We start from the raw sequence: 54,968 nt of genomic DNA, 5'->3' as shown, positions 1-54,968 counted from the left end.
ACGAACGCGTCGAGGTGCTGCGGTTCGCCGGGATCCTGCACGACGTGGGCAAACTCGGCGTGCCCACCAGGCTGCTGCGCAAGGACGGGCCGCTCACCCCCGAGGAGCGGCGGATCATCGAACTGCACCCCGAGTACGGCCACGAGATGGTCCGCGGCATCGGGTTCCTCGACGAGGCGCGGTCCGCGATCCTCCACCACCACGAACGCCTCGACGGCAGTGGGTATCCGTACGGGCTGACGGGCGACCGGATCCCCGAGTGCGCCCGCGTGGTCGCCGTCGCCGACGCCTTCGACGCCATGACCTCCACCCGCTCCTACCGGCGGGCCCGCCCCGTCGCCGCGGCCCTGACCGAACTCCAGCGGTGCGCGGGGTCGCAGTTCGACCCGGCGATGGTACGGGCGTTCGTCCGGGCGCTGGCACGATGGGGGTACCCCCGCTCGAGTGAAGCCGAGGGTGGGGAAGGCCGGCACCCGGTGGTGACCGCGGACGAGGAGCGGCGCGGGGAGGACAGGGAAGCCCGGACGCGCGGAAAGGTGCCGCCTCCGGCCCTGCCCGTGGTCGGCCGCCCGGCCGGGCGGGGACCGGATGGGGGCGGTGCATGACCGCCGGCCGCCGCCTCCCCTTCGTCCTCGCCCACGCGGCGGCCGGGCTCCTGGGCGCCGGCTGTCTCGCCCAGACCCTCTGGCACGGCCTCGAGGAACCCGGTGCCGCCCTCGCCTTCGGGGTGCTCGTCGGCGTCGGCGAGCTCGGCCGGTGGAGCGGCAGCGGCGAGCGGGAGCCCGCACCCCTCGGGGCGGCCGGGGCGCTCGCCTACGCCCTCCTCGGGGAGACCGCAGGCCGGCCCACCCACCATGGGGTGCCCCAGGTCGTCGCGGTGGTGCTCGCGGCCTCCCTCGCCGGCTGCGTGCCGCACGTGGCCCGCGGGCGCGGCCCCACCACCGACCACCTCACCCGCCGCCTGCTCACCGTCGGCTTCGCCGCCGTCTGCTTCCAGCCCCTCTACCACCACGGCGGACCGCAGAACCGGAGCGGACCCGCGTACGCGCTGGTCGTCGTCGCCCTGCTCGTCCTGACCACCCTCTGCGACGCCGTGCTCGCCGCCGCGCTCGCCCACTGCCGGACCCGCTGGCCGTTCGGGCCGCTGCTGCGCGACGAACTGCGCGGCAGGCGCGGCATCGGCTCCGCGGTGTGCGCCACGGGAGCCGTGATGTCCCTGGCCGTCGCGGTCGTCGGCCTGTGGGCGCTGCCCGTCTTCTCGCTGCCGCTGTTGCTCACCCAGCTCTCCTACCGGCGCTACGCGGCCGTGCGCACCACCTACCGGCAGACCATCGTCTCCCTGGCCCGTGCCCCCGAGATCGCCGGGTACACGCCCCCCGGACACGCCCGCCGCGTGGCCGAGCTCAGCAGGGCCGTCGGCCGCGAGATGGGCCTCACCGAGCCCGAGCTGACCGTCCTGGAGTACGCGGCCCTCATGCACGACATCGGACAGCTCAGCCTGGTCGACCCCGTACCCGCCGGGGCCACCGCCCGGCTGCCCGCCGAGGAGCAGCGGCGCATCGCCCTGCTCGGCGGCGCCGTGGTGCGTCAGACCGGCGTGGACGCCGAGGTGGCCGTCGTCGTGGAACGGCAGGCCGACCCCTACCGGGAACAACCGGTGAGCGCCAGAATCGTCCGGGCGGTCAACGCGTACGACGAGATGACGATGGAAGAGACGGGACCGGGGGGACCGCTCAGCGCGCTGGAACGGCTGCGGCTCGCCTGCGCCCACGACTACCAGCCGGAGGTCGTGGAATCACTCGCACGAGTGCTGCAGCGAGACGGTCTGAGGGCTCCGGCGGTGGGGTAACCCATGGGTAATGAGCGCCCGTCCGGCCGTACGTGGTTGGATGCGAGGAGAGGGTGTTCGGGGGCACAGCTCGGTCCGTGGCCCCCGCAGACGGCAGGAATCCGGCAGGCGGGAATCGCAAGGGACTGGCAGGCGGAATCGTGAGGATCTTCGGGAAGGGACGGCACCGGCCCTCCGCCTCCTGGCGGCAGGCCACCGACCGCGCGTTCACCCTGATCGGTGACGGCCGGTACGAGGACGCGGGAGCGCTGCTGACCCGCGCCGCGGATCTGGAGCCCTGGCTTTCGGAGTCCTGGTTCAACCTGGCGCTGCTGCACAAGTTCCGCCACGACTGGGAGCAGGCCCGCACCGCCGGGCTGCGCGCGGTGGCGTTGCTCGAGAAGGAGACCGGGGCGCCCGACTGGTGGAACGTGGGCATCGCCGCCACCGCCCTGCAGGACTGGCCGCTGGCCCGCCGCGCCTGGCAGGCGTACGGGCTGAAGGTCCCGGGGGGTGCCGCGGTCTCCTCGGAGCCCGTCGGGATGGAGCTCGGCAGCGCGGCCGTGCGGCTGTCGCCGGAGGGCGAGGCCGAGGTGGTCTGGGGCCGCCGGCTGGACCCCGCCCGCATCGAGGTGCTCTCCATCCCGCTGCCGTCCTCCGGGCGCCGCTGGGGCGAGGTCGTGCTGCACGACGGGGTACCGCACGGGGAGCGCACGACAGCCGTCGGGCACACCTACCCCGTCTTCGACGAGATCGAGCTGTGGGCGCCCTCGCCGGTGCCCACCTGGGTGGTCCTGCTGGAGGCCGCCACGGAGGCCGACCGGGACGCGCTGGAGCAACTGGCCGCCGACGCCGGGTTCGCCGCGGAGGACTGGTCCTCGTCCGTGCGGCTGCTGTGCCGTACGTGCTCCGAGTCACGGATGCCGGCCGACGAGGGTGACGGCGAGCACCTCGACCCGCACGACCACAGCGAGCCCGGTCACCCGGGGCCGCTGGGGCACCGCACGGACGGGCAGCTGTGGGTGCCCGAGCGGGAGTGCGGGGTGGCCGCGCCGGCATCGCTCGTTCGGGGGCTGCTGGACGGGTGGGTCGCGGACAGTCCTGATTCCCGGGACTGGCGGGACCTCGAAGAGGTGTGTTGACCGGGCCTTCACAGGTCTCCCGGGGAGGTCGCCCGGCCACGCCCCGTAGGCTGTACTCGCAGATTTCCCCATGGTTGCAGGAAGGCGTACGTCGGTCATGGCGCAGCAGGACACCGATCAGCAGCACGCGGGCGTGCTCCCCGTCGACGACGAGGGCTTCGTCGTCGACACGGAGGACTGCGAGGAGCGCGAGACGGCCTGGCGGGAGCGCGGCACCTCGCGGCCGATCACCGTTGTCGGGAACCCGGTGCTGCACAAGGAGTGCAAGGACGTCACCGAGTTCGGCGAGGAGCTCGAGCAGCTGGTCGCGGACATGTTCGCCAGCCAGCGCACCGCGGAGGGCGTGGGCCTGGCCGCCAACCAGATCGGTGTCGATCTGAAGGTCTTCGTCTACGACTGCCAGGACGACGAGGGCGTGCGCCACGTGGGCGTGGTCTGCAACCCCAAGCTGGTCGACCTGCCCGCCGACAAGCGCCGTCTGGACGACAGCAACGAGGGCTGCCTGTCCGTGCCGACCGCCTACGCGCCGCTCGCCCGACCCGACTACGCCGAGGTCACCGGGCAGGACGAGAAGGGCAACCCGATCAAGGTGCGCGGCACCGGCTACTTCGCGCGGTGTTTGCAGCACGAGACGGACCATCTGTACGGCTACCTCTACATCGACCGGCTCTCCAAGCGCGAACGCAAGGACGCCCTGCGGCAGATGGCCGAGAACGAGCCCCGCTACCCCGTGGTGCCCAACGACTGAGCCACCGGGGGTGTCTCGGACACCCCGGCACTTCCTCGTCGACGGCGCCGGCCGGGCACTACGCCCTGCCCGGCGCCGTTCGCGTAGGTGTCGCGTTCATGTGTGCGTCGCACGTTCGATCCCTTGTACGCATGAACTGATCCTTAATCAGTCACGCAAGGGGAGAATCTCGGCACAGTGGGGGAGTGAGTGGAGCAAATCCGTTCCCATGCCGGTCAGTTGTAGTGCTGAATGGAATGCGCGGGACAACGCGACGGCGCTGCGCTCGGCACGACGGAGGGGCGCGGCGCCAACCGGCCGCTGAGAGGGGTTTGTTCGTGCCAGCTTTCCCACACAGCACTTCACCGACGGTGACCGCGGTCGCGGTTCCACCGGCGCTCCGACTGCCGGTGATCGAGGCCGCGTTTCCCCGTCGACTGCATCCGTATTGGCCCCGCCTGCAGGAGAAGACACGTTCCTGGCTGCTGGAAAAGCGGCTCATGCCGGCGGACAAGGTCGAGGAATATGCCGACGGACTGTGCTACACCGACCTCATGGCGGGTTACTACATCGGCGCCCCCGACGAGGTCCTGCAGGCGATAGCCGACTACAGCGCGTGGTTCTTCGTCTGGGACGACCGCCACGACCGGGACATCGTGCACCGCCGGCCCGCTGCCTGGGGCAGGCTGAGGTCGCGACTGCACAAGGCCCTGGACTCACCCGCGGACCATCTGCACCATCAGGACCCCCTGGTGGCCGGGTTCGCGGACAGCGTGCTGCGGTTGTACTCGTTCCTCGGCCCCACGTGGAACGCGCGCTTCGCCCGGCACTTCCACGCGGTGATCGAGGCGTACGACCGGGAGTTCCGCAACCGCACCCTGGGGCGCGTCCCGACGGTGGACGCCTACCTCGCACTGCGCCGGCTCACCTTCGCGCACTGGATCTGGACGGATCTGCTGGAGCTGAGTGCCGAATGCGAACTGCCGGAGCACGTCAGGAAACACCCCGCATACCGGCGGGCGGCCTTGCTGAGTCAGGAGTTCGCCGCCTGGTACAACGACCTGTGTTCCCTCCCCAAGGAAATAGCGGGGGACGAGGTCCACAATCTAGGAATCAGTCTCATCCATCATGAGGGGCTGACGCTGGAAGAGGCCGTCCGAGAAATACGGCGACGGGTCGGGCAATGCGTCACGGATTTCGTCACCGCCGAAAAGGAGGCACTGCGGTTCGCCGACACCCTCGCGGACGGCACGGTGCGGGAAAAGGAATTGGGCATCGCGGTCAGGGCGATCGTCGCAAACATGCGGAACTGGTTCAGCACCGTGTACTGGTTCCATCACGAGTCCGGCCGGTACCGGGTCGACAGCTGGGACGACCGGTCGACACCCCCGTACGTCGACAACGAAGCGGCAGGTGAGAAATGACTCTGGAATCGGTCAGGGCCCAGGCGCCGATGGAGCCGTCTGTTCCGCCGCTCGCCGCGGGCGGCGTCCCCGGTCTCGGACACGGCTGGAAACTGGCCCGCGACCCGCTCGGCTTCCTCGCCCGGCTGCGGGACGACGGCGACGTCGTACGGCTGAGGATCGGCCCGAAGACGCTGTACGCGGTCACCAGCCCCGAACTCGCCGGCGCCCTCGCCCTCAGCACCGACTTCCAGATCGGCGGGGCACTGTGGGAGTCCCTCGAGGACCTGCTCGGCAAACAGGGCGTGGCCACCAGCAACGGGCCGCTGCACAGGCGCCAGAGGCGGGCCATCCAGCCCGCCTTCCGGCTCGAGGCCATCCCCGCCTACGGCCCGATCATGGCGGAGGAGGCGCACGCGCTCGTCGAACGCTGGCGCTCCGGCGCCGCCCTCGACACCACCACGGAGGCCTTCCGCGTGGCCGTCCGCGTCGCCACCCGCTGCCTGATGCGCGGCAGTTACATGGACGCCCGGGCCGAGCGGATCTGTGCGGCGCTCACCACACTGTTCAGCGGGATGTACCAGCGCATGGTCCTGCCCCTGGGGCCGCTTTATCGCCTGCCGCTTCCGGCCAACCGCGAATTCAACCGGGCATTGGCCGATCTGCATCTCCTGGTCGACGAGATCGTCGCCGACCGCCGGGCATCCGGTCAAAAGCCGGACGATTTGCTGACGGCTTTGCTGGAGGCGAAGGACGAGAATGGCGAGGCCATCGGGGAACAGGAGATCCACGACCAGGTCGTCGCCATCATCACCGCCGGAAGCGAAACCGTCGGTTCCATGATCATGTCGCTCCTGAAGGTCCTCACCGAGCACCCCGATCAGGGCGACAAGGTCCGCGACGAGGTGAAAACCGTCGTGGGTGACCGGCCGGTCGCATTCGAGGACGTCCGGAAGCTGACGTACACCGCGCACGTCATCGTCGAGACAATGCGTTTGCATCCCGCCGTATGGATATTGACGCGGCGGGCGGTGGCCGACACACGGCTCGGCGGATACCGCATCCCGGCCGGGGCCGACGTCGTCTACAGCCCGTACGCGATTCAGCGTGATCCGCGCTCCTACCGGCGGCATCTGGAGTTCGACCCCGACCGGTGGCTTCCGGAGCGGGCCAAGGAGGTCCCCAAGCACGCGATGACCCCGTTCGGCGTCGGCAACCGCAAGTGCCCGGGCGACCACTTCTCGATGGCCGAACTCACGCTCCTCACCGCGGCGATGGCCTCCGCCTACCGCTTCGAACAGGCACCTGGGTCCGAGCCCGGGCCCCGCATCGGCATCACGCTCCGCCCGCGCCGGCTGCTGCTGCGGGCCTTGCCCCGCTGACGCCCCTCGCGACGGGCGCAGGTTCAGGCGGCACGCGGGCCGCCCGAACCTGCGCCGCAGGCGTTCAGAAGTCCTCGTCCAGGTCGACGGTGCCCTCCACGGCGACCTGGTACGCCGACGGACGCCGCTCGAAGAAGTTCGTCAGCTCCTGGACGCCCTGGAGCTCCATGAAGGAGAAGGGGTTCTCCGAGCCGTACACCGGGGCGAACCCGAGGCGCGTGAGGCGCTGGTCGGCGACGCACTCCAGGTACTGCCGCATCGAGTCGGTGTTCATGCCCGGCAGGCCGTCACCGCACAGGTCTCGGGCGAACTGCAGCTCGGCCTCGACAGCCTCCCGGAGCATGTCGGTGACCTGCTGCCGGAGCTCGTCGTCGAAGAGGTCCGGCTCCTCCTTGCGGACGGTGTCCACGACGTCGAACGCGAACGACATGTGCATCGTCTCGTCGCGGAACACCCAGTTGGTGCCGGTGGCCAGGCCGTGCAGCAGGCCCCGGCTGCGGAACCAGTACACGTACGCGAAGGCGCCGTAGAAGAAGAGGCCCTCGATGCAGGCGGCGAAGCAGATGAGGTTGAGGAGGAACCGACGGCGGTCCGCCCTGGTCTCCAGGCGCTCGATCTTCTCGACGGAGTCCATCCATGTGAAGCAGAACTCGGCCTTCTCACGGATGGACGGGATGTTCTCCACGGCCGCGAAGGCCGCCGCCCGGTCGTCCGGGTCAGGAAGGTAGGTGTCCAGGAGCGTCAGGTAGAACTGGACGTGGACGGCCTCCTCGAAGAGCTGCCTCGACAGGTACAGGCGCGCCTCGGGCGAGTTGATGTGCTTGTAGAGGGTCAGCACCAGGTTGTTGGCGACGATCGAGTCGCCGGTCGCGAAGAAGGCCACCAGGCGGCCGATCAGGTGCTGCTCGCCCGGGGTGAGCTTGGCGAGGTCGGCGACGTCCGAGTGGAGGTCGACCTCCTCCACGGTCCAGGTGTTCTTGATGGCGTCCCGGTAGCGCTCGTAGAAGTCCGGGTAGCGCATGGGACGCAGGGTCAGCTCGAAGCCGGGGTCGAGCAGGTTCTGGTCAGTCATAACAGTCGGCGCGAAGCGCCGTCCTCCAGGGGTGGTGGTCGGGTGGCGGGTGGGAATTACTGGCAGGCCTCGCAGGACTCGGGGTTCTCAAGGGAGCAGGCGACGGCTTCGGCGTCCGGGGCCGACTGCTGTACGGGGACGGTGGCCCCGGCCCGTGCGGCGCGGGCGATACGGGTCGCCGGGCGGGAGCGCAGGTAGTAGGTCGTCTTCAGGCCCCGCTTCCAGGCGTAGGCGTACATCGAGGAGAGCTTGCCGATGGTCGGAGTCTCCATGAACAGGTTCAGCGACTGGGCCTGGTCCAGGTACGGGGTGCGGGCGGCGGCCATGTCGATCAAGCCGCGCTGCGGGACCTCCCACGCGGTCCGGTAGAGCTTGCGGACGTCCTCGGGGATCCAGGAGAAGGACTGCACCGAGCCGTTCGCGTCACGCAGCGCCTCGCGGGTGCGCGCGTCCCAGACGCCGAGTGCCTTGAGGTCCTGCACCAGGTACGAGTTGACCTGGAGGAACTCGCCGGACAGCGTCTCGCGCTTGAAGAGGTTGGAGACCTGGGGCTCGATGCACTCGTAGGCACCCGCGATGGACGCGATGGTCGCGGTGGGCGCGATGGCGAGCAGCAGCGAGTTGCGCATGCCGACCGCGGCGATGCGTTCGCGCAGGGCCGCCCAGCGCTCCGGCCAGGCCGGCTCGACGTCGTAGTGGTCGGGGTGCAGCACGCCCCGGGCGGTGCGGGTCTTCTCCCAGGCCGCGAGCGGGCCGTGTCGCTCGGCGAGGTCGGCGGAGGCCTCGAACGCGGCGAGCATGACGCGCTCGGCGATCCGCGTGGACAAGGCCTTGGCCCCGGGGGAGTCGAAGGGCAGCCGCAGTTTGAAGAAGACGTCCTGCAGGCCCATCACACCGAGGCCGACGGGACGCCACCTGGCGTTGGAGCGGGCCGCCTGCTCGGTGGGGTAGAAGTTGATGTCGACGACGCGGTCGAGGAAGGTGACGGCGGTGCGGACGGTGGCGTCCAGCCGCTCCCAGTCCATGTCCCCGTCGGCCACGAACGCGCCCAGGTTGACCGACCCCAGGTTGCAGACCGCCGTCTCCCCGTCGTCCGTGACCTCCAGGATCTCCGTGCAGAGGTTGGAGGAGTGGATCACGTGGCCCGGCTCGGCCGTCTGGTTGGCGGTGCGGTTGGCGGCGTCCTTGAACGTCATCCAGCCGTTGCCGGTCTGCGCGAGGGTGCGCATCATGCGGCCGTACAGGTCCCGGGCGGGGATCGTCTTCTTGGCCAGGCCTGCCGCCTCGGCCCTGCGGTAGGCGGCGTCGAACTCCTCGCCCCACAGGTCGACCAGCTCGGGCACGTCCGAGGGGGAGAACAGCGACCACTGCTCGTCGGCGTCGACCCGGCGCATGAACTCGTCCGGGACCCAGTGCGCCAGGTTGAGGTTGTGGGTGCGGCGGGCGTCCTCTCCCGTGTTGTCCCGCAACTCCAGGAACTCCTCGATGTCGGAGTGCCAGGTCTCCAGGTAGACGGCGGCGGCACCCTTGCGCCGGCCGCCCTGGTTCACGGCGGCGACCGACGCGTCGAGGGTCTTCAGGAACGGGACGATGCCGTTGGAGTGCCCGTTGGTGCCGCGGATCAGGGAGCCGCGGGAGCGGATGCGGGAGAAGGCGATGCCAATGCCGCCGGCGTGCTTGGAGAGGCGGGCGACCTGGTGGTAGCGCTCGTAGAGGGAGTCCAGCTCGTCCTTCGGGGAGTCGAGGAGGTAGCAGGACGACATCTGGGGGTGCCGGGTACCGGAGTTGAAGAGGGTGGGGGAGGACGGGAGGTAGTCGAGCCGGCTCATGAGCCCGTAGAGCGCGGCGACGTCGTCCACCGACCGGCTGCCCGTCTGTGGATCGAGCGCGGTGTCGTCGGCGAGTCCGGAGGCGACGCGGAGCATGAAGTGCTGGGGCGTCTCGACGACCTTGCGGGTGATCGGGTGCCGCAGGAGGTAGCGGCTGTACAGGGTGCGCAGGCCGAAGTAGCCGAAGCGGTCGTCGGCCCGCTCGTCCACCAGGGCGTCGAGACGGTCGGCGTGCAGGCGCACGAACGCGGCGGTGCGGTCCGCGATGAGCCCTTCCCGGTGGCCGACGGCGATGGACTCGGTGAACGACGTGACGCCCTGGGAGGCGGCCTCGGCGCGAATGCCGATGGTCAGCAGGCGGGCGGCCAGCTTCGAGTAGGCGGGGTCCTCGGAGATGAGGCCCGCGGCCGCCTCCGTGGCCAGCTCGCGCAGCTCGGCCTCGTCGGCGCGGGCGGACCGGCCGCGCAGCGCGGCGGCGGCGACCCTGCCGGGGTCGGCGTCGGGAAGGTCGGCGGTCAGCTCGGTCAGGGTCCGCAGCAGCGCGGCACCGGGACCGTCGGTTTCCAGGCCCGCGGCTGAAGCCGGATCGGCTGGCACGATGGTCACGTGGGGCTCTCCCTCGCTCGGCACGGGGCCTGGCGGAGGGCAGGGCGGCTCACGAGCGCACGCGGCGTCGCGTCCACCGGCCCATTCCACGAGGCCCGGACGTCAGGGCACCCGGACCGGACGGCCGGGCGCGCTGTCGGCAGGTCCTCGGACTGACGCTCGTACGACGGCATGCGGGCATACGTGTACGAGTACACCGTTGCGGGACAGTTCCGGATTCGCACCGGATTCCCCTGCGGCGACAGCGAGCATGAGCATACATCTTGTGCCGGGCTGCGACGCCACCCCCAGATGTTGTGTCGCTGCGGCCTCAGAGCGTCAACTCGTAGGTGAGGAGAGTGATGTCGTCGAGATGGGGGAGCGGGTTCCAGTCCCGCTCGGGTGTGCGAACGAAGCCCAGGCGTTCATAGATGCGGTGGGCGGTGCGCATCGTGCGCTGGGTCGACAGGACGACCCGTACGCAGCCGTCGGTGGCCCGTGCGCGGTCGACGCAGGCCCGGACGAGAGCCTCTCCTGCGCCCCGGCCGCGGGCGGCGTGCGCGACCGCGAGCATCCGTATCTCGGCCTCTCCCGGCCCCGCGATGTCGGCCATGGGGCCGCCGCCGGTCGGCACGAAGGTGACGCCGCCGAGCACATGCCCGTCCGCCACGGCCACCAGCACCTGTGCCGTGGCGGCCCGCCCTGCCACGTCCTTCAGTTCGTCGAGGTAGGCATCGCTCTCGCCGAAGTCGAGGAGGCCGTCCCGGAGGTAGGCCTGCGCGGTGATCTCGCCGAGCGTGTCGTACTCGTCGGGGGTCGCCTGCCGGATGGTGAGGTCCATGGGGCCGAGTGTGCCGGACGGGTACGACAGCGGGCCGCCGGATTTTTCTCCGACGGCCCGCTGACCCGCGTACGACGTGGGCTCAGTGCGATGTGCCGGCCGTGGCCGGCGGCAGTTCCACCTGCACCCCCGGGTCGCCCGCGTCCGCCGTGTAGTCCTCCGGCTTCGTCTCGTCGATGCCCTCCGGAGCCTTCAGCGCCTTCAGGACGAACGTCAGCACCACCGTGACCACCACGTTCAGCACGAACGCCGTCAGGCCGATGTAGCCGATCTGCCCGATGCCGGGGATCTCCTTGGCGGAGCCGCCGAAGTGCGACTGGGTCGGGGACGCGACACCGTATGCCGCCAGCGTGCCGTAGACCATGCCGACCGCCCAGCCCGCCAGCAGCGCCCAGCGGTGGAACCAGCGGGTGAACAGACCGCCGACCAGGGCCGGGAAGGTCTGCAGGATCCAGATGCCGCCGAGCAGCTGGAAGTTGATGGCGACCGTCTTGTCCATGGTCAGGACGAAGACCAGGGCGCCCACCTTCACCAGCAGCGACACGATCTTGGAGACCCTGGTCTCCTCCGCTGCCGTGGCGTTCGGCTTGATGAAGTCCTTGTAGATGTTGCGGGTGAAGAGGTTCGCGGCCGCGATCGACATGATGGCCGCGGGCACCAGCGCGCCGATGCCGATCGCCGCGAAGGCCACGCCGGCGAACCAGTCCGGGAACATGTTCTCGAACAGCTGCGGAATCGCCAACTGCCCGTTCTTGACCTTCACACCCGCGGCGATCGCCATGAAGCCCAGCAGCGCCAGCAGGCCCAGCATCAGCGAGTACAGCGGCAGGATCGTGGTGTTGCGGCGGATCACCTCACGGCTGCGCGAGGACAGCGTCGCGGTGATCGAGTGCGGGTACATGAACAGCGCGAGCGCCGAGCCCAGCGCCAGCGTGGCGTACGTCCACTGGGTCGCCTCCGAGGGCGCGAGGGCCCCGCGCGGCTTGCCGGTCACCGGGTTGACCTGAGCGAACGCATGCCCTGCCTTCGCGAAGACGTCGTCGAAGCCGCCCAGCTTGATCGGGATGTAGATGATCGCCACCGCGATGACGATGTAGATCAGCGCGTCCTTCACGAACGCGATCAGCGCGGGCGCCCTGAGGCCCGACGAGTACGTGTACGCGGCCAGCACACCGAAGGCGATCAGCAGCGGCAGGTCCTTCACGAACCAGTTGGTGTTCTCGCCGCCGCCCACGCCCATCACGTCGAGGACGGCCTGGATGCCCACCAGTTGGAGCGCGATGTACGGCATGGTCGCCAGGATGCCGGTGAGCGCCACCGCCAGCGACAGGCCCTTGGAACCGAACCGGCCGCGCACGAAGTCCGAGGTCGTGACGTATCCGTGCCGGTGCGAGACCGACCACAGGCGCGGCAGGAAGGTGAAGATCAGCGGGTACACCAGGATGGTGTAGGGCACCGCGAAGAAGCCCGAGGCGCCCGCCGCGTAGATCGCCGCCGGCACGGCAACGAACGTGTACGCGGTGTACAGGTCGCCGCCGAGCAGGAACCAGGTGATCCAGGTTCCGAACGAGCGGCCGCCGAGGCCCCACTCGTCGAGGCTGTGCTCGTTGTCGGCCCTGCGCCAGCGCGCCGCCAGGAAGCCCATGACGGTGACGGCCAGGAAGAAGAAGATGAAGACGCCGAGTGCGACGCCGTTCACGCCGTCCTTCACTGCGACGCACCCCCCTTCCGGCCCGCGCGGGAGCGCTGGTCACGCTGCCACAGCTTGTACGCGAACATCGTCAGCGCCGTGGAGATGAGCACCCACAGCATCTGGTACCAGTAGAAGAACGGGATGCCGATGAACGCGGGGTCCGTCTTGGCGTACGAGCCGACCCACAGCATCGCGACGAAGGGTGCTACAAGGCAGAGGGCGATGACGACGCGCACGGGCGTCACCACCGCCGCTCTGGCTGCATCTGGTTGATCGGACATGCGGCTCCGTCCCCTCACTGGTCACCTGTGCACCTGTGTAATGCGCAGGCAATGTAGGTGACCCCGTCATGAAAGCGGAAGCCCTCGTCCGTATATCGGTCGTGACCAGGCCCTTAAGGCGGGGCTGGTTTACTCCGCGGGCCGCTTCAGCCGCGCCACGAACTTGTAGCGGTCGCCTCGGTAGACGGACCGCACCCACTCCACCGGCTTGCCCTCGCGGTCCAGTGAGTGGCGGGAGAGCATCAGCATCGGCAGGCCCACGTCCGTGCCGAGCAGACCCGCCTCGCGCGGGGTGGCCAGCGAGGTCTCGATGGTCTCCTCGGCCTCCGCGAGATGGACGTCGTAGACCTCCGCGAGCGCCGTGTAGAGGGAGGTGTACTTCACCAGCGAGCGGCGCAGCGCCGGGAAGCGCTTGGCGGACAGGTGCGTGGTCTCGATCGCCATCGGCTCGCCGCTCGCCAGGCGCAGCCGCTCGATGCGCAGCACCCGGCCGCCGGGCGAGATGTCGAGCAGCCCGGCGAGCGTGTCGTCGGCCGTGATGTAGCCGATGTCCAGCAGTTGCGAGGTGGGCTCCAGGCCCTGCGCGCGCATGTCCTCCGTGTACGAGGTCAGTTGCAGCGCCTGGGACACCTTCGGCTTGGCGACGAACGTGCCCTTGCCCTGGATGCGTTCGAGCCGTCCCTCGACGACCAGCTCCTGCAACGCCTGGCGCACCGTCGTGCGGGAGGTGTCGAACTCCGCGGCCAGCGTGCGCTCGGGCGGCACCGGCGTGCCCGGCGCCAGCGTCTCCGTCATGTCGAGCAGATGCTTCTTCAGACGGTAGTACTTGGGCACGCGCGCGGTGCGGACGGTCGTCCCGCCCTCGCTCTCCGCACTGCTGACGTCGGTGCTCATGCTCTGCCTTCCCGGCTCCGGATGCCGAAGCGACCGACAGGCAGTCGGTCACGGCTCACATCGTGGCACGGCTTCATGGGAGCAGAGCCCCACGCTCCGTGATCCCCGTTCCACGGACGGGGATCCCCTCTGTATACCGTCGGACCCCTCGCTGGTCTAGTCCACATAGTGGAAGTGGTCCAGTCGCGGCCATGGGAATCCGTGTGCCCGTTTTCGCTGGGTTCCTACTTAAAGGTCCTTTCATATGTAGGTCGCATAACGAACGCCCTGAGCGGCTCGAACACCCTTGACGCGCCTATTGGTCTGAGCCAAGCTCCCCCGTACTGGTCTACACCATTGGTCCAGGTCCCGGCCCCACGGGCGGTGCGCGTCGTCACGCCGCGGGGACAAGGGGGGTTTGTGGCATCCCTGAGGAGGATGGCGTGAAGCGCAAACTGACAGTCGCGATCGGTATCGCGGGCATGATGGTCTCCATCGCGGCATGCGGGGGCGGGAAGTCCGGCGGGTCGAGCACGGGGGCGGACGCCAAGGAGCTCACCGTCTGGCTGACGGTCGACGCCCAGAACAACTGGCCGGCGCTGGTGAAGGCCGCCGACGACGCGGTGCTGAAGAAGCACCCGGGCCTGAAGATCAACCACGAGTACTACGGCTGGCCGGACAAGAACACCAAGCTCGACGCCGTCCTCGCCACCGACAAGGCGCCCGACGTGGTCGAGATGGGCAACACCGAGATGCTCGGCTACATGGTCAAGGGCGCCTTCGCCCCGGTGGACCCGGCCAAGTTCGACAACTCCGCCCAGTGGCTCGACGGCCTCAAGTCGTCCGTCACGTACGACGGCAAGACCTACGGCGTTCCCTACTACGCCGGCGGCCGCGTCGCCAACTGGCGCAAGGACATCGCCGCTTCGGTCGGTGTGAAGACGCCGCCGAAGACGTACCAGGAGCTCACCGCCGACCTGGACAAGATCCAGCAGAAGGAGGGCAGCGGGTTCAGCGCCTGGTACCAGCCCACGCGCGACTGGTACGCGGCCATGTCCTTCGTCTACGACGCCGGCGGGTCCATCGCCAAGCAGGAGGGCGGCCAGTGGAAGGCCGACCTCTCCTCGCCCGAGTCCCTCAAGGGCCTCAGCGAGTTCAAGTCGGTCATCGACAAGTACATGCACGGCGACAAGACCAAGGACGAGTCGGACCGGTACATCGTCTACGGCCAGGGCAAGTCCGCCATGATCTTCGGCGCGGCCTGGGAGGGCGCGGCCGCGGCCGACCCGAAGGCCGACAAGACCGGGGGCAAGCTGAAGACCGGCCTCGAGAACTTCGTGATGCCCGGCCCGTCCGGCAAGAACATGCCCGTGTTCCTGGGCGGTTCCGACCTCGCGATCCCGGTGAAGTCCAAGGCGCAGTCGCTGGCCGCCGAGTGGATCAACGCGTTCACGGGATCGCAGGGCCAGAAGGGCCTCATCGCCAAGGGCAACCTGCCCAACAACAAGACCGATCTGGCGACCCTGAAGAACGACCCCGCGACGGCGGTCCCGGCCACCGCGGCCGAGTCCAACTGGTTCGTCCCCATGGCACCCGGCTGGGGCCAGGTCGAGAAGGCGCAGGTCCTGCAGACGATGCTGCAGGACATAGGCACCGGCAAGAAGTCGGTCGAGGCCGCGGCGAAGGAAGCGGACGCCGCGATCGACAAGGTCATCAACACCAAGTGAGCCGACGGCAGGGCCCCGTGGACGCCGCGGTTGTCCGGGGAGGGGCCCTGCGTCTCGTACGACCGTGGGGGCGGGCCGCCGTCCTCCTGCGGCCGTGCGGGTTTCGCCTTCGTACGACCTGAAGGACCGCTGAGGAGCGCGCGATGAGTGCCGCAGACACGACCACCCCTGCCAAGGTGCCGCCGCCGCGGCAGGCGCCTCCACCACCGGGCGCCGTCGCCGTGAGGCCGGGCAGAGGGCGGGCGCCGGGCGGGGCCGCCGTGCCCTGGGCGCTGCTCGCCCCCTGTCTGCTGGTCCTCGCCCTGGTGATGGGCTATCCGCTGGTCCGCCTGGTGACCCTGTCCTTCCAGAAGTTCGGCCAGTCCCAGCTGTGGGGGTTCCAGCCGGCCCAGTCGGCAGGGTTCGCCAACTTCACCAACGTGCTTCAGGACGGCGAGTTCTGGGCGGTCGTCGTGCGCACGGTCGTCTTCGCGGCGGGCTCGGTGATCTTCACCATGGTTCTCGGCATGCTGATCGCGCTGCTGCTCCAGCGGGTCTCCGGCTGGATGAAGACGCTGATCAACATCGTGCTGGTGGCCAGCTGGGGTATGCCGGTCATCGCGGCCACCACCGTCTTCAAATGGCTGTTCGACTCGGATTACGGCATTCTCAACGCCCTGCTGAGCAAGCTGCCCGGCGTGCATCTGATCGGCCACAACTGGTTCGCGAGCGGACCGCAGGGCCTGGCCGTGATCATGCTGCTCGTGGTCTGGGGCGCCGTCCCGTTCGTCGTCATCACGCTCGGCGCGGGCCTCACCCAGGTGCCCGTCGAGCTCCAGGAGGCAGCCCGGCTCGACGGCGCCGGCTCCTGGGGCGTGTTCCGCCACGTCACCCTCCCGATCCTGAAGCCGATCATCGTGATGCTCACGACCCTCTCCGTCATCTGGGACATGGGCGTCTTCCCGCAGGTCTTCGTGATGCGCGGCGGCCACCCCGAGGCCGAGTTCCAGCTGCTCACCACGTACTCGTACGACCGGGCGTTCGTGGTCGACGACTACGGCCAGGGCTCCGCGATCGCGCTGATCACCGTGCTGTTGCTGCTCGGCGTCGTCGCCGTCTACATGCGTCAGATGCTGAAGATCGGAGAAGTCGAATGAGCGGCATGAGCGGCATGAGCGGCACGAGTGCGACGACGCTCACCGGGCGCGCCGTGGCCCGCCGCCGGACCAGGTCCCGGCTCGGCTGGAACCTCCTCGGCCTGCTGGTCCTCCTCACCGCGGGCTTCCCCGTCTACTGGATGATCGACACGGCGTTCAAGCCGGCGAAGGACGCCATCGACCCGGACCCGAGCCTGCTGCCCACGGGGCTCACACTGGACAACTTCCGCCGGGCGCTGGCCATCGCCGACTTCTGGGGACCGGTCGGCCGCAGCCTCGTCGTGTCGCTGTCGGTGGTCGCGATCGGCATCGTCGTCGGCATGCTGGCGGCGCTCGCCATCTCCCGGTTCGCCTTCCGCGGCCGGAAGATCGTGATCGTGGGCATCCTGGCGGTCCAGATGGTGCCGCTCATCGCCATGATCATCCCGGTGTTCCTCCTGCTCAACGACCTCGGCCAGTACGACAAGCTGTCCGGCCTGATCATCACCTACCTGACCTTCATCCTCCCGTTCACGGTGTGGACGCTGCGCGGCTTCATCGTCAACATCCCGCGCGAACTGGAGGAGGCGGCGATGGTGGACGGGTGCTCGCGCACCGGCGCCTTCCTGCGCGTGGTCTTCCCGCTGCTGGCCCCCGGCCTGGTCGCCACCTCGGTCTACGGCTTCATCCAGGCCTGGAACGAGTATCTGTACGCCCTGATGCTGATGAGCCAGCAGCACCAGACCGCGACGGTCTGGCTAGGCAACTTCACCACCAAGCACGGCACCGAGTACGCCCCCATGATGGCCGGCGCCACGATGATGGCGGTGCCGATGGTCGTGCTCTTCCTCCTCGTCCAGCGCAAGATGGCCGCGGGCCTCACCGCGGGCGCCGTGAAGGGATAAGGCCCCCGATGACGACATTCGCCAGCGGCACGGACACTCTGACGCGCGATGCGCTGACGGTCCTCCAACCCGGCTTCATCGGCACCACCGCCCCCGACTGGCTGCTGCGGCGCCTCGGCGAGGGCCTGGCGTCCGTGGGCCTGTTCGGCCGCAACATCACCTCGCCCGGGCAACTCGCCGCCCTGACGGCCCAGTTGCGCGCCGAACGCGACGACGTGCTCGTCGCGATCGACGAGGAGGGAGGAGACGTCACTCGCCTGGAGGTGCGGACCGGCTCCTCCTTCCCGGGCAACCACGCGCTGGGCGCGGTCGACGACGTCGACCTGACCCGCGAGGTGGCGTACGCACTCGGCCGCCGGCTCGCCGAGTGCGGGGTGAACCTCAACTGGGCGCCCTCGGCCGATGTGAACTCCAACCCCGCCAACCCGGTGATCGGCGTCCGGTCCTTCGGCGCCGACCCCGAGCTGGTCGCCCGCCACACCGCCGCCTACGTCACCGGCCTGCAGTCCGCCGGTGTGGCCGCCTGCACCAAGCACTTCCCGGGGCACGGGGACACGGAGGTCGACTCCCACCTCGCCCTCCCGCGCATCGACGCGGAAGAAGCGGTGCTCCAGGACCGCGACCTCGCCCCGTTCCGCGCGGCGATCACCGCCGGCACGCGCGCCGTGATGAGCGCGCACATTCTGGTCCCGGCCCTGGACCCGGACCGCCCGGCAACGTTGTCCCGGCGCATCCTGACCGACCTTTTGCGCGACGAGCTCGCCTACGACGGCCTGATCGTCACCGACGGCATGGAGATGCGGGCGATCGCCGGGACGTACGGCATCGAGCGCGGCAGCGTCCTCGCCGTCGCGGCCGGTGCGGACGCCATCTGCGTGGGCGGCGGTCTCGCGGACGACGCGACGGTACGACGTCTGCGGGACGCCCTGGTGGCGGCGGTCCGTTCCGGCGAGCTGGCCGAGGAACGGCTCGCCGAGGCCGCGGAGCGGGTACGGGCGCTGGCGCGGTGGACGGCGTCGGCGGCAGCGGACGGCGTCGGCCCACATCGGCCGCCCGTCGCCGACATCGGCCTGCTCGCGGCCCGCCGCGCGCTGAAGGTCACCGGCGAAGAGGGCTTCACCCCGCTCACCGAGCCGCCCTACGTCGCCGCTCTCACCCCCGTGGCCAACATCGCGGTGGGCGACGAGACCCCGTGGGGCGTGGCCGCCGAACTGCTCCGCCTGTTCCCCGGCACGGAGACCGGCAGCTTCGCCGGGGAGGCGGCGGGGCGTGCGGCGCTGGCGGCCGCCGGGCCCCGGCGGATCGTGGCGGTGGTCCGCGACGAGCACCGTCACCCCTGGATGGCCTCCGCCCTGGACGCGCTCCTGGAGCAGCGTCCCGACACGATCGTCGTCGAGATGGGCGTGCCCCAGGCCGCGTCTCGCGGCGCCCTGCACATCGCCACCCACGGGGCGGCGCGGGTGTGCGGCCGTGCGGCGGCGGAGGTCATCGCGGGCCGTTGAGCCCTGGCGGGGAGGACGCCGGGTCCGGGTGCCGTCCGGACCCGGCGTCCTCCTTGTGAGGCGCGTTCCTGCGCGGGTGTTAGATCCCCTGCCAGTCGGGCTTGTTGGCGTAGGTGTGGCGGAAGTAGTCGGCGAGCTTCAGCTTGGACGCGGCGGCCTCGTCCACGACCACGGTCGCGTGCGGGTGGAGTTGGAGCGCGGAGGCCGGGCAGACCGCGGCGACCGGGCCCTCGACGGTCGCGGCGACCGCGTCCGCCTTGCCCTCGCCGGTCGCCAGCAGCACCAGGTGCCGCGCCTCGAGGATGGTGCCTATGCCCTGGGTGATCACGTGGTGCGGCACCTGGTCGATGTCGCCGCCGAAGAAGCGGGCGTTGTCGATACGGGTCTGCTCGGTGAGCGTCTTGATGCGGGTGCGGGAGGCAAGTGAGGAGCACGGCTCGTTGAACCCGATGTGCCCGTCGGTCCCGATCCCGAGCAACTGCAGATCCACGCCACCGGCACCGGCGAGTGCCCTGTCGTACTCCTCGCACGCGGCCTGAACGTCCTGTGCAGTGCCGTCGGGCCCCAGGAAGGCGTCCATGCCTATCCCGAGCGGCTCCAGCACCTCCCGCCGGAGGACGGAACGGTACGACTCCGGGTGGTCAGCGGGCAGTCCGACGTACTCGTCGAGCTGGGCGACACGCGCCCGCGAAACGTCCACGGCACCGGAACGCACCCTGGCCGCCAGGGCCTCGTACACGGGCAACGGTGTCGACCCGGTGGCCACACCGAGCAGGGCGTCGGGCTTGCGCCGGAGCAGCCGCGCCATGGCCTCGGCGATGAGCTCGCCACCCGCCTGAGCGTCCGGAACGATGACAACTTCCACGCTGGGCCTGCCGATCTGAGGAGAGGGGACTGGGAACCGGGGGAATGGACCATGTGGTTTAGACCAATCTAACAGAGCCGGGGCCGTCGGAGGGGGTGCGGGCGGAGTGTTGGCGGAAGGCGAGGCGGCGGTCCGGCGGGAGTCGACGGCGCGTCGGACACGGGGCCCGGCCGAGGCCGCCTGCCTGGCGAATTCGGGCCGACAGGCTCACTGACCTGCCCCGCTCTGACCGGCATGGCCCGGCGCGGATCCGCCACCGCCTCCCCGCCGAGGCATCGCCGGGTCCGAGGGGGTGGAATAGGAGCCGTCAGGCCAGAGCGAGACGCACTGCCCACCCCGGGAGGATCCCCATGACGCCGACGACACCGGACCCTCAGCGAGACCTCCCGGGACGGATCATGGCCCGGGAGATGGCCGAACAGCCCGCCGTGCTGCGCCGCATCCTCGACGAGGGGGCACCGCGCATCCGGGAGGTGGCCCGCGAGGTCGCCGCGCGCAAGCCCCGGTTCGTGCTGCTGACGGCCCGCGGCACCTCGGACAACGCCGCGCTCTACGCCAAGTACCTCCTGGAGATCCGCCTCGGCCTGCCCTGCGGTCTCACCTCGATGTCCACGACCACGGCCTACGGCGCCCGCTCCGACCTCACCGACGTCCTCGTCATCACCGTCAGTCAGTCCGGCGGCTCCCCGGACCTCGTCGCCTCGACAAGGGCCGCCCGCGAGGCCGGCGCCCTCACGCTCGCCGTGACCAACAACCCGGACTCACCGCTGGCCGCCGTCTCCGAGTACCACATCGACGTCATGGCCGGCGAGGAGAAGGCCCTCCCCGCGACCAAGACCTACACCGCCTCCCTTCTCGCCCTCTATCTCTTCGTCGAAGGACTGCGCGGGGGCGACGGCGCGCCCGCGAAGGCGCTGCCCGACCTCGCCGAGCAACTCCTCGCCCGCCAGGACGAGGTCCGCACCCTCGCCGCCCGCTACCGCTTCGCCGAGCGCATGGTCATCACCTCGCGCGGCTACGGCTACCCCACCGCCAAGGAAGCCGCCCTGAAGCTGATGGAGACCAGCTACATCCCCGCGCTCTCCTACTCCGGCGCCGATCTCCTGCACGGCCCGCTCGCCATGGTCGACAACGTCTCGCCGGTCATCGCCGTCGTGACGGACGGCAAGGGCGGCGCCGCGCTCCAGCCCGTACTCGACCGGCTGCGCGGCCGCGGCGCCGACCTCGTAGTCATCGGACCGCCGAGCCAGGTCGAGCAGGCATCGGCGGGGTTCGTCCTGCCGACCGAGGGCGTGGCCGAGGAGGTCCAGCCGATCCTGGAGATCATCCCGCTCCAGCTCCTCGCGTACGAGGTCACCATCGCCCGCGGCCAGGACCCGGACGCCCCGCGCGCCCTGGCCAAGGTGACGGAGACGCACTGACAAGCGGCTGGTGTGCCGGACGTCCGCGGGAGGCCCTAGGTCAGGGAACCTCCCGTCGCGTCCACCCAGCTGCCGGTGACCCACCGGCCGGCGTCGGAGGCCAGGAACGCCACCACGTCGGCGACGTCCGCCGGGGTGCCCACGCGGCCCAGTGCCGACAGGGAGGCGGCCCAGGCCGCGCCGTCCTGTGTGCCGTGGAGCAGCCCGGCGGTGTTGTCGGTGTCGATGATCCCGGGGGCCACCGAGTTCACGGTTATGCCGCGAGGGCCCAGCACCTTGGACAGGTCGCGGGTGAAGACGTCCAGCGCGCCCTTCGTCATCGCGTAGGCGATCTGCTGCGGTATCGCCGCAGTCCTGGACAGGCCGGAGGAGATGTTGATGACACGACCGCCGTCTCTCAAGCGGTCAAGGCCGCGGCGCACGATGAAGAACGGCGCCTTCACGTTCACCGCGAAGACCTTGTCGTACTCGTCCTCCTCGATCTCCGGCAGCGGGCGTGCACCGCCGATGCCCGCGTTGTTGACCAGGATGTCCACGCCGTCCGCGTGGCGGTCGAAGGCCTCCCACAGGGCCTGGGCGTCGCCCGGCAGCCCCAGCTCGACTCCGATCACGAACGCGGACCCGCCGGCCGCCTCGATCGCTGCGACCGTCTCCTTCGCCGCCGCCTCGTTCCGGCCGTAGTGCACGGCAACCCGCGCACCGTCACGCGCCAGCCGCTCGGCGATTCCCCGGCCGATGCCCCTGCTCGCCCCTGTGACGAGCGCGGTCCTCCCCGCGAGCACGCCCACGCCGACACCCCTCTCCATTCCCTAGCGGTCGATACAGAAAAGACCGTACTGCAGGGCAGGGCGATTTCTCTAGCATCCGCTATAAAATCCACCCCATGGTGGAGAGCCAGGACAGCGACCGACAGCCAGAACCGCTACCCGGGGGGCCGACGCGGACCGCGACCGAGGGTGATCCGGCGACCAAGTCGACGTCGGCACGCGGCGGTTCCGGGTCCTCCCGTCCTCGCGGACGCCCCCGTTCCTTCGACCGGAGGACCGCCCTCGAAAAGGCCCTCCTCGCGTTCTGGGAGCACGGTTACGAGGCCACCTCCGTCTCCGACCTGACCCGCGTCATGGGCATCGGCGCGCCGAGCCTGTACGCGGCGTTCGGCGACAAGCGGTCACTCTTCGAGGAGGTCGTCGGCGTCTACGACGAGCGGTACGGATCCTTCGGTGACCGCGCCCTCGCCGAGGAGCCCACCGCTCGTGCCGCGATCGAGCGGATGCTCCGCGAGGCCGCCGAGATCTACACCGCCCCCGGGCGCCCGCACGGCTGCCTCGTCATCCACGCCGCCGCCAACTGCGCGACGCCGGAGATCGAGGAGTCCCTGCGGGCGCGGCGCAACGCCAACATCGACGCCTTCGAGAGCCGCATCCGGGCGGCAGCCGCCGCCGGTGAGCTGCCCGCCCGTACCGATGCCCGCGCCCTCGCCCGGTACGTCGGCGCGATCATCCAGGGCATGTCCCAGCAGGCGCGCGACGGGGCCACCCGGGAGGAACTGGAAGCGCTCGCCGAGGTCGCCCTCGCCGTCTGGCCCCAGGCACGGACCGGCGGGGACTACGCTCCAACTGGGTCGTCGGGGCGGCCAGGACGGATGCGTGAAGGCATGGATGTCTGATAAAGAGACAACAACAAACATCCTTCAACGCATGGACACATGCACCAGGATCCAGGCACCATGGTGTCCTCAGTGTGGTCTAGTCCAACAGGCCGACGACGCTGGGTAAAGTAAGTAAAGCCACAAGCCCCGCCTTCCCCGCACAGGAAGGCGGACCGAGGAACCGGCGCTCTCTGCCCTGACTGCTCCGGCTCCTCGACCTTCGGCCGACCGGGACCGCACACCCCGCGGCCGTTGCTGCTCCGGGCTGCGGTGCCGGGAGGGTTGAGGGTCCCTCCCAGGCGCCGCGGCCCGCGGGTGCTTTCCGGGGGCCGTAAGGGCGCCGCACCCGGACCGCTTCCCGGCGGGGTCGTACCTGGACAGCTGCACCGGCCGATTTCGATCGATGTCCGAACGCCCAGGTACCCTCGCACACGTGCCCTCCATGAACGAACTGGTCCGCCAGCACACCGCCCTCAGTGACTCCGACCTGGAGTGGCTGCACCTGCTGGTGTCGGAGTGGCAGCTGTTGTCCGACCTCTCCTTCGCCGACCTGGTCCTGTGGGTGCCCACTCTCGACGGCATCCGGTACGTGTCGGTGGCCCAGATGCGTCCCAACACCGGCCCCACGTCCTACCAGGACGACATGGTCGGCCACCTCGTCCCCCGCGGCCGCCGCCCCATGCTGGACGCGGCCCTGGACGAGGGCCGGATCGTGCGTGAGGGAGACCCGGAGTGGCGCGAGGAGGTCCCGGTCCGGGTCGAGTCCATCCCCGTACGCTGCGGGGGGCGCGTCCTCGGCGTCATCGCGCGCAACACCAACCTGCTGACCGTGCGGACCCCGAGCCGCCTGGAGCTCACCTACCTCCAGAGCGCCTCCGACCTCGCCCAGATGATCGCGGCCGGCGCCTTCCCGTTCCCCGACCAGCAGGTCGACATGGACGCCTCACCGCGCGTCGGCGACGGCCTGATCAGACTCGATGCGGACGGCATCGTCCAGTACGCGTCACCGAACGCTTTGTCGGCGTACCACCGGCTCGGCCTCGCCGCCGACCTCGTCGGCCAGCACCTCGGCAAGACCACGGCGGAACTCGCCCCGACCAAGGGGCCGGTGGACGAGGCGCTGGTCAAGCTGGCCAGCGGATGGGCGCCGCGCGAGTTCGAGATCGAGGCCAACGACGGGGTGATCCAGTTCCGCGCGATCCCCCTCAAGCCCAAGGGCACGCGCATCGGCTCGCTGGTCCTGCTCCGGGACGTCACCGAACTGCGGCGTCGCGAACGTGAGCTGATCACCAAGGACGCGACCATCCGGGAGATCCACCACCGGGTGAAGAACAACCTCCAGACGGTCGCCGCCCTGCTCCGACTGCAGGCCCGCCGCATCGAGTCCGACCGCGGCAGGGAGGCACTCGAGGAGGCCGTGCGGCGGGTCGGCTCGATCGCCATCGTCCATGAGACGCTGTCCCAGAACCTGGACGAGCGTGTGGAGTTCGACGAGATCGCCGACCGGGTGCTCGCCATGGTCGCGGAGATCTCGCCCGGCACGGTCACCGGCCGGCGCAGCGGCCGCTTCGGCATCCTCGACGCGGAGGTCGCCACCCCGCTGTCCATGGTGCTCACCGAGGTCCTGCAGAACGCGCTGGAGCACGGTTTCCGTCAGGGCGAGACCGGCACGGTCGAGGTCTCGGCCGTCCGCGGCGGTACGCCGAAGGAGGCGCGCCTCCTGGTCACCGTCCAGGACGACGGGGTGGGCCTGCCCGAAGGCTTCGATCCGCAGACCGCGGGCAACCTCGGGCTGCAGATCGTACGGACGCTGGTGGAGGGCGAGTTGGGTGGGACCTTCGACATGGTCCCGGCCCCGGGGCGCGGCACGCGCGTGATCCTGGACATCCCGGTCCGCGCGCAGAAGTGAGCCCGGGCGGCGGCGAGCCGGTACGGACGCCGCCGCCCCCGCTTCGCAGGGCATCGTGGGCATCGTCCCCACAGCAATGAGCCCCGGGCCACCAAGTGGCCCGGGGCTAAAGCTCGTTGCTGCCAGCTGCTGCTAGCGACTGCGCGCTGCGGCTCGGGGGCGGGAGAAGCGTACTCGCTGTACGCGCCGCCAAGCTCAGGCTCGTCGGGGCGGGTGTGTCAGGCGGAGGCCTGACGGGCCCGGTTGCGGGCGGCGCGGCGCTTCATGGCGCGGCGCTCGTCCTCGCTGAGACCACCCCAGACGCCGGAGTCCTGGCCGGACTCGAGCGCCCACTGCAGGCACTGCTCGATAACCGGGCAGCGACGGCAGACGGCCTTGGCTTCCTCGATCTGCAGCAGCGCAGGACCAGTGTTGCCGATGGGGAAGAAGAGCTCGGGGTCTTCCTCGCGGCAAACGGCGTTGTGACGCCAGTCCATGGCTGCTACCTCTCCTTGGTATTACATGCAGATTGCTTGTGAATGTGAACGCTTTCACGAATCCCTCAACAAGTGAAGGGCCGACCGTCAGACTCACTGAGGTGGTCCTGTGGATTGAGGAGGGGTTCGAGCACTCTCGACGGAAGCCGGTGTTGCGGGCTGTCCCGAGCGCCACGTAGAGACTCGCAAACCTCAGCGGCGGATACAACCCCTTCAGGAAAGTTTTTTTTGATTCCTTGGTGTCGACTAGGTCACAGCCGTACTTCCAAGGGGTGGATCCTGGCCTAAACGTTCGAGTGAAAGGACTTTAGCCCCTTCTGCTCACACAATCACACGCAGTGCACGGCGTACGCCTGTGAACGTCACGCTCGTGCGCACCCCGAGGTGGTCGCCGTCCATCTGCAGGGGCAGGGGCACCTTCGAATGCAAGGTGAAGCCGGTCAGGTCGTGCATCGAGACCACATGCCTGCCCCGGGGTCCCCGCTCGGGGGACGAATTGAGCAACTGGGTGGCATACCGGGCAACCGAGGCCGTCGAAAGGCGGCTGAGGGCGAGCACGTCGAGGCCGGTATCGAACGAGGCCTTAGGGGAGGCGTACACCGGACGATTGCCGAGAAACGTCCAGGGCGCGGTGTTGCAGATTATGGACATGACCAGATCGGCGACCGGCTCCTCACCCGCCCGCTCCAGGGTGATCGTGCCGTGCCGGCGATGCGGTTCGTCCAGGAACTGACGGACCACCTGGCGCAGATAGAGCGCATGGGTGGACCGCTTGCCCTGCTCCCGCTGCTGCTCCACCCGGCCGACCACTCCCGCGTCGAAGCCGAAGCCCGCGTTGAAGGTGAACCAGCGGGAGGGCACCGCCTCGTCCTCGGTGCCCGGGGTGCCCGCGGCGAGACCTAGTCCGACCACACGCTCACGGCGCTCGCGCAGGCCGTCGAGGATGGCGCCGGTGGCCTCCACGACGTCGTTGGGCAAGCCCAGGGCCCGGGAGAAGACGTTGGTCGAGCCGCCGGGCACCACGGCGAGCAGGGGAAGGCGGTCGGGGTCGGGGCCGTGGTGCAGCAGGCCGTTGACGACCTCGTTGACCGTGCCGTCGCCGCCGAGTGCCACGACCAGGTCTATGTCCTCGCTCTCCGCGGCCTGCCGGCCGAGGTCCCGGGCGTGCCCCCGGTACTCGGTGGTCACCGCCTCGAGCTTCATCTCGCTCGCCAGCGCGTGGATGAGTACATCACGGGTACGTGCGCTTGTGGTGGTTGCCGCCGGATTGACCACGAGAAGTGCACGCATGGTGTGCAGCGTACCTACTGGGCGGTACTCGGCCCTAGCCCGGTTAGGGATCCGGTAAGAGGACCGGGAGTGGTCTTGAGCACAGCGGGGCCGGAGGCGTCCGCGGCGGTGACCGGGCCGAGGGCTACCCTTCAGGGGTGAGCGCTGAGCAGAACCCAACCCCTGAGACCCGCCAAGCCGGGCCCCGCCCCACGCGGCTGACCGCCGCGGCGGCGCTGGCCGGCCTGGAGGGGCTGGCCCTGGTCGCGGGCGGCGTCTGGACGCTCGTCCTCGGCCTCACGGGCGCGCCGGACGACCGTCAGCAGGCCGTCACACTCGGCATCACCCTGATCGTGCTCGCGCTGCTTCCGCTGCTGGCCGCGCGGGGTCTGCTGCTGCGGCGCGGCTGGAGCCGGGGGCCTGCCGTCATCACCCAGATCATGGCGCTGCCGGTGGCGTACAACCTGCTCCGCGCCGACAGCGTCGCGATCCCGGTCGGCATCGTGCTGGCGATCGTCGCGGTGACGGCCCTGGTGCTCCTGGTGAACCCGGCGACGACGCAGGCCCTCGGAATCCGCGGTCCCGGCCGCGCGGAGGAGCCGAAGCGGTAGCCGGCGCCCGGCCGCGTGGGGGAGCCGAAGCGATAGCCGGTGCCCGGCCGTCGCGGGGCGCCGCTGACCGGTAGCCCCGCGTGCCGCAGTCCTACTCCTCCACCAGCAGTTTGTCCCGCAGCTGCGCCAGCGTCCGCGCCAGCAGACGCGAGACGTGCATCTGCGAGATGCCGACCTCCTGCGCGATCTGCGACTGTGTCATGTTGCCGAAGAAGCGCAGCAGCAGGATCCGCTTCTCCCGCGGCGGAAGATCCTCCAGCAGCGGTTTGAGCGACTCGCGGTACTCGACGCCCTCCAGCGCCTCGTCCTCCGCGCCGAGCGTGTCCGCGACCGCCGGGGACTCGTCGTCCGTGTCGGGGACGTCCAGGGACAGCGTCGAGTACGCGTTGGCGGACTCCAGGCCCTCCAGGACCTCCTCCTCCGAGATGGCCAGCTTCTCGGCCAGCTCGTGGACCGTCGGAGAGCGGCCGTGCTGCTGGGACAGCTCGGCCGTGGCCGTCGTCAGGGCCAGGCGCAGCTCCTGCAGGCGCCGCGGCACCCGCACCGCCCAGCCCTTGTCGCGGAAGTGCCGCTTGATCTCGCCGACGACCGTCGGGGTCGCGTAGGTCGAGAACTCGACGCCCCGCTCCGGGTCGAAGCGGTCGACCGACTTGATCAGGCCGATGGTGGCGACCTGGGTCAGATCGTCCAGCGGCTCGCCGCGGTTGCGGAAGCGGCGCGCGAGGTGCTCCACGAGCGGCAGGTGCATACGAACCAGCTGGTTGCGCAGCTCCGCGTACTCCGGGCTGCCCTCCTTCAGCTTGCGCAGTTCGACGAACATCGCCCGCGCGCCGCTGCGGTCCTGTGGATCGTGCTGTGCGCCGACCGGCGCACCCTGCTCAGCGTCTCGCTCGTGCTCGCTCATCGTCCCGCCCGTCGTCCGCCGCCCTCCGGAGGACGTACCCGTGGCTCCGCCTGCATCCCGTCGTGCGCCGCCCCGGACGGAGAGCGCCTCGTCCGCCCCGGCCGGACCCGTCTGCACGGGTGCCATGACCGCCGACGCCTGGCCCTCCGGATGCGGACGGGCCTGCTCGGGGATGCCGTCCACGCCTTCCGCCATGCGCGGCGCCCCGCCCGGGCCGCCCGCGCTCCCGGCAGAGAACTTCCGTGTGCCGCGCTCTTCGTCCCGCACCGGCCCGTCCCCGTTCGTCACGCCGGCCCGGGTCCCGCGCCGCGCTGTTTGTAGAGGCTGATGGACACGGTCTTGTCGTCGGAGACCGCGGAGGAGACCTTGCCGGCCAGGGCCGACAGGACTGTCCAGGCGAAAGTGTCCCGCGAGGGGGCATGGCCGTCCGTGGTCGGGGCCGCGACCGTGACCTCCAGCGAGTCGTCGATGAGCCGGAAGACACAGCTGAGCACCGAGCCGGGCACGGCCTGCTGCAGCAGGATCGCGCAGGCCTCGTCGACCGCGATGCGCAGGTCCTCGATCTCGTCGAGGGTGAAGTCCAAACGGGCCGCGAGACCGGCCGTGGCCGTGCGCAGCACCGACAGGTAGGCACCCGCAGCCGGCAGCCGGACTTCCACGAAGTCCTGGGTCGCGGGCTCGCCTGCGATCTGGGACACCCTCACCTCCAAGGTGGTACGAGCTGTTTCGGGGGCCGAGGGTCGCCCCCCGGGCTAACGCCCCTCGTGGTTCAGCGGTGACGCTATCGCGCTCTCAACGTACCTGTCCCCGGGACCCCGACCCCTTGCTGTCACTCATAGTAAACCCATGTATACGCACAGTGGCTAGGGGTCTGGCGGAACCAATCGGGAAGAGCGCGCGCCGGTTTGACGTACCCGGACGTCGGAGCGGCCAACCGTCCGGATCCAGGGTCACACGGGCGCCGGTCCGGGGTCACACGAGTACATGGTCGACGAAGCACCAGCGCCAGCTCTCGCCCGGTTCGAAAGTACGCATCACCGGGTGGCCGCTGACCTCGTGGTGCGCCGTGGCGTGCCGAAGGGGCGAGGAGTCGCAGCAGCCCACATGCCCGCATTCCAGGCACAGACGCAGTTGCACCGGGTGCGTACCGGCGGCGAGGCACTCCAGGCAGGTCTCGCTCTGGGGCTTGGGCTCGGGGTCCGGCAGCGCGTCGACGTGCCTGCACTGTTTCATGATGGCCAGGTTACGACGGGTCCGCGGGAAGCGGTGCGGAAAAAGAGGGCGGGCGGAAGACGATGAACGTGGTGCCACTGCTGTTGCTGGTCGCCGGCAGCGCGGCCGTCGCCGGGGCGGCCCGCCGGACCCCGGTGCCCGCGCCACTTCTGCTCGTCGCCGTGGGCCTGGCCGTCTCGTATCTGCCCGGGGTGCCCGAGTACACCCTCGACCCCGCGATCGTCCTGCCGCTGGTGCTGCCCCCGTTGCTGTACACCGCGGCCACCGACAGCTCCTACCTGGACCTGCGGGCGCAGATGCGGCCGGTGGCCCTGCTGTCCGTCGGATACGTGCTCTTCGCGACGCTCCTCGTGGGCTGGGCGACGTATCTGATCGTGCCGGGCCTGCCGCTGACGGCCGCGCTGGTCCTGGGTGCGGTGGTCGCGCCGCCGGACGCGGTCGCGGCGACGGCGGTCGCCCGGCGGGTCGGCCTGCCCTCGCGGATCACCACGATCCTGCAGGGGGAATCGCTGGTGAACGACGCGACCGCGATCACCGCGTACAAGGTGGCGCTGGCCGCGGCGGTCGGCGAAGGCGCGACCTGGTCGGGCGGCGTACGGGAGTTCCTGCTCGCGGCGGTCGGCGGGGTGGTGATCGGTCTGCTGCTGATGATGCCGATCCACTGGCTGCGCACCCACCTGAAGGAGGCGCTGCTGCAGAACACGCTCTCCTTGTTGATCCCGTTCGTCGCCTACGGCGCCGCGGAATGGGTGCACGCCTCCGGAGTGCTCGCCGTGGTCGTCGTCGCCCTCTACCTCGGCCACCACAACTGGCAGGTCGACTTCGCGACCAGGCTCCAGGAGGAGGCGGTGTGGAAGATGGTCGCGTTCGTGCTGGAGTCGGCGGTGTTCGCGCTCATCGGACTGCAGTTGCCGGTCGTGCTCAGAGGGCTCGGTCCGTACGAGGGCACGCGCGCGGCCTGGTGCGCGGTAGCCGTGTTCCTGGTGGTCGTCGTGTCCCGGTTCGTCTGGGTGTACCCGGCGACCTTCCTGCCGCGTGCCCTCTTCGGGCACATCCGGGAGCGCGAGGACAACCCGACGTGGAAGGGGCCGTTCGTCATCGGCTGGGCGGGGATGCGGGGGGTCGTGTCACTCGCGATCGCCTTCTCGATCCCGCGGACCGTGCACGGCGGCGGCCCGTTCCCCGACCGCAACCTGGTCCTCTTCCTGACCTTCACGACGGTGATCGGCACGCTGGTGGTCCAGGGGCTGAGCCTGCCCCCGATCATCCGGCTGCTGCGCCTGCCGGGGCGCGACGCCCAGGCGGAGACGCTAGCTGAGGCGAACGCGCAGGCCCAGGCGTCCCGGGCCGCCGAGCAGCGCCTCGAGGAACTCCTGGAGGACGAGCGCAACGCACTGCCGCCGCCACTGGCCGACCGCCTCCGCACCGTCCTGGAGCGTCGCCGCAACGCTGTCTGGGAGCGGCTGGGCTCGGTGAACCCGGTGACGGGCGAAACGGTCGACGACACCTACCGGCGGCTGTCGCGAGAGATGATCGGTGCTGAGCGGGAGGTCTTCGTCAAGCTCCGCAACCACCGCTACATCGACGACGAGATGCTCCGCACCCTGCTGCGCCGCCTGGACCTGGAGGAGGCGGCGGCGTACCGGGAGACGACATGAGCGCCTGGCCGGGCGCCGGATGCTCCCCTAGGGAAAGGGGCGACCCGTGATCACGGCCGCCACGGTCGTCCCCCTCGGGAACGCCCCCTCCCGGGTCAGCGCGACCAGTCCGTACAGCAGCTTGGCGACATAAAGACGTTCCACAGGCAGGTCGTGGCGGGAGGCGAAGTCCGTCGCGAACGCTTCGAGTTCGGGGGTGGTGCGGGCATACCCGCCGAAGTGGAAGCGGTCGTCGAGGGACCAGGTGCCGCTGCGGGCTCCGAAGGCGCCGGTCTGCAGGGCCGTCACCTCGGCGGCCAGGAAGCCGCCCTTCAGGACGGGGATGCCCAGGGCCCGCTGGCCGGGGGACAGGCCGGCCGCCAGGCCCGCCAGCGTGCCGCCGGTGCCGCAGGCCACCGCGACGACGTCGGCCCGGCCGCGCAGCTCCTCACCGAGCGCCCGGCAGCCGCGCACGGCGAGGCGGTTGCTGCCGCCCTCCGGAACCACGTACGCCTCCTCGGCGTCCGCCGCCCGCAGGATGCCGGTCAGCGTCTCCGGCTCCGCCTTGTGACGATAAGTCGACCTGTCGACGAAGTGCAGTCGCATGCCGTCGGCCCTGCACCGGGCCAGTGAGGGGTTGAGCGGGTGGTCGGCCAGCTCCTCGCCGCGCACCACTCCGATCGTCTCCAGCCCGAGCAGCCGGCCCGCCGCGGCCGTGGCCCGCAGATGGTTGGAGTACGCACCCCCGAAAGTGAGCAGGGGGCGGCCTGCCGCGGCCCGCAGATTGGGGAGGAGCTTGCGCCACTTGTTGCCGACCAGGTCCGGGTGGATCAGGTCGTCGCGTTTGAGCAGCAGTCGTACGCCGTACCGCGCGAACCGCTCGTCCACGACCTCCCGCAGCGGCGACGGCAGGCGCGGACGCAGCGCGGTCGCCGGGTCGGGCGTTACGCGGTCGTCCCGCTCGTCAGGGCTGGTCACCCCGCCATTGTCGAACACCTGCCACCGGCCGAGGGCGCTCGGGAACGCGCGCTCAAGTGCCCAGCGCGGCCGTGATCCAATCCCGCTCTTTTGTGTAATGGTGCGACCACGTTCCGTGATGGAAGGCTGGTCCTCGCAGATCGGATGCATGACCGGGAGGGGCATTACCAATGTCGGTAGGCGAAGAGGTCCGCGCCGAGGAGAACAGGCCGCAGCAGAGCCTCGGCACCGCGGCGGCGCGGAACCTGGCCACCACCACCAAGTCCGCACCCCAGATGCAGGAGATCAGCTCACGGTGGCTGCTGCGCACGCTGCCGTGGGTGAACGTGCAGGGTGGCACGTACCGGGTCAACCGTCGCCTGACCTACGCGGTGGGCGACGGCCGTGTGACCTTCGTGAAGACCGGTGACCAGGTCGCGGTCATCCCCGCGGAGCTGGGCGAGCTGCCCGCCCTGCGCGCGTACGACGACCTGGACGTGCTCGGCGAACTCGCCCAGCGCTGCCAGCAGCGCAGGTTCGCACCGGGGGACGTGCTCGCAGAGTTCGGCAGTCAGGCCGACGAGGTGTTCCTGCTCGCGCACGGCAAGGTGGAGAAGATCGGCACGGGCCCCTACGGGGACGACGCGGTGCTCGGCGTCCTGGCCGACGGCGCCTACTTCGGCGACCAGGCGCTGCTCGACCCGGACGCCATCTGGGAGTACACGGCCCGCGCGGTCACCGCCTGCACGGTGCTCGCCCTGCCCCGCCGGGAGGTCGACCAGGTCGCGGAGCGGGCCCAGTCGCTGCGCGACCACCTCCAGCGGCAGCGCTCGATCCCGGCCCAGCGCACCAACAAGTACGGCGAGAAGACGATCGACCTCGCCGCCGGCCACACCGGTGAGCCGGAGATCCCGCACACCTTCGTCGACTACGAGGCATCGCCCCGCGAGTACGAGCTGAGCATCGCCCAGACCGTCCTGCGCATCCACACGCGCGTGGCCGACCTCTACAACCAGCCGATGAACCAGACCGAGCACCAGCTCCGGCTGACGGTCGAGGCCCTCAAGGAGCGTCAGGAGCACGAACTCATCAACAACCCCGAGTTCGGGCTCCTCAGCAACTGCGAGTACGACCAGCGGCTGCAGCCGCACGACGGCGTGCCGAGCCCCGACGACATGGACGAACTGCTCAGCAGGCGGCGCGGCACCAAGCTGTTCCTCGCTCATCCGCGTGCGATCTCCGCGTTCGGCCGCGAACTCAACAAGCGCGGACTCGTCCCGGAGACCATCGACATCGGAGGCAACCGCATCCCCACCTGGCGGGGGGTGCCGATCTACCCGTGCAACAAGATCCCGGTCACCGAGGCCCGTACGACCTCGATCATCGCCATGCGTACCGGGGAGGAGGACCAGGGCGTCGTCGGACTCCGCCAGTCCGGTATCCCCGACGAGATCGAACCGAGTCTGTCGGTGCGGTTCATGGGCATCAACGAGCAGGCGATCATCAGCTATCTGGTGACGGCGTACTACTCGGCCGCCGTCCTGGTCCCGGACGCGCTGGGGGTCCTGGAGAACGTCGAGATCGGCCGCTGGAGGTGATGCTCCTCCTCGGCTCGTCCGCCTACGAGACGCGTTCGATCGCGGCCCAGAAGCGGCACTCGGTGTTCCGTCCGTCACCGTGGGTAGATCCTCCGGGTATGTGCCCAGCGGCAGCGGAAGGCGTCACCGTCCGCAGACTCTACGAGGCGGTTCCATGAGTGAGTTCATGACGGAGCCCAAGCGGGGCCCGTCCCTCGCGCGGCGCGGCCCGGCCGGTATCCCGAGGCGGCGTGACCCGCTCCCCGGCCGGCCGGCACCGTCCGACGGACAGGAGGCCGTGGCGATCCTGGAGCGTGCCCGCGCCGCGGTCGACCCCGAGCTGCGCCGAGCCGTCGACTCGCTGCCCGGCTCCATGCGCCGGATCGCGCGCTACCACTTCGGCTGGGAGCACGCGGACGGCACCCCGGCGACCGGCAACGCGGGCAAGGCGATACGACCCGCGCTCGTGCTGACCGCCGTCCGGGCACTCGGCGGGCAGGAGCCGGCCGCCGTAGGGGCCGCCGCCGCGGTGGAACTCGTCCACAACTTCACGCTGCTGCACGACGATGTGATGGACCGGGACACCACCCGCAGACACCGCCCCACCGCGTGGACCGTGTTCGGTGACGCCGACGCGATCCTCGCCGGAGACGCCCTGCAGGCGCTGGCCCTGCGGCTGCTCGCCGAGGATCCGCACCCGGCGTCGGGCCCGGCCGCCGCCCGGCTCGCGGCCTGCGTCGTCGAGCTGTGCGCCGGACAGCACACGGACACGGCCATGGAGCGGCGCGGCCCCCGCGACGTCACCCTCGCGGAGGTGCTCGCCATGGCCGAGGCGAAGACGGGCGCCCTGCTCGGCTGTGCCTGCGCGCTCGGCGCGCTGTACGCGGGGGCGGACGCGGCGGACGTGGCGGCGCTGGACGCGTTCGGCCGTGAGGCGGGGCTCGCCTTCCAGCTCATCGACGACGTGATCGGCATCTGGGGCGATCCGAGCCGCACCGGCAAGCCGGCCGGTGCGGACCTCATGGCCCGCAAGAAGTCGCTGCCCGTGGTCGCCGCGCTCGCCTCCGGTGCACCGGCCGCGGCCGAACTCGCGGAGCTGTACGAGAGGCCCTACCAGGAAGGGGAGTTGGAGCGAACCGTGCTCGCCGTCGAGCGCGCGGGCGGTCGTGACTGGGCGCAGTCGCAGGCGGCCGACCGGATGGGCCGGGCGATGCAGGAGCTGTCCCGTGCGGTTCCCGACCCGGACGCGGCGGGTGGTCTGCTGGCGCTGGCCGAGTTCGTCACCCGGCGCAGCACCTGACCGGCACCACCGCTGGACCCCGGAGACCCGGGCCCGCGCGGCTCCTGACCCCGCACGGTCCCGGGGACTCCGGCCGGGGCGGCCCTCCGCACCTCCCTGCGATGTGCGGAGGCCCGCCCCTTCCCACCCGCATCCCCCGGCCGATCGAGTGACGGTTAGGCTGCAACCGCCGTACGAACCCGGCGAGTTGATGCGAAGGGGTGGGCTGATGGGCGTGGCCATTCGGGCGGCCGGCCAGAGCGACCGGGAGCTGGTCGTCCGGCTGCTGGACGAGGCGTTCCAGAACGACCCGGTCAGCAGCTGGGTCTTCCCGGGCGAGGAGTACCGTCGCAGGACGCACCACCGGCTGATGGCCGTTTTCACCGACGTCGTGCTCGCCGAGGGACGCATCGACATGACCGAGGACGGCACGGCGTGCGCGCTGTGGCTGTCCATACCCGCAAGTGACCACTCGGCGGGCGCCGGCACGGACGGGGCGGAGGCCGAGGAGGGGAACGACGGGGTGCGGCTGCGGGAGGCCGTCGACCCGGAGAACGAGCGCGTGGAGCGGATCGCCCGGCTGACGGCCGAGGCGCACCCCGCGGACCGCGCCCACGAGTACCTGTGGATGATCGGCGTGGCCACCGGACACCAGGGGCAGGGCCTGGGCACCGCGCTCATCCAGCACGTCCTCGACCGCTGCGACAGCGAGGGCCTGCCCGCCTATCTGGAGGCGAGCAGCGCCCGTAGCACCCGGCTGTACGAGCGCCTCGGCTTCGCCTTCACCGGACGCACCGTGGACCTCCCGGACGGCCCGCGGATGTGGCCGATGTGGCGGGAGCCGCGCTGAACCACTGACCCCGGCGGCGCGGTCCACAGCGGGCGCAGGCCGCCGGATCCGGCCTAGGCTGGGGGCATGGGCAGCCAGGACCCCGTCTGCCCGTCCTGCGGGCAGCCCGTCGCCACCGTCGTACGGCGCCACAAGACGCTGGGCGCCGTGGTTCCCGTATGGCGCCCCGGCCCCTGCCGGAATCCGCGGTGCCCGGCCTACGCGGCCCGGGAACCCGAGGAGACGCAGTCGAAACGGCACGGCGAACGCACCCCGGGAGACCGCTAGCCGGGCAGGCCGCCTGTCCAGGGGTCGCGGCCCGTCAGGCAGTAGGTGCCGCCCGCCGGGTCGCTCATCACAGTCCAGTGGGTGCCGTCGGCGACGTGCGTGGCGCCGAGCCGCTCGTGCCAGGCCAGGGTCGCGGCGATGTCCGCGCACGCCAGGTCCAGGTGGACCGAGGCGGGGCGTTCGGTGCCGAGGCGTTGCAGCAGAATACGGACGGGGAGGCCGGCGGGCGCCCTGACCACGTGGAACTCCGGGAGCGAGCCGGGGGAGGACTCCCAGTCGGTGAGCTCGGTCCAGAAGGCGACCTCGGCGTCGAACACGGACGGGGAGAGGTCGAGGCACACCTGGTCGAGCCGGCAGGCCGCGCCGTCGGGGCCCTCGACCAGGGGCGGCCGAACGGACTCGCCGTGCCAGGGCACCGCGCAGAACAGCACCCCGCCGGGGGAGCGGAGGACCGCCCAGCCGGAATGGTCGGCGACGACGTCCGCGCCCAGCCGACGCGCCGCCGCCACGAGCGCGGGCACGTCCTCCACCGCGAGGTCGAGATGGGCGCCGCCGCCCGCGCGTACGGCCTGCGCCTTCAGGCAGGCGTCGCCCGACCGCGGCAGCAGCGTCAGGAACTCGCCGTCCTCGCCTCGGGGTTCGGACGGCTTGGTGTCCGTGACGGCGGTCCAGAAGTCGCAGGACCGACCGAATTGCTGGGCGGGCCGGTCGACGAAGGCGTACGTCCAGCGGATCGGTTCGCTCATCGGGCGCTCCGGCGCTCCAGGAAGCGCAGCAGGTTGCCGGCCGGGTCGCGGAAGGCGCAGTCCCGTACGCCGTACGGCTGGTCCATGGGCTCCTGGAGCACCTCCGCGCCGGACGCCTGGACCCGGGCGAAGAGGGCGTCGCAGTCCTCGGTGGAGAAGATGACGCCGCGCAGGACGCCCTTGGCCAGCAGCTCCGCCATCGCCTGGCGGTCGGCGGGGGAGGCGTCGGGGTTCGCCGCCGGGGGCTCCAGAACGATCTCCACGTCCGGCTGGAGCGGTGAGCCGACCGTCACCCAGCGCATTCCCTCGAAGCCGACGTCGTTGTGCACCTCCAGGCCGAGGACGTCCCGGTAGAAGGCGAGCGCCTTGTCGTGGTCGTCGACGGCGATGAAGCACTGGGCGAGTTTCAGGTCCATGAGGCCAGGCTAGAGCTGCTCCCGGGGATCTGTGCGTGTGTCGCCCGGCCGCCCACGGCGCGGGCGTGTCAGCCCCTTCGCCACGCACGGCGGTATCGCGGCCCCCTGCTCGTGCGACCGTGCCCGGTACGCGCTCGGCGTCTCGCCGACCAGTTCCGTGAACCGTGAGCTGAAGGACCCCAGCGAGGTGCAGCCCACGGCGATGCAGACCTCCGTCACGGTCAGGTCGCCGCGCCGCAGCAGCGCCTTGGCCCGCTCGATACGGCGGGTCATGAGGTAGCCGTACGGCGTCTCCCCGTACGCCTCGCGGAAGCTGCGCTGGAAGTGCCCCGGCGACATCAGCGCGGTACGCGCCAGCGCCGGTATGTTCAACGGCTCGGCGTACTCACGGTCCATCCGGTCGCGCGCACGCCGCAGCCGGACCAGGTCCTCCACATCCACGCCGTCAGCATCGCACGGTCCTGTTCCTCTACGCCGAGTCGGTCCCCGTCCACGACCCCCACGGGCACGCGGCGGCGTTCCGCGCCGAGGCCCGCGCCCTGGTGGCGGCGGGTCCCGACCCACTGACTCGCAAGGAGCGCGACGACACCCGCTACGGGCTCACCGATCTGCTGGACGACCTGGCCGACGTCCAGGACCGCCACGAGCAACTGGTCCTCGCGGACCGGGTGCTGAGGAGCGCGTCCATCCTGCTGACGGACCACCACCCCGCATGGTGGGGCAACGGCAAGTGGCTCCCGCGCCGCCTGACGGCCGCCGACCCGGTCCTCGGCGCCGCCCTCCTGCAGGCACACCTCACGCTCGCCGAACACGCCGACCCCGCCCCGCTGACCGCGATGGCGCAGGAGATCCTCGACCTCATGGGCGGCCCCCTGCGGGAAGGCTGCTCGAGTCTGTGGGCCGAGCGCGGGAAGAACGGGGAATGAGCCGCGTTCCCCGTGGACCGGCGACAACGCGACGGGGCCCGGCCGGTTGTGCGGCCGGGCCCCGTCGGGTGTGGAGCGGACCTGCGAGGGTGCACCGCTCGCCGGTCGGTCGTGGGCAAAAGACCTGGTCAGGCCTTCTTGGTCTCCCAGAAGATCTTGTCGATCTGGGCGATGTAGTCCAGTGCCTTCTGACCCGTCGCCGGGTCCGTCGAGCCCTTGGCGGCCGAGAGGGCCTTCAGGGTGTCGTTGACCAGCTGGTGCAGCTCCGGGTACTTCTCGAAATGCGGGGCCTTGAAGTAGTCGCTCCACAGCACCGACACGTGGTGCTTGGCGAGCTCGGCACGCTGCTCCTTGATGGTGGTGGCGCGCGCCTGGAAGTGCGGGTCGTCGTTGGCGGCCATCTTCTCCTGGATGGCCTTCACCGACTCCGCCTCGATGCGGGCCTGAGCCGGGTCGTAGACACCACAGGGGAGGTCGCAGTGGGCGCTGACCTTGACCTTCGGGGCAAACAGGCGGGAGAGCATGAAGCTGTCCTTCCTCGTGATCGTCATCTCAGGTGGGACATTACTCCGTAGGGGACCGGTTTTGGCGAGTGCCCCCAGGGGCTTACGCCAAAAGTCCAGGGTGAGACTGGGACTGGTGGAGGAACGGACCGGGGAGGTGCCGGGTGATGCCGGAGCTGTCACAGGAGACCGAACGCACGAGGGCGTTGCTGCCGCTGGGGGTGGCTGAGGTCACAGGGCCGTCCATGGTGCCCACGCTCCAGCACGGGGACCGGCTGCTCCTCCAGTACGGGGCCCGGATCCGGCCCGGTGACGTCATCGTGCTGCGCCACCCCTTCCAGCAGGACCTGCTGGTCGTCAAGCGTGCCGTGGAGTTGCGCGAGGGCGGCTGGTGGGTGCTCGGCGACAATCCGTACGCGGGTGGGGACAGCACCGACTACGGCACCGTCCCCTGGGAACTGGTCCTCGGGAAGGTGTGGTTCCGTTACCGTCCGCTCCGCGACGATCAGCGCTCGGCGTTCGCGCGGCTGCGCTGGGCGCTCTCCGCCGCCCGGCCCGTGCTCTCCGACCGGTCCGCCTCCAAGCGCTTGCGGGCCCGGTAGGCGGCCACGTTCGCGCGTGTCGCGCAGCGGTCCGAGCAGTAGCGCCGGGAGCGGTTCGTCGAGGTGTCGAGGTAGGCGTTGCGGCAGGGGGCCGCCTCGCACAGGCCCAGGCGGTCCACGCCGTACTCGGTGAGGTGGAAGGCGAGCCCCATCGTGGCGATGGCCGCGTAGCCCGCGGTCGCGTTCGACGGGTGGTCAGCGAGGTGCATGTGCCACAGAGGGCGGTCGTCGTCGTCCCGGTGGTCGTGCCCGGAGATCTGCGGGCTCACCGGGAATTCGAGGAGCAGGGAGTTCAGCAGGTCCACGGCGAGTGTCTCGTCGCCCCGGTCCGCCGCCTCGAAGACGGAGCGCAGCCGGGCCCGGACCGAGCGGAAGCGGGTCACGTCTGCGTCGGTCGCACGGCGGGCCGCCGACTGGTTGCCCCCGAAGAGGTCGCGGACGGCCTCCACCGAGGTCAGCGAGTCCTTGCCCCGGGCCGGTTCCTCGCTGTTCACGAGACGTACGGCGTAGTCCGAGTAATAGGCCAGTTCCACTTGTAGTCCTTACGAAGGCGCTCTATCGTCGTGGGTGCGGTGCGTAACAGATGACCCTGCGTCCAGGGTATTACGCAGTTCTGTGAAGGAGGGGGCTTCCGTTGGACACAACGACCGGATCCACGACGGGCACCGACTGGCAGGCATGGCAGGAGAGCTGGGACCGCCAGCAGGAGTGGTACATGCCCGACCGCGAGGAACGCTTCCGGATCATGCTGGACATGGTCGAGGCGTTCGTGGGCGCCGAACCCCGTGTGCTCGACCTCGCGTGCGGCACCGGCAGTATCACCGCCCGGCTCCTCGCCCGCTTCCCGAAGGCCACCAGCACCGGCGTCGACCTCGACCCGGCCCTGCTCACCATCGCGCGCGGCACGTTCGAGGGCGACGACCGCGTCACGTTCGTCGAGGCAGACCTCAAGGACCCCGACTGGCCGGCGCGCCTGCCCTACGACGCGTACGACGCCGTCCTCACCGCCACGGCCCTCCACTGGCTGCGCGCCGAGCCCCTGGAGGCCCTCTACGGCCGGATCGCGGAACTCGTCCGCTACGGCGGCGTCTTCATGAACGCCGACCACATGATCGACGACACCACGCCCCGGATCAACGCGGCCGAAAGCGCGCAGCGGCACGCCCGCATGGACCAGGCCATGCGTGACGGCGCCTTCGACTGGGCGGAGTGGTGGGCGCTGGCGGCCAAGGACCCCGTCCTGGCCGCGCCCACCGCCCGCCGCTTCGAGATCTACGGCGCCCACGCCGACGGCGACATGCCCTCCGCCGCCTGGCACGCGCGCGTACTGCGCGAGAAGGGCTTCGCCGAGGCCCGCCCGGTGTGGTGCTCCCCCTCGGACACGCTGCTGCTGGCCCTCAAGTAGGGCCGAAGTTCTGCTGCTGTGCCGCGCGACTCCCTTGATCCGCGTTGTCGGGCGTCGTTAGCGTGTCCCTGTCAATTCGAATGTTTGTGTGCGCTTGTGCGTCCTCGCACGCCTGGCTGACCACCAGGGAGCGCGCCTGACGAAGGGGGAAGTGTGCGCAGCAAGCTGCTCGGCGCCGAGGTGGAACAACCGCTGGCAGGGCTGAAGTTCCAGCCTGCGGGCTGATCTCTCTGCCTTGACCGATTTCGTGGCCCCCGGACTGTCGAGGCGGGCCTGCCATGGCACACATGGCAGGCCCGCCTCGTCCATTCACAGCACCTTGGACAGGAAGGACTTCGTCCGCTCGTGCTGGGGGTTCGTCAGGACCTCGCGCGGGTGGCCGGACTCGACCACCACACCGTCGTCCATGAAGACGAGCGAGTCGCCGACCTCCCGGGCGAAGCCCATCTCGTGCGTGACGACGATCATCGTCATGCCGTCCTCCGCGAGGTCCCGCATGACGTCGAGGACCTCGCCGACCAGCTCCGGGTCGAGGGCCGAGGTCGGCTCGTCGAAGAGCATCAGCTTGGGCTCCATCGCCAGAGCGCGGGCGATGGCGACGCGCTGCTGCTGTCCGCCGGAGAGCTGGGCGGGGTAGTGGCCGGTACGGTCACCGAGGCCGACCCGGTCCAGCAGCCGCTGCGCCCGCTCCCGAGCGGCGGCCTTGCTCTCGCGCTTGACCTGGACCGGCGCCTCCATGACGTTCTCCAGCGCCGTCATGTGCGGGAAGAGGTTGAAGCGCTGGAACACCATGCCGATGTCCCGTCGCTGCGCCGCGACCTCCTTCTCCTTCAGCTCGTAGAGCTTGTCGCCCTTCTGCCGGTAGCCGACCAGGTCCCCGTCGACGTACAGCCGCCCGGCGCTGATCTTCTCCAGGTGGTTGATGCACCGCAGAAAGGTGGACTTGCCCGAGCCGGAGGGGCCGATGAGGCAGAACACCTCCCTCGGGTTCACCTCCAGGTCGATGCCCTTGAGGATGTGCGAGAGACCGAAGGACTTGTGGACGCCCTCCGCCTTGACCATCGGACCGCCGCCGCTCTTGGCGATGTCCTTGCTGAGACTGCTCATCGGGCCACCTCCGGGCGACGGAACGAACCGAACAGACGGAGGTTCCTCTTCAGTCGCTGCAGCGGGGTCGGCGGCAGGTTGCGCGTCGAACCGCGGGCGTAACGGCGTTCGATGTAGTACTGGACGATGCTGAAGATCGTGGTCAGGATCAGGTACCAGATCGACGCCACGAAGTACATCTCCACGACCGCCAGCGAGGTGCTGGAGATGTCCTGGGACCGCTTGATGAGTTCGTTGAACTGGACCGCGTAGGCGAGCGACGAGGTCTTCAGCATGTTGATGAACTCGTTGCCCGTCGGCGGGACGATCACCCGCATCGCCTGCGGGAGGATCACGCGCCGCAGGGTCTGACCCTGGGTCATGCCCAGCGCGTGCGACGCCTCCGTCTGCCCCTCGTCCACCGACTGGATACCGGCCCGCACGATCTCCGACATGTACGCGGCCTCGTTCAGGCCGAGTCCGAGCAGGGCCGTCAGGAACGGGGTCATGACCTCGTTCATCTCGTTCTTGTAGAACCCCAGGTTGAGGATGGGGAACACCAGCGAGATGTTGTACCAGAGCAGCAGCTGCACCAGCACCGGAGTGCCGCGGAAGAACCACACGTAGAACCAGGCCACGGTGCTGGTGACCGGGTTCGACGACATCCGCATGACCGCGAGGACGACGCCCAGGGCGAGGCCGAGCACCATGGCGAGCACGGAGATGTACAGCGTGTGCCAGGCTCCGGAAAGGATCGTCCCGTCCGTGAGATAGTCCGGGATCACGCTGTAATTGATCTTCGCGTTGGAGAACGCGATCCCGATCAGCACCACCACGGCGACGACCAGGACGCCGGCCACCCAGCGGCCGTAGTGGCGCACCGGTATGGCCTTGATCTGCTCCGGCGGCACCGTCGGCGCCGGAATCTTGTCGACAGTGTCAGTCACGGTGACTGCCCTTCAGTGTTGCGTGAGGTTCAGGAGCCGCCGTTGATCTTCGCCTCGGTCACCGCGCCGTCCGTGACGTTCCACTTCTGCAGGATCTTCTGGTACTCGCCGTTCTTGATGATCGCGGTCATGGCCGCCTGCAGGGCGTCGCGCAGCTGGGTGCTCTCCTTGCTGACCGCGATGCCGTACGGACCTGCCTCGATCTGCTCGCCGACGACCTCGAAGTCCTTGCCGTCGCCCGAGGTCTTGGCGTTGTAGGCCGCGACCGGGAAGTCGTTGAGGTCCGCGACCGACGCGCCCTGCTTGAGGCGGAGCAGAGCCTCGGGGTCGGTGTCGAAGGTCTGCAGCGTGATGGCCTTCTTGCCGTCCTTCGTGCACTTCGTGCTCTGCGCCTTGGCGACGCCCTCGGACGTGGTGCCCTGCTGCAGGGCCACCACCTTGCCGCACAGGTCGTCCAGCGACTTGACGCCCTTCGGGTTGCCCTTCTGGACGAGGATCGAGGTACCGGCGGTGAAGTAGTCGACGAAGTCGACACCGTTGCCGATCTTCTTGCCGGTGTCGGAGTCGATGCCGTTCTGGCGGTCCTTGGTGTCGTTCATCGCGGACATGATCACGTTGAACCGCTTGGCCTGCAGCCCCAGGATGAGCTGGTTGAACTTGCCGTTCTGGAAGTCGAACCGCACGCCGAGCTGCTTGCCGAGCGCCTCCGCGATGTCCGGGTCGATGCCGACGGCCTTGCCGCCCTGCATGTACTCGACCGGAGCGTACGAGATGTCGGAGCCCACCTTGATGACGCCCGCGTCACGGATGTCCTTGGGGAGCTTGCCGGCGAGCGGCGCCGAGGACGTGGACGAACCGCCGCCGCTGTTGTTGGTGCTGCCCTTGTCCGTGTGGTCGCCGCAACCGGCAAGCACCAGGGTGCCCGCGACCGCGATGGCGCCGACCCCGGCTATTCGGGAGCGCGTGGCGGTCGTACGACGGGTGGAGCGTGCGGTCATGGTGGTTCCTCCGGCGGAATGGGTTGTGCCGACGGGTCGACGAGTACACACACCTTCGGGTGTCGCGACCTCGTGTGATTGAGGCATCTTGCCAGTCGCACCGCGGCATTCAGGTGACCCGCTATGTCAAAATCGGATAACGGGTGACCCCCGAACCGCCTCGGGCGGCCGATTTCGGCCGCACCTTGTGCGGGAATCCTTCCTTCCGGCCGGAAGATCTGCGGTGCATCTCACCATGCGGTCGGTCTCACGCCCGCGCGCGTGATCGTGTGAGGGCGTGCAGCGGACTTGTCCACATTTTCGGCCATGAGTCATCTCACCGGCGTGTGACCTTCGCGTTATGGACTCGTCCCGGACACCATCCGTCCGGTAAGAAGGTGCGTTACACCCCTCATCCGGGGCTCAGGGCGCGTGTGCGGCGCGCCCGTCGCGTATGTGCCCTCACGCACCAGTCACATGGGCCGTACGCGGTGCCCGCCCACCCCTCAACCAGGAGTGGTCACCCTCAACCCATGCAGATCTAAGGGGTACAAGACAGTGGCAGCGGAGATCGTCAACTCGCGCAGCGACAGCAACGCGGACCAGGACGGCGGGGCGGAGCCCCACGATTCCTTCGATCCGGCGTTCGCGCTGCACCGCGGCGGCAAGATGGCCGTGCAGGCCACCGTGCCGGTCCGTGACAAGGACGACCTGTCCCTCGCCTACACGCCCGGCGTGGCCCGGGTGTGCACGGCCATCGCGGAACAGCCGGAGCTGGTCCACGACTACACATGGAAGTCCTCGGTCGTCGCCGTGGTGACCGACGGCACGGCAGTACTGGGGCTCGGCGACATCGGCCCCGAGGCCTCCCTCCCGGTGATGGAGGGCAAGGCGATCCTGTTCAAGCAGTTCGGCGGCGTGGACGCGGTGCCGATCGCGCTGGACTGCACGGACGTGGACGAGATCGTCGACACCGTGGCCCGGCTCGCACCCTCCTTCGGAGGTGTCAACCTGGAGGACATCTCGGCGCCGCGGTGCTTCGAGATCGAGCGCCGGCTCCAGGAGCGGCTGGACATCCCGGTCTTCCACGACGACCAGCACGGCACGGCCGTGGTGACGCTGGCCGCCCTGCGGAACGCGGCGCGGCTGACCGGGAAGGGGCTCGGCGACCTGCGGGCCGTCATCTCCGGCGCCGGCGCGGCGGGCTTCGCCATCGCGAAGATGCTGGTCGAGACGGGGATCGGCGATGTCGCGGTCGCCGACCGCAAGGGGGTCGTCTCGCGGGAGCGGGACGACCTGACGCCGGTCAAGCGAGAGCTCGCCGATTTCACCAACAAGGCGGGGCTTTCGGGGTCTCTCGAGCACGCCCTTGAGGGCGCCGACGTCTTCATCGGAGTCTCCGGCGGCACCGTGTCGGAGGAGGCGGTGGCGTCGATGGCGGAGGGTGCCTTCGTCTTCGCGATGGCCAACCCGAACCCGGAGGTGCATCCGGACGTCGCCCACAAGTACGCGTCCGTGGTGGCGACCGGCCGCTCCGACTTCCCGAACCAGATCAACAACGTGCTCGCGTTCCCCGGCATCTTCGCCGGAGCCCTCCAGGTGCGGGCGTCCCGCATCACGGAGGGGATGAAGATCGCGGCGGCGGAGGCGCTGGCAGGGGTCGTCGGGGACGATCTCGCCGCCGACTATGTGATCCCCTCCCCGTTCGACGAGCGGGTCGCCCCCGCGGTGACGGCGGCGGTGGCCGCGGCGGCCCGGGCGGAGGGCGTGGCTCGCCGGTAACGGTGTGCCGGGTGGGCGGGGGGCTTTCCTCCCGCCCACCCGCGTGTGTGGAGCGCGGCTTCAGGCCCGGTGTCCGCACGGCACCCGGCGTCGGTGCGGGCCGGGCGTCGGCTGCGCTTTCCGGCGCCGGCAGGGCGCCTCTCCCAGAGGGGGTTCTTCCGCGCCCACCCGTGCCGTCCTGGGGCCCCAGGCCGTCGCGGGGGAGGCACGACTGCCCGCCGCTGCGTACGCGCCCCCAGCGGGATGCGTGTCACAGTCGGCCATGGTTCCGTGACTCCCTGGCGGAGCCTAATCTCAAGGTCATGTTCGCTGCCTACGCCGCCCGTATCGACCGCGACAACCCCCTCTCCGGCCTTGAGCTGGGAGAGCGCCCGGCCCCCGAGCGGAGGCCCGGCTGGACTACCGTGACCGTCAAGGCCGCCTCCCTCAACCACCACGACCTCTGGTCCCTCAGGGGCGTGGGACTCTCCGAGGACAAGCTCCCCATGATCCTCGGCTGCGACGCGGCCGGCGTCGACGAGGACGGCAACGAGGTCGTCCTCCACTCCGTCATCGGACAGACCGGCCACGGCGTCGGCCCCGACGAGCCGCGCTCCATCCTCACCGAGCGCTACCAGGGCACGTTCGCCGAACAGGTCTCCGTCCCCACCTGGAACCTCCTTCCCAAGCCCGGGGAACTCTCCTTCGAGGAGGCCGCCTGCCTCCCCACCGCCTGGTTGACCGCCTACCGGATGCTGTTCACCAACGCCGGCGTCCGCCCCGGTGACTCCGTCCTCGTCCAGGGCGCAGGCGGCGGTGTCGCGACCGCCGCGATCGTGCTCGGCAAGGCGGCCGGCCTCAGGGTCTTCGCCACCAGCCGGGACGAGGCCAAGCGCAAGCGGGCCGTGGAACTGGGCGCCGTGGAGGCCCTGGAGTCCGGCGCCCGGCTGCCGCAGCGCGTGGACGCCGTCATCGAGACCGTCGGTGCCGCCACCTGGTCCCACTCGGTCAAGTCCCTGCGTCCCGGAGGCACCCTGGTCATCTCGGGCGCCACCAGCGGTGACCGGCCCTCCCACGCCGAACTCACCCGCATCTTCTTCCTCGAACTGAAGGTCGTCGGCTCCACCATGGGCTCCAAGGACGAACTTGAGGACCTGCTCTCCTTCTGCGCCGCCACCGGCGTACGCCCCGTCATCGACGAGGTCCTTCCCCTCGACCGCGCCCGCGAGGGCTTCGAACGCCTCGAAGCCGGAGACCAGTTCGGGAAGATCGTGCTTACGGCCAACTGACGGCCAACCGACCGCCCACTGACGGCATTTTCCTCTACGTGCCCATGGCGGGCTCGGGAATCGTCCCGAGCCCGCCATGGGCGTTTCTGCGACCGGTGTGTCAACCAGGGTTGACAATCGATGCCGTGTCAACCTATGTTGACACCATGACCGAAGCAACGGATCTCGCCGAACGCGCAGGCGACCGCGATCCGCGAGTCGGGCTGCGAGCCGTCGCCGCGCTGCGCAGGCTGCTGGAGCAGCTGGAGGCGGTGCAGGTGCGCAGCGCGCGCAATCAGGGCTGGTCGTGGCAGGAGATCGCCGCGGAACTCGGAGTCAGCAGGCAGGCCGTGCACAAGAAGTACGGGAGGCAGTGATGTTCGAGCGGTTCACCCAGGACGCCCGCGCCGTGGTCACCGGCGCCGTCGCGCACTGCGAACGTGCCGGTGAGCAACGCGTCGACGAAGCCCACCTGTTGCTCGCGCTCCTCGAGGGGGAGGGTGGCCGTGCCGCGTCCGCCCTGGCGGCGCTGGGGCTGACCGAGCGGCGCGACGCGGTCGAACGGGACCTCGCCGAGGCCCGCCGTCGCGGCGGGCTCACCCGCGCCGACGCGGAGGCTCTCGCCGGGCTCGGCATCGACCTCACCGAGATCGTCTCCCGCGTCGAGGAGGCCCACGGACAGGGCGCGCTGGCCGCGACCCACGCAGGTGCCGTACGGCGGTCCGGGCGCCGCCCCTTCACCGGCGGCGCCAAGGACGTACTCACCCGGTCCCTGCGCGCCGCCCTGGCGCACGGCGACCGGCATATCGGCGACGAGCACCTGCTCCTCGCCCTGACCGCCCGCCCCGGCGTCCCCTCCGAGGTCCTCGCCGACCACGGAGTGACCTATGCGGCCGTGGAGGACCTGCTGTGGGGAGGCAGCGGCCGGGCGGCGGCGGGGTGAGCCTGCCGCCGGGTGACGCTCGGCCGGCGGTGAGGTGAGGAGCCCTACCCCTTCCGTGACCGCAGCGTCGCCCCGATGTGCGCCGCTGCCGTCGACAGATGCCGGCGGGTGTCGCGCAACTGCTCCTCGGTCACCCCGTGATCCCGGGCCGCGTCGCGGATGTCGTCACGGAAGCGGTCAAGAAGCCGGTCCAGGGCGCGGGCCGGGTCGCCCGGGAAGTCCTCATGCGCCCAGGACGGCTCGTAGGCCCCCGGGAAATCCTCGGGCGTCGTCGCGTACTCGGGCTGCTCCGGCGTCTTGCGCGCATCCGCGGCCCCCGGACGCCCGAAGCCGAAGTCCTTGCCGAAGTCCTTGCCGAAGTCCTTGCCGAAGTCCTTGCCGAAGTCCTTGCCGAACTCGCCGAACTCCTTTGCCAGTTCGGTCAGGCCTTCCCGGACGCCCTTCGGCCAGTCGCCCCGCGCGAAGTGGTCCTGGACCTGCTCCTGCACCCGTCGCGCCATGCGCTGCAGCTCCTCCTGCGCCTGGGCGCGCGCCCTCTCCTGTGCCTCCTTGGCCTGACGGCGTGCCCGCTGGGCCTCCTCACGGGCCCGCCGGCTCTCGTCCTTGGCGCGCCGGGCCTGCTCCTTCCACTCCTGCTTGACGCGGCGCATCTCCTCCCGGGCGGCGCGCCACGCCTCCTTCTCCGCCTGGTCGCCGTACCCCCCGTAGGCACCCTCGTGCTCCTTGGTGCCCCGGCGCGCCTCGGAGACCGCGGCCCGCATCTCGCGGCGAAGGTCGCCCGCCGCCCCCCGCACATCCGCCTGGATCTCGGCGGCCAGCTCGGCGACCGACTCGCGGATCTCCAGCTCCAGGTCGGCCAGTTCACCGCTGCGGTCGGCCAGTTCGGCACGGCCCGCGTCCGTGATGGCGTACACCTTGCGGCCGCCCTCAGTGGTGTGCGTGACCAGGCCCTCGGCCTCCAGCTTGGCCAGCCGGGGGTAGACGGTGCCGGCGGACGGTGCGTACAGCCCCTGGAAGCGCTCCTCCAGCAGCCGGATCACCTCGTATCCGTGGCGTGGTGCCTCGTCGAGGAGCTTCAGCAGGTAAAGCCGCAGGCGTCCGTGCGCGAAGACGGGAGGCATGTCAGAGCCCCTTCCGCTCGGTGGGGCCGCCGGTCGTGCCGTGGGCGGAACGGTCTGCCGGGACGGCGGTGTCGTCGCCGCTGGTGCCGGGGGACGCCTCGGCGGGCGGCGTGTCCCATGGCTCGTCCTCGGCGGGTGGGCGGCGCAGCAGGGCGATGGAGCCGGAGACCGTGGTCGCCTTCAGCCGGCCGTTGCCCCCGCCCAGGCGGCCCGTGATCTTCTTCGCGCCCCACTGCCCGGTGACGCGCAGGTCGTCGAAGGCGTTGGACACGGTGCCGCTCGCGGTGTTCGCCTCCACCTGCGCGTCCGCCGGGTGAGGGAGACGGATGGCGATCTCGCCCGAGACGTTCGTCAAGTGGGCGTCGGTGGGACCGCCCGTGGGATCGAGGTCCAGGATGATCGAGCCGCTGACGGAGTCGGCCTTCACGGACGGGCACCCGCCCTCGATGACGGTCAGGTCGCCGGACACGGAGTTGAGCCGCAACTCGCCGGTGACGCCCTGGGCCTCCACGCTTCCCGACACCGTGGTGGCGTGGACCGGGCCGGAGAGCCCGGCCAGGGTCGTCGCCCCCGTGACGCTCTTGACGTCGGCGCCGCCGTCGATCCCGGAGACCAGGGCGTCGGCCCCGACCACGCCCACCTCCACGCGGGTGGACGCCGGGACGGCGAGGGAGACCACCGCGCTGCGACGCCAGCCCTTGGGATCGAGCCACTTGAGGAAGCCCTTCCAGGGCAGGTCGTCGTAGGCCACGGTGAGGGTGCCGTCCTTCTGCGTCACCGTCAGGGCGGGGCCCTCGACCTGCGAGACCTCCAGCCGGGCGGAACCCTCGTCGGTGCCCACCACGTTCACCGTTCCGTTGACGATGCGCACATGGAGTGCCGTCACCGGGTCATCGAAGGTGAGCTTCCTCGGCTCGGCGACGGACCACTCGGACATGGTGCTGACCTCCTCGGCCGGTGCGGGCGGGGCGAGCGACGGGCGGGCGCCTCGACACGCTCGACACGCTCGACACACGTCGATGAACGCGGCATATCGCGTCTTCGCTATTCACGATATATCGCGGCCGCGGGAAGTCAAGACACCCGATCCAGTGATCACCCACCAACGGGTGGGACAGCGCCCGTGAACGGGGCGCCCCGCCCTGTCGGCTGCCTACTCGTCGTCCTCGTCGTCCAGCCGTGCCAGCCAGGTCGCCAGCCGCTCCACCGGTACCTCGAAGTCCGGGTTGAGGTCGACGAACGTACGGAGCTGCTCGGCGAGCCACTCGAAGGTGATCTCCTCCTGGCCGCGCCGCTGTTCCAGTTCCTCGATGCCGCGGTCGGTGAAGTACATGGGGATGCTCTCCTGCGTTCGTAAGCTGCGATGGTGCCGGAACCAGCCTACGGACCGGCCGGGAGCGCCGCGGGATAGCTCCGCTCCCCTTCCTCGAGCCAGGCGAGGAGCTGCCGGAGGCGCAACGAGCGGGAGGGGTGGGGCGCTTCCTCGGAGAGGATGTCCGTGATCCAGGTGATGGCCTCCGCCGTGGCCCCTGCCGCCTGCATATCGGCGAAGAGGGCGACTTCCAGGTTGCCGTTCGAATCCGACTGGGAAAGGACGTGGCGCCACACTGTCATCGCAGCGTCGCGTCGACCGAGCGCGGCACAGTGTCCGGCGACTTCCCGGATCTGGTCCCAGCTCAGCCAGCATCTTTCCACCGCCACGCGCACCGCCAGCGGCACGGCTGCTGCGCCTTCCACGCTGAGCAGGGCCCGAAGCCCCGACATCACGGCCTTCCCGTCCGCCGACGGCAGGGCGATGAGGCAGCGGCTCAGCTCACTGATCACAGGCAGCAGTCGGTCCGCCTGTTCCGTGCAGGCGGGGAGAGCCTTGATCACCCCCTGCAGCCAGTTGCTGTTCACGGCCAGCATGGGAGTGGACTTCCAGATGTCCGGGAACAGCTCGGCGGCGGATATGCCGCGGACCTTGATCAAGATCTGAGCGGCCGTCTCGTACCCGTCCTCCAGCGCGTTGGGCGTGCGCAGGGCGAGTTCAGCGACCTCACAGGCCTCGGCGGGTGCTCCTGCGTCGAGGAGGACCCGGGCCATCTCGGGACGATCGTGGGGCAGCACGCGTCGACCGCGTGAGGTGTGCTCCATGATGTGCTCGACGGCCGACAGGCCCTCGGCTCGCAGCCAGGTGGCCACCGACTCGTCGGCGTACCCGATGAACTCACCAGAGCGGTCGAGCATGTCCCGGGCCCATGCCGCAGCCTCCGCCCGTCCGCCCAGTCCGGTCAGAGCCGCACGGAGGCGGGCGGGGATCCAGGGGTAGTGGCCGAGATCCGGGGAGCTGCGTTCCAGGGCGCTGACCAGCACCGGGCGGCTCTCATCACCGCATACGGCGATGAGGGTCGCCGTGGCCCAGTCCAGCGGATCCGTCCACAGCTGATCGGACGCCAGGAGATGCCGGGCGAGTTCGGCGGCTGCCTGCTGCTCATCGAATTTCTCCAGCACTTTGCCGGCGCTCATACAACTCAGGGAATCGCACGCGGGTCGCCGAAGGACCAACTCCACGACCTGCTCGGCGACCTGGCTGCGCGTCGCTTCTGGAGTCACCGTCATCCATGCTTCCGTGGCCTTGCCCACCGTCGTGGACCGGACGGAGTGGTCGGCCAGCACGGTGCCCGCCAACTGCTCCACGTCCTCCGACATATCCATCTGGGCCAACGCCTCCAGAACGAAGCCGGTCATCGACGGGTACACGGCCGGGGACGACATGACAGCGAGAGCGCGTCGGCGCACCGCCTCCTTCGCACTGGGGCCGAGGACGCAGGCGATCTCAGCAGCCTTGTCCAGTGAGTCGTACACACCTCCCAGCACGCCGATCAGCAGCTCTTCGGCGACATCGGCCGGTCCGAACCGGCTGAACGCCCGGAGCGCGAGCAGCCGCTCCTCGACCGGCATGTCCACGGATCGCGCCATGTCTTCCAGCCGGTCGGCGACGGTGGGCACGTGACCCAGGCCGCCGAGGACCTTGAAGGCCTCAGCCTGATCGTCGCGGTCCCAGCCACTGCAGGCGATGCCGACCAGCCGCTCGACCAGCTGCTGGGAAGCAGCGGCGCCGAACCTGACTCCCTCGGCGAGAAGCAGACCAGCCAGCAGTGGTCGCTCGTTGCCTCCCGCGGTGCCCGAGAGAAGGCGTTCCGCGACCAGGTCCGGGTCACAATCGGGCCTGTCCGCCCACAGACACAGCACGAAAACGGCCAGCGTCTGGTCGTCGTCCTGAACGGCCCGCCAGAACCACGACTCCAGTTCCGGGAAGTCTGCACGTGCCTCGGCGGCGTAGGACTCGGCGGCGAAGTATTCGGCGAAGGAGTGGTGCAGGAAACGAAAGCCGTTCTCCGCGCCGACGAGCAGTCCGGTGCCGCGCAGGAAACCGGAGAGGTCGTCCTGCCAGTCGGGCAGCCTGTCCACCAGTGCCGGTATCTGTCCCCGTACCCAGTCAGCGGCCGCGTCGAGCAGCGGGCCTTTCTTCTCCAGCCGGTGACGGCCCAGCATCCGGAGCATGGCACGTTTGTTGCTGTCCAGCCAAAGGTGCAGTTCCAGGCGATCCGGCTCGTCGCGGAGACGGTGGCGTAGAGCACTCCGCCCGGTCGAGGAGTGCCGGGCTCCCTGAACGAGCAGACGTGCGAAGAACGCCTGGTAGAGACTCACCCGGTTCGTGGGCAGCGGGCGACTGGGACTGATGGTCGCGTTCACCGCCGCGATGGTGGCCAACAGCGGATTGCTCACGAGTTCCCGTAGACGGCTGTCCTCGGTCTCCTTGAGGAAGCGATCGGCGGCAGAGGATGCCTGCTCGTCGCCGAACTGCGCGGCGAACCAGCTGGCGGCGAACTCGCGCAGTTCCTCGGGGCCGAACGGTTCCAGCATGTAGTCGCCGAACGCCACCGTGCGGAGCGGCGACAGTTCGGCATCGGGAAGGGAACGGCTGGTGATGACGAAGCGATAGTCGCTGTCGGTGCGAGCGAACTGTGCGATCGTCCTGATGACTGCCCTGCGCGCGTCGTGGTCGGTGATCTCGTCCAAACCGTCCAGGAGGACGAGCCAACGGGCGCCGTGCACGCGGCCCCGGAAAAGCCAGGGGGCGGGGTCCGCCACGAGGGAGGACCCCATGCTGCGGCGCACGGCACGGTCCAGTGTCGCGCTCCATGAGGCCGACTCCCCGACCAGCGTGTGGGCGGCGATCCGCACCGGCAGGACGGGCTCCTTCAGTGGCGCGGACAGGCTGGTCTCCTGGCGCGTCCAGATGCGGGCCAGGGTCCAGGCGAGATGGCTGGTCAGCGTAGACTTGCCGGCTCCGGGTTCCCCGGTGATCAGCAGGTGTTCGTGACGGGCGAGCGCGTCGTGAACCGGCATCCTGGCCTCCACGCGCGGTGGCTCGGCGTTCCGGTCGGGTTCGCTATCGGCGTTCCGGTCGGGTTCGCTATCGGCGTTCCGGTCGGGTTCGCTGCGCGGTTCACCCCTGCGCCGTTCCGTGGTCTCCGGAACGGCGTCGCGAGATGCACGGACCCGCTGGCGGACGTAGACAGCCGACAACGGCGGTTCCTCCACGTCCAGCGTGTCGTACGGCAAACGCTCGACCGCACGCGCCTGCGCCTCCAGCAGGGTCTTCAGGGAGAGGCTGGGCTGCGGGAGTTCCGCCCATGAGGTCAGCTGCGGTTCCTTGGCCTCCCGGGCGGCCTCCGCGGTGCGGTCCATGGCCTCCCTGGCGTGGACCCACAGCGGCAAGACCTCGGCCGGCTCACGGCCGAGGGCCACGGCGTAGGCCTTGACCTGCTGGAGCCTTGGCAGTTCAGCGGCGTTGTGGATGCCGTACACCACGCGCTTGGGGGCGACTTCGTCCTGGACGACGGCGCCGGGGCTCCGGTACCCCGCCTTCCTGAACGCCTGGGCGAACCACTCCGCCAACTCCTCAAGCTCCGGGTGCCGTTGCCGGTCCCCTTTCGGTGGTCGTCCCCCGGTCATGGCCCCCTCGCCGATTTCCGAATTTCCCGCAGTTTCCCCAGCGTAGAGGGAAACCCTTGCCCGGTCCCAGAGTTGAGGCAGCCACCCGCCAGCCGCCCGTCCGAGGGAGACCTCTGTGCCGACGACCGCCACCGACCCCGTTCTCACCATCGCCGTCGTCCTGGTGAGTGCGCTGACCACGCTGGTCCGCGCCTGGATCGCCCACCGCACGGCCGTAAGCAGGGAGCAGGAGCACACCGAGCGGACACGTATCGCCGTGGGCGGCTCCGCGAGCGAGCACCGGGCCGCCGTGGTGAGGGCCTGCGCCGAGTTGGAGGCGGCGGCCCAGCAGCCGGCGGCGCGGCAGCCGGCCCTCAGGCGGCGCGGACCGCGCAGCCCGTGAGCCGTCCGGGACACGGAAAAGGCCCGGCCCGAGTCACGCGGACTCGGGCCGGGCCCCTCGTGGTGCTCCGGTGAGGCCTACGCCTCGAACACCTCACGCACCAGCTGCTCCTGCTCCGCCTGGTGCCGCTTCGCCGAGCCCACCGCCGGGGACGACGAGTGCGGGCGGGAGATGCGGCGCAGGCGCTCGCCGGCCGGGATGTCCGCGCCGACCGCCAGGTCCAGGTGGTCGATCAGGTTCAGGGCGATGAACGGCCAGGCGCCCTGGTTCGCCGGCTCCTCCTGGGCCCACAGGTACTTCTCGGCGTTCGGGTACTTCTTGATCTCTTCCTGGAGCTCCGCACCCGGCAGCGGGTACAGGCGCTCGAGGCGGATGATCGCGGTGTCCGTGATGCCGCGCTTCTGCCGCTCGGCGTCGAGGTCGTAGTACAGCTTGCCGGCCACGAAGACGACCTTGCGGACGGCAGCGGGGTCCACCGTCGAATCGCCGATGACCGGGCGGAACTGACCCGACGTGAACTCCTCCGTCTTCGATGCGGCGGCCTTGAGACGCAGCATCGACTTCGGGGTGAAGACCACCAGCGGCTTGTGGTGCGGGTTGTGCACCTGCCAGCGCAGGAGGTGGAAGTAGTTCGACGGGAGGGTCGGCATGGCGACCGTCATGTTGTTCTGGGCGCAGAGCTGGAGGAACCGCTCGACGCGGGCCGAGGAGTGGTCCGGTCCCTGACCCTCGTAGCCGTGGGGGAGCAGCAGGACGACACCGCTCGTCTGGCCCCACTTCTGCTCGGCCGCCGAGATGTACTCGTCGACCACCGTCTGCGCGCCGTTGACGAAGTCGCCGAACTGCGCCTCCCACATCACGAGCGCGTCGGGGCGGGCCAGTGAGTAGCCGTACTCGAAGCCCATGACCGCGTACTCGGACAGGAGGGAGTTGTAGACGTTGTAGCGCGCCTGGTCCTCGGCCAGGTACTGGAGCGGGGTGTACTCCTCGCCCGTCCGGCGGTCGATGAGGACCGCGTGGCGCTGGCCGAAGGTGCCGCGCTGGGAGTCCTGGCCGGACAGGCGGACCGGGGT

The 54,968-nt window shown here is 70.2% G+C and carries 54 protein-coding genes and 1 riboswitch (2 of these 55 running past the window's edge); of the genes, 27 read left to right on the top strand and 27 right to left on the bottom strand.

All coding sequences use genetic code 11. The features are described from left to right. From ACFYZE_RS10635 to ACFYZE_RS10610, 6 genes are all read left to right on the top strand, one after another. On the top strand, nucleotides 1-605 hold the 3' portion of the coding sequence (locus tag ACFYZE_RS10635; protein WP_388990923.1) for an HD-GYP domain-containing protein. The gene continues 814 nt to the left of window position 1, outside the view; only the last 605 of its 1,419 coding nucleotides appear in the window; its start codon lies beyond the left edge, outside the window; the stop codon is at nucleotides 603-605. Further along, nucleotides 602-1,849 carry an HD-GYP domain-containing protein gene (locus ACFYZE_RS10630; RefSeq protein WP_388990921.1) on the top strand — a complete coding sequence of 416 codons (1,248 nt, stop codon included), beginning with the start codon at nucleotides 602-604 and terminating at the stop codon, nucleotides 1,847-1,849. Before ACFYZE_RS10635 ends, ACFYZE_RS10630 begins: the two co-directional genes overlap by 4 nt. Before the next feature lie 140 nt (nucleotides 1,850-1,989). Then, nucleotides 1,990-2,970 (top strand): tetratricopeptide repeat protein, encoded by a 981-nt coding sequence (locus tag ACFYZE_RS10625; protein ID WP_388990919.1) that lies wholly within the window; start codon nucleotides 1,990-1,992, stop codon nucleotides 2,968-2,970. Between the two features lie 97 nt (nucleotides 2,971-3,067). Further along, a complete protein-coding gene (def, locus tag ACFYZE_RS10620; RefSeq protein WP_388990917.1) occupies nucleotides 3,068-3,718 on the top strand; it encodes a peptide deformylase in 651 nt (216 codons plus the stop codon). A 317-nt stretch (nucleotides 3,719-4,035) separates the two neighbouring features. Further along, entirely contained in the window at nucleotides 4,036-5,121 is a 1,086-nt protein-coding gene (cyc1, locus tag ACFYZE_RS10615) for an epi-isozizaene synthase (protein WP_388990915.1), read from the top strand. Further along, nucleotides 5,118-6,482, top strand: a complete 1,365-nt coding sequence (locus ACFYZE_RS10610; RefSeq protein ID WP_388990913.1) for a cytochrome P450 — start codon at nucleotides 5,118-5,120, stop codon at nucleotides 6,480-6,482. Before cyc1 ends, ACFYZE_RS10610 begins: the two co-directional genes overlap by 4 nt. Nucleotides 6,483-6,546: 64 nt before the next feature. Here ACFYZE_RS10610 and ACFYZE_RS10605 read toward each other — a convergent pair whose 3' ends face one another. The 6 genes from ACFYZE_RS10605 to ACFYZE_RS10580 all read right to left on the bottom strand — a co-directional run bounded on the left by ACFYZE_RS10605 (nucleotide 6,547) and on the right by ACFYZE_RS10580 (nucleotide 13,677). Then, nucleotides 6,547-7,554 carry a ribonucleotide-diphosphate reductase subunit beta gene (locus ACFYZE_RS10605; protein WP_388990911.1) on the bottom strand — a complete coding sequence of 336 codons (1,008 nt, stop codon included), beginning with the start codon at nucleotides 7,552-7,554 and terminating at the stop codon, nucleotides 6,547-6,549. A 56-nt stretch (nucleotides 7,555-7,610) separates the two neighbouring features. Then, nucleotides 7,611-9,989: a ribonucleoside-diphosphate reductase subunit alpha gene (locus ACFYZE_RS10600; protein ID WP_388990909.1), complete on the bottom strand. Its 2,379-nt coding sequence runs from the start codon at nucleotides 9,987-9,989 to the stop codon at nucleotides 7,611-7,613. Nucleotides 9,990-10,131: 142 nt separating this feature from the next. After that, nucleotides 10,132-10,222: riboswitch (cobalamin riboswitch) on the bottom strand. 77 nt (nucleotides 10,223-10,299) lie between these two features. Next, complete coding sequence (locus tag ACFYZE_RS10595) at nucleotides 10,300-10,809, bottom strand: GNAT family N-acetyltransferase (RefSeq protein WP_388990907.1); 510 nt, start codon at nucleotides 10,807-10,809, stop codon at nucleotides 10,300-10,302. Nucleotides 10,810-10,891: 82 nt separating this feature from the next. After that, nucleotides 10,892-12,520 (bottom strand): monocarboxylate uptake permease MctP, encoded by a 1,629-nt coding sequence (gene mctP, locus ACFYZE_RS10590; RefSeq protein ID WP_388990905.1) that lies wholly within the window; start codon nucleotides 12,518-12,520, stop codon nucleotides 10,892-10,894. Continuing rightward, nucleotides 12,517-12,783 (bottom strand): DUF3311 domain-containing protein, encoded by a 267-nt coding sequence (locus ACFYZE_RS10585; protein WP_388990903.1) that lies wholly within the window; start codon nucleotides 12,781-12,783, stop codon nucleotides 12,517-12,519. The genes mctP and ACFYZE_RS10585 overlap by 4 nt, the downstream gene beginning before the upstream one ends. Nucleotides 12,784-12,912: 129 nt before the next feature. After that, nucleotides 12,913-13,677 (bottom strand): GntR family transcriptional regulator, encoded by a 765-nt coding sequence (locus ACFYZE_RS10580; protein ID WP_200419239.1) that lies wholly within the window; start codon nucleotides 13,675-13,677, stop codon nucleotides 12,913-12,915. A gap of 422 nt (nucleotides 13,678-14,099) precedes the next feature. Between ACFYZE_RS10580 and ACFYZE_RS10575 the strand changes: the two genes are divergently transcribed. From ACFYZE_RS10575 to ACFYZE_RS10560, 4 genes are all read left to right on the top strand, one after another. Next, nucleotides 14,100-15,383, top strand: a complete 1,284-nt coding sequence (locus ACFYZE_RS10575) for an extracellular solute-binding protein (protein WP_388990901.1) — start codon at nucleotides 14,100-14,102, stop codon at nucleotides 15,381-15,383. A gap of 143 nt (nucleotides 15,384-15,526) precedes the next feature. Beyond that, nucleotides 15,527-16,519, top strand: coding sequence for a carbohydrate ABC transporter permease (locus ACFYZE_RS10570; protein WP_388990899.1), 993 nt, complete (start codon nucleotides 15,527-15,529; stop codon nucleotides 16,517-16,519). Between the two features lie 14 nt (nucleotides 16,520-16,533). Beyond that, complete coding sequence (locus ACFYZE_RS10565) at nucleotides 16,534-17,403, top strand: carbohydrate ABC transporter permease (RefSeq protein ID WP_388991446.1); 870 nt, start codon at nucleotides 16,534-16,536, stop codon at nucleotides 17,401-17,403. Nucleotides 17,404-17,411: 8 nt separating this feature from the next. Beyond that, on the top strand, nucleotides 17,412-18,905 hold the full coding sequence (locus ACFYZE_RS10560; protein ID WP_388990897.1) for a glycoside hydrolase family 3 protein: 1,494 nt from the start codon (nucleotides 17,412-17,414) through the stop codon (nucleotides 18,903-18,905). Between the two features lie 79 nt (nucleotides 18,906-18,984). Here ACFYZE_RS10560 and nagB read toward each other — a convergent pair whose 3' ends face one another. Next, nucleotides 18,985-19,770: a glucosamine-6-phosphate deaminase gene (nagB, locus tag ACFYZE_RS10555; RefSeq protein WP_388990895.1), complete on the bottom strand. Its 786-nt coding sequence runs from the start codon at nucleotides 19,768-19,770 to the stop codon at nucleotides 18,985-18,987. Nucleotides 19,771-20,120: 350 nt separating this feature from the next. Here nagB and ACFYZE_RS10550 point away from each other — a divergent pair, with 350 nt between their 5' ends. Further along, entirely contained in the window at nucleotides 20,121-21,191 is a 1,071-nt protein-coding gene (locus ACFYZE_RS10550; protein ID WP_388990893.1) for an SIS domain-containing protein, read from the top strand. A gap of 35 nt (nucleotides 21,192-21,226) precedes the next feature. On the opposite strand, the gene ACFYZE_RS10545 is transcribed toward ACFYZE_RS10550, so the two are convergent. After that, the gene (locus ACFYZE_RS10545) at nucleotides 21,227-21,979 is read right to left on the bottom strand and encodes an SDR family oxidoreductase (RefSeq protein ID WP_388991444.1); all 753 of its coding nucleotides are present in this window, start codon (nucleotides 21,977-21,979) and stop codon (nucleotides 21,227-21,229) included. Between the two features lie 86 nt (nucleotides 21,980-22,065). On the opposite strand from ACFYZE_RS10545, the gene ACFYZE_RS10540 reads away from it, so the two are divergent. After that, a complete protein-coding gene (locus tag ACFYZE_RS10540; RefSeq protein ID WP_388991443.1) occupies nucleotides 22,066-22,857 on the top strand; it encodes a TetR/AcrR family transcriptional regulator in 792 nt (263 codons plus the stop codon). A gap of 424 nt (nucleotides 22,858-23,281) precedes the next feature. Beyond that, on the top strand, nucleotides 23,282-24,748 hold the full coding sequence (locus tag ACFYZE_RS10535; protein ID WP_388991442.1) for a sensor histidine kinase: 1,467 nt from the start codon (nucleotides 23,282-23,284) through the stop codon (nucleotides 24,746-24,748). A gap of 218 nt (nucleotides 24,749-24,966) precedes the next feature. On the opposite strand, the gene ACFYZE_RS10530 is transcribed toward ACFYZE_RS10535, so the two are convergent. Together ACFYZE_RS10530 and ACFYZE_RS10525 are read right to left on the bottom strand one after the other, a co-directional pair. Next, nucleotides 24,967-25,224, bottom strand: a complete 258-nt coding sequence (locus ACFYZE_RS10530; protein WP_003992873.1) for a WhiB family transcriptional regulator — start codon at nucleotides 25,222-25,224, stop codon at nucleotides 24,967-24,969. 321 nt (nucleotides 25,225-25,545) lie between these two features. After that, a complete protein-coding gene (locus ACFYZE_RS10525) occupies nucleotides 25,546-26,514 on the bottom strand; it encodes a diacylglycerol/lipid kinase family protein (protein ID WP_388990891.1) in 969 nt (322 codons plus the stop codon). A 137-nt stretch (nucleotides 26,515-26,651) separates the two neighbouring features. Between ACFYZE_RS10525 and ACFYZE_RS10520 the strand changes: the two genes are divergently transcribed. Beyond that, nucleotides 26,652-27,104 carry a hypothetical protein gene (locus ACFYZE_RS10520; protein WP_388990889.1) on the top strand — a complete coding sequence of 151 codons (453 nt, stop codon included), beginning with the start codon at nucleotides 26,652-26,654 and terminating at the stop codon, nucleotides 27,102-27,104. A 91-nt stretch (nucleotides 27,105-27,195) separates the two neighbouring features. On the opposite strand, the gene ACFYZE_RS10515 is transcribed toward ACFYZE_RS10520, so the two are convergent. The 3 genes from ACFYZE_RS10515 to ACFYZE_RS10505 form a co-directional block, all read right to left on the bottom strand. Further along, nucleotides 27,196-28,296: an RNA polymerase sigma factor SigF gene (locus tag ACFYZE_RS10515; protein WP_388990888.1), complete on the bottom strand. Its 1,101-nt coding sequence runs from the start codon at nucleotides 28,294-28,296 to the stop codon at nucleotides 27,196-27,198. Next, complete coding sequence (locus tag ACFYZE_RS10510; protein WP_103839295.1) at nucleotides 28,293-28,706, bottom strand: anti-sigma regulatory factor; 414 nt, start codon at nucleotides 28,704-28,706, stop codon at nucleotides 28,293-28,295. The genes ACFYZE_RS10515 and ACFYZE_RS10510 overlap by 4 nt, the downstream gene beginning before the upstream one ends. Before the next feature lie 274 nt (nucleotides 28,707-28,980). Then, entirely contained in the window at nucleotides 28,981-29,241 is a 261-nt protein-coding gene (locus ACFYZE_RS10505) for a UBP-type zinc finger domain-containing protein (RefSeq protein WP_388990886.1), read from the bottom strand. 62 nt (nucleotides 29,242-29,303) lie between these two features. On the opposite strand from ACFYZE_RS10505, the gene ACFYZE_RS10500 reads away from it, so the two are divergent. After that, complete coding sequence (locus ACFYZE_RS10500) at nucleotides 29,304-30,899, top strand: Na+/H+ antiporter (protein WP_388990885.1); 1,596 nt, start codon at nucleotides 29,304-29,306, stop codon at nucleotides 30,897-30,899. A 27-nt stretch (nucleotides 30,900-30,926) separates the two neighbouring features. Here the strand turns inward: ACFYZE_RS10500 and ACFYZE_RS10495 are convergent, their stop codons facing one another. Continuing rightward, complete coding sequence (locus ACFYZE_RS10495; protein ID WP_388990883.1) at nucleotides 30,927-31,856, bottom strand: 1-aminocyclopropane-1-carboxylate deaminase/D-cysteine desulfhydrase; 930 nt, start codon at nucleotides 31,854-31,856, stop codon at nucleotides 30,927-30,929. A 170-nt stretch (nucleotides 31,857-32,026) separates the two neighbouring features. Between ACFYZE_RS10495 and ACFYZE_RS10490 the strand changes: the two genes are divergently transcribed. The 4 genes from ACFYZE_RS10490 (at nucleotide 32,027) to ACFYZE_RS10475 (ending at nucleotide 35,808) form a co-directional block, all read left to right on the top strand. Next, a complete protein-coding gene (locus ACFYZE_RS10490; RefSeq protein ID WP_388990881.1) occupies nucleotides 32,027-33,433 on the top strand; it encodes a family 2B encapsulin nanocompartment shell protein in 1,407 nt (468 codons plus the stop codon). Nucleotides 33,434-33,587: 154 nt separating this feature from the next. Further along, nucleotides 33,588-34,712, top strand: coding sequence for a family 2 encapsulin nanocompartment cargo protein polyprenyl transferase (locus ACFYZE_RS10485; protein ID WP_388990879.1), 1,125 nt, complete (start codon nucleotides 33,588-33,590; stop codon nucleotides 34,710-34,712). A gap of 208 nt (nucleotides 34,713-34,920) precedes the next feature. Next, a complete protein-coding gene (locus tag ACFYZE_RS10480; RefSeq protein WP_388990877.1) occupies nucleotides 34,921-35,541 on the top strand; it encodes a GNAT family N-acetyltransferase in 621 nt (206 codons plus the stop codon). A 66-nt stretch (nucleotides 35,542-35,607) separates the two neighbouring features. Then, the gene (locus tag ACFYZE_RS10475) at nucleotides 35,608-35,808 is read left to right on the top strand and encodes a hypothetical protein (protein ID WP_388990875.1); all 201 of its coding nucleotides are present in this window, start codon (nucleotides 35,608-35,610) and stop codon (nucleotides 35,806-35,808) included. On the opposite strand, the gene ACFYZE_RS10470 is transcribed toward ACFYZE_RS10475, so the two are convergent. Genes ACFYZE_RS10470 through ACFYZE_RS10460 form a run of 3 tightly spaced genes read right to left on the bottom strand, consistent with a single transcriptional unit; the run spans nucleotide 35,805 to nucleotide 37,411 of the window. Then, complete coding sequence (locus ACFYZE_RS10470) at nucleotides 35,805-36,554, bottom strand: VOC family protein (RefSeq protein WP_388990874.1); 750 nt, start codon at nucleotides 36,552-36,554, stop codon at nucleotides 35,805-35,807. The two genes, ACFYZE_RS10475 and ACFYZE_RS10470, sit on opposite strands and share 4 nt — an antisense overlap. Next, on the bottom strand, nucleotides 36,551-36,970 hold the full coding sequence (locus tag ACFYZE_RS10465) for a VOC family protein (RefSeq protein ID WP_388990872.1): 420 nt from the start codon (nucleotides 36,968-36,970) through the stop codon (nucleotides 36,551-36,553). The genes ACFYZE_RS10470 and ACFYZE_RS10465 overlap by 4 nt, the downstream gene beginning before the upstream one ends. A gap of 9 nt (nucleotides 36,971-36,979) precedes the next feature. Next, nucleotides 36,980-37,411, bottom strand: a complete 432-nt coding sequence (locus ACFYZE_RS10460) for a helix-turn-helix transcriptional regulator (RefSeq protein WP_388990870.1) — start codon at nucleotides 37,409-37,411, stop codon at nucleotides 36,980-36,982. Between the two features lie 101 nt (nucleotides 37,412-37,512). Here ACFYZE_RS10460 and ACFYZE_RS10455 point away from each other — a divergent pair, with 101 nt between their 5' ends. Then, complete coding sequence (locus ACFYZE_RS10455; RefSeq protein ID WP_388990868.1) at nucleotides 37,513-37,896, top strand: hypothetical protein; 384 nt, start codon at nucleotides 37,513-37,515, stop codon at nucleotides 37,894-37,896. Between the two features lie 128 nt (nucleotides 37,897-38,024). On the opposite strand, the gene sodN is transcribed toward ACFYZE_RS10455, so the two are convergent. Beyond that, nucleotides 38,025-38,420, bottom strand: a complete 396-nt coding sequence (gene sodN, locus ACFYZE_RS10450) for a superoxide dismutase, Ni (protein ID WP_103839348.1) — start codon at nucleotides 38,418-38,420, stop codon at nucleotides 38,025-38,027. Nucleotides 38,421-38,566: 146 nt separating this feature from the next. On the opposite strand from sodN, the gene sodX reads away from it, so the two are divergent. After that, nucleotides 38,567-39,001, top strand: coding sequence for a nickel-type superoxide dismutase maturation protease (gene sodX, locus ACFYZE_RS10445; protein ID WP_388990866.1), 435 nt, complete (start codon nucleotides 38,567-38,569; stop codon nucleotides 38,999-39,001). Here the strand turns inward: sodX and ACFYZE_RS10440 are convergent. Next, on the bottom strand, nucleotides 38,905-39,534 hold the full coding sequence (locus ACFYZE_RS10440) for a CGNR zinc finger domain-containing protein (protein ID WP_388990865.1): 630 nt from the start codon (nucleotides 39,532-39,534) through the stop codon (nucleotides 38,905-38,907). The genes sodX and ACFYZE_RS10440 overlap by 97 nt on opposite strands. A gap of 101 nt (nucleotides 39,535-39,635) precedes the next feature. On the opposite strand from ACFYZE_RS10440, the gene ACFYZE_RS10435 reads away from it, so the two are divergent. Continuing rightward, nucleotides 39,636-40,406: a class I SAM-dependent methyltransferase gene (locus ACFYZE_RS10435; RefSeq protein WP_388990863.1), complete on the top strand. Its 771-nt coding sequence runs from the start codon at nucleotides 39,636-39,638 to the stop codon at nucleotides 40,404-40,406. A 309-nt stretch (nucleotides 40,407-40,715) separates the two neighbouring features. On the opposite strand, the gene ACFYZE_RS10430 is transcribed toward ACFYZE_RS10435, so the two are convergent. Genes ACFYZE_RS10430 through ACFYZE_RS10420 form a run of 3 tightly spaced genes read right to left on the bottom strand, consistent with a single transcriptional unit; the run spans nucleotide 40,716 to nucleotide 43,437 of the window. Beyond that, the gene (locus ACFYZE_RS10430; RefSeq protein WP_388990861.1) at nucleotides 40,716-41,513 is read right to left on the bottom strand and encodes an amino acid ABC transporter ATP-binding protein; all 798 of its coding nucleotides are present in this window, start codon (nucleotides 41,511-41,513) and stop codon (nucleotides 40,716-40,718) included. After that, entirely contained in the window at nucleotides 41,510-42,439 is a 930-nt protein-coding gene (locus ACFYZE_RS10425) for an amino acid ABC transporter permease (RefSeq protein ID WP_388990859.1), read from the bottom strand. The genes ACFYZE_RS10430 and ACFYZE_RS10425 overlap by 4 nt, the downstream gene beginning before the upstream one ends. A 29-nt stretch (nucleotides 42,440-42,468) precedes the next feature. Continuing rightward, nucleotides 42,469-43,437 (bottom strand): ABC transporter substrate-binding protein, encoded by a 969-nt coding sequence (locus ACFYZE_RS10420; RefSeq protein ID WP_388990857.1) that lies wholly within the window; start codon nucleotides 43,435-43,437, stop codon nucleotides 42,469-42,471. A 537-nt stretch (nucleotides 43,438-43,974) separates the two neighbouring features. Between ACFYZE_RS10420 and ACFYZE_RS10415 the strand changes: the two genes are divergently transcribed. The 4 genes from ACFYZE_RS10415 (at nucleotide 43,975) to ACFYZE_RS10400 (ending at nucleotide 47,388) form a co-directional block, all read left to right on the top strand. Continuing rightward, the gene (locus ACFYZE_RS10415; RefSeq protein WP_388990855.1) at nucleotides 43,975-45,198 is read left to right on the top strand and encodes an NADP-dependent malic enzyme; all 1,224 of its coding nucleotides are present in this window, start codon (nucleotides 43,975-43,977) and stop codon (nucleotides 45,196-45,198) included. A gap of 302 nt (nucleotides 45,199-45,500) precedes the next feature. Then, a complete protein-coding gene (locus ACFYZE_RS10410) occupies nucleotides 45,501-46,466 on the top strand; it encodes a zinc-binding dehydrogenase (protein ID WP_388990854.1) in 966 nt (321 codons plus the stop codon). A gap of 146 nt (nucleotides 46,467-46,612) precedes the next feature. Continuing rightward, nucleotides 46,613-46,822, top strand: coding sequence for a helix-turn-helix domain-containing protein (locus tag ACFYZE_RS10405; protein WP_018571396.1), 210 nt, complete (start codon nucleotides 46,613-46,615; stop codon nucleotides 46,820-46,822). Beyond that, a complete protein-coding gene (locus tag ACFYZE_RS10400) occupies nucleotides 46,822-47,388 on the top strand; it encodes a Clp protease N-terminal domain-containing protein (RefSeq protein WP_388990852.1) in 567 nt (188 codons plus the stop codon). The genes ACFYZE_RS10405 and ACFYZE_RS10400 overlap by 1 nt, the downstream gene beginning before the upstream one ends. A 44-nt stretch (nucleotides 47,389-47,432) precedes the next feature. Here ACFYZE_RS10400 and ACFYZE_RS10395 read toward each other — a convergent pair whose 3' ends face one another. The 4 genes from ACFYZE_RS10395 to ACFYZE_RS10380 form a co-directional block, all read right to left on the bottom strand. Next, complete coding sequence (locus ACFYZE_RS10395; RefSeq protein WP_388990850.1) at nucleotides 47,433-48,509, bottom strand: helix-turn-helix transcriptional regulator; 1,077 nt, start codon at nucleotides 48,507-48,509, stop codon at nucleotides 47,433-47,435. A gap of 1 nt (nucleotide 48,510) precedes the next feature. After that, nucleotides 48,511-49,446: a DUF4097 domain-containing protein gene (locus ACFYZE_RS10390; protein WP_388990848.1), complete on the bottom strand. Its 936-nt coding sequence runs from the start codon at nucleotides 49,444-49,446 to the stop codon at nucleotides 48,511-48,513. 216 nt (nucleotides 49,447-49,662) lie between these two features. Continuing rightward, on the bottom strand, nucleotides 49,663-49,842 hold the full coding sequence (locus ACFYZE_RS10385) for a DUF6104 family protein (RefSeq protein ID WP_388990846.1): 180 nt from the start codon (nucleotides 49,840-49,842) through the stop codon (nucleotides 49,663-49,665). A gap of 47 nt (nucleotides 49,843-49,889) precedes the next feature. Beyond that, nucleotides 49,890-53,513, bottom strand: a complete 3,624-nt coding sequence (locus ACFYZE_RS10380; protein ID WP_388990844.1) for an NACHT domain-containing protein — start codon at nucleotides 53,511-53,513, stop codon at nucleotides 49,890-49,892. 115 nt (nucleotides 53,514-53,628) lie between these two features. On the opposite strand from ACFYZE_RS10380, the gene ACFYZE_RS10375 reads away from it, so the two are divergent. Further along, on the top strand, nucleotides 53,629-53,895 hold the full coding sequence (locus ACFYZE_RS10375) for a hypothetical protein (protein WP_388990842.1): 267 nt from the start codon (nucleotides 53,629-53,631) through the stop codon (nucleotides 53,893-53,895). Nucleotides 53,896-53,972: 77 nt separating this feature from the next. Here ACFYZE_RS10375 and ACFYZE_RS10370 read toward each other — a convergent pair whose 3' ends face one another. Then, on the bottom strand, nucleotides 53,973-54,968 hold the final stretch of the coding sequence (locus tag ACFYZE_RS10370) for a multifunctional oxoglutarate decarboxylase/oxoglutarate dehydrogenase thiamine pyrophosphate-binding subunit/dihydrolipoyllysine-residue succinyltransferase subunit (protein ID WP_388991441.1). The gene runs 2,835 nt beyond the window's last position; only the last 996 of its 3,831 coding nucleotides appear in the window; the start codon falls outside the window, past its right edge — the gene reads right to left on this strand; it ends in the stop codon at nucleotides 53,973-53,975.

Origin of the sequence: Streptomyces sp. NPDC001796, from assembly GCF_042892355.1 — a bacterium.
GTDB lineage: Bacteria > Actinomycetota > Actinomycetes > Streptomycetales > Streptomycetaceae > Streptomyces.
This window is presented reverse-complemented; position numbering and strand designations above follow the sequence as displayed.

What these genes read in the sequence shown, in the direction of transcription:
- ACFYZE_RS10630 (WP_388990921.1), top strand. Translation starts at nt 602, where the DNA reads ATGACCGCCGGCCGCCGCCTCCCCTTCGTCCTCGCCCACGCGGCGGCC.
- ACFYZE_RS10475 (WP_388990875.1), top strand. Translation starts at nt 35,608, where the DNA reads ATGGGCAGCCAGGACCCCGTCTGCCCGTCCTGCGGGCAGCCCGTCGCC.
- def (WP_388990917.1), top strand. Translation starts at nt 3,068, where the DNA reads ATGGCGCAGCAGGACACCGATCAGCAGCACGCGGGCGTGCTCCCCGTC.
- ACFYZE_RS10550 (WP_388990893.1), top strand. Translation starts at nt 20,121, where the DNA reads ATGACGCCGACGACACCGGACCCTCAGCGAGACCTCCCGGGACGGATC.
- ACFYZE_RS10410 (WP_388990854.1), top strand. Translation starts at nt 45,501, where the DNA reads ATGTTCGCTGCCTACGCCGCCCGTATCGACCGCGACAACCCCCTCTCC.
- ACFYZE_RS10595 (WP_388990907.1), bottom strand. Translation starts at nt 10,809, where the DNA reads ATGGACCTCACCATCCGGCAGGCGACCCCCGACGAGTACGACACGCTC.
- ACFYZE_RS10505 (WP_388990886.1), bottom strand. Translation starts at nt 29,241, where the DNA reads ATGAAACAGTGCAGGCACGTCGACGCGCTGCCGGACCCCGAGCCCAAG.
- ACFYZE_RS10395 (WP_388990850.1), bottom strand. Translation starts at nt 48,509, where the DNA reads ATGCCTCCCGTCTTCGCGCACGGACGCCTGCGGCTTTACCTGCTGAAG.
- ACFYZE_RS10465 (WP_388990872.1), bottom strand. Translation starts at nt 36,970, where the DNA reads ATGGACCTGAAACTCGCCCAGTGCTTCATCGCCGTCGACGACCACGAC.
- ACFYZE_RS10420 (WP_388990857.1), bottom strand. Translation starts at nt 43,437, where the DNA reads ATGACCGCACGCTCCACCCGTCGTACGACCGCCACGCGCTCCCGAATA.
- ACFYZE_RS10585 (WP_388990903.1), bottom strand. Translation starts at nt 12,783, where the DNA reads ATGTCCGATCAACCAGATGCAGCCAGAGCGGCGGTGGTGACGCCCGTG.
- ACFYZE_RS10480 (WP_388990877.1), top strand. Translation starts at nt 34,921, where the DNA reads ATGGGCGTGGCCATTCGGGCGGCCGGCCAGAGCGACCGGGAGCTGGTC.
- ACFYZE_RS10405 (WP_018571396.1), top strand. Translation starts at nt 46,613, where the DNA reads ATGACCGAAGCAACGGATCTCGCCGAACGCGCAGGCGACCGCGATCCG.
- ACFYZE_RS10380 (WP_388990844.1), bottom strand. Translation starts at nt 53,513, where the DNA reads ATGACCGGGGGACGACCACCGAAAGGGGACCGGCAACGGCACCCGGAG.
- ACFYZE_RS10525 (WP_388990891.1), bottom strand. Translation starts at nt 26,514, where the DNA reads ATGCGTGCACTTCTCGTGGTCAATCCGGCGGCAACCACCACAAGCGCA.
- ACFYZE_RS10535 (WP_388991442.1), top strand. Translation starts at nt 23,282, where the DNA reads ATGAACGAACTGGTCCGCCAGCACACCGCCCTCAGTGACTCCGACCTG.
- ACFYZE_RS10560 (WP_388990897.1), top strand. Translation starts at nt 17,412, where the DNA reads ATGACGACATTCGCCAGCGGCACGGACACTCTGACGCGCGATGCGCTG.
- ACFYZE_RS10580 (WP_200419239.1), bottom strand. Translation starts at nt 13,677, where the DNA reads ATGAGCACCGACGTCAGCAGTGCGGAGAGCGAGGGCGGGACGACCGTC.
- ACFYZE_RS10605 (WP_388990911.1), bottom strand. Translation starts at nt 7,554, where the DNA reads ATGACTGACCAGAACCTGCTCGACCCCGGCTTCGAGCTGACCCTGCGT.
- ACFYZE_RS10500 (WP_388990885.1), top strand. Translation starts at nt 29,304, where the DNA reads ATGAACGTGGTGCCACTGCTGTTGCTGGTCGCCGGCAGCGCGGCCGTC.
- sodN (WP_103839348.1), bottom strand. Translation starts at nt 38,420, where the DNA reads ATGCTCTCCCGCCTGTTTGCCCCGAAGGTCAAGGTCAGCGCCCACTGC.
- ACFYZE_RS10570 (WP_388990899.1), top strand. Translation starts at nt 15,527, where the DNA reads ATGAGTGCCGCAGACACGACCACCCCTGCCAAGGTGCCGCCGCCGCGG.
- ACFYZE_RS10390 (WP_388990848.1), bottom strand. Translation starts at nt 49,446, where the DNA reads ATGTCCGAGTGGTCCGTCGCCGAGCCGAGGAAGCTCACCTTCGATGAC.
- ACFYZE_RS10470 (WP_388990874.1), bottom strand. Translation starts at nt 36,554, where the DNA reads ATGAGCGAACCGATCCGCTGGACGTACGCCTTCGTCGACCGGCCCGCC.
- ACFYZE_RS10490 (WP_388990881.1), top strand. Translation starts at nt 32,027, where the DNA reads ATGTCGGTAGGCGAAGAGGTCCGCGCCGAGGAGAACAGGCCGCAGCAG.
- ACFYZE_RS10430 (WP_388990861.1), bottom strand. Translation starts at nt 41,513, where the DNA reads ATGAGCAGTCTCAGCAAGGACATCGCCAAGAGCGGCGGCGGTCCGATG.
- ACFYZE_RS10530 (WP_003992873.1), bottom strand. Translation starts at nt 25,224, where the DNA reads ATGGACTGGCGTCACAACGCCGTTTGCCGCGAGGAAGACCCCGAGCTC.
- ACFYZE_RS10565 (WP_388991446.1), top strand. Translation starts at nt 16,534, where the DNA reads ATGAGCGGCACGAGTGCGACGACGCTCACCGGGCGCGCCGTGGCCCGC.
- ACFYZE_RS10485 (WP_388990879.1), top strand. Translation starts at nt 33,588, where the DNA reads ATGAGTGAGTTCATGACGGAGCCCAAGCGGGGCCCGTCCCTCGCGCGG.
- sodX (WP_388990866.1), top strand. Translation starts at nt 38,567, where the DNA reads ATGCCGGAGCTGTCACAGGAGACCGAACGCACGAGGGCGTTGCTGCCG.
- ACFYZE_RS10385 (WP_388990846.1), bottom strand. Translation starts at nt 49,842, where the DNA reads ATGTACTTCACCGACCGCGGCATCGAGGAACTGGAACAGCGGCGCGGC.
- ACFYZE_RS10610 (WP_388990913.1), top strand. Translation starts at nt 5,118, where the DNA reads ATGACTCTGGAATCGGTCAGGGCCCAGGCGCCGATGGAGCCGTCTGTT.
- ACFYZE_RS10400 (WP_388990852.1), top strand. Translation starts at nt 46,822, where the DNA reads ATGTTCGAGCGGTTCACCCAGGACGCCCGCGCCGTGGTCACCGGCGCC.